The sequence below is a fragment of the Peribacillus sp. Bi96 genome (genome assembly GCF_918698115.1).
In the GTDB taxonomy this organism is placed as follows: Bacteria; Bacillota; Bacilli; order Bacillales; family DSM-1321; genus Peribacillus.
In genome coordinates this window covers 55,884-113,554 of record NZ_CAKKLV010000013.1, presented here as the reverse complement: position 1 = coordinate 113,554, position 57,671 = coordinate 55,884, and the positions used below count along the sequence as shown (strand labels likewise).

The window sequence follows — 57,671 nt, the reverse complement described above, 5'->3', positions numbered from 1 at the left end:
ATGAGCGTGAGTAACGATTAATCTTGTAATCGGTTTTCCGACAGCCCGCGCTGCATCCATTATACTTTTTGTGCTGTAGGGTAATGCTGCATCTATTAGTGTAAGGCTATTCTCTTCTTCTACAAAATAACAGTTCACCGGAAATACACGTGGCATGAAAGAGAGTTGAAATAATGTACCACCCTTCGTCATTTTCACATTGCAGGAGTGGCGACGGCTATCGCTTTTAGTGGCCCTGGTATCTTAAAGGATTAAACAATAGTTTTTCCACTTGCAAATGCCCCGATAATCACATTCCGGGTTCAAAAAAACGCCAGCGATTCCGCCGGCGTCATGTTTTTTGCATATAAGGTCAAGATACGCTAATAGCACCAAGTACTTCATGTTCTAGCTGATTGGATCTTTCCATCTTCGTCGATTCCGTCCATCCGAAATATCCGGCCATATAATCAATCACCGATTGTTTATGCGTTTGGACTAGATCGATATCGAATAACAGGGTCCCGGTCCTGCGGAAGAAGAAATCCACTGGTGTCGCGGCCATTTCATGATCTAGTGCGTATTTCAGCTGTACGAACAATTTCTGCGGGAGGCCACTACTTGTTCCCCCATCTCTTTCGCTTTTTGCGATATTGAATAACACAGGTGCATTAGACCCGTACATGGCCAAAATTCCCTCCGAATCCTTAGCAGCGAGGCCTGAGGCGGCCCCCATTTGAATATGTTTCTTGATATAATCGGAGAAGTTTCTTGATCCCCCGACATCTCCTCCTGAAATCGGCATTCCTTTTGTATTGCTGGCTGGATAAGTCTTATTGGACTGCTCGGAAAGCTTGCCTGCGACAAGGTCAACCGTCGTTTTTGCCATTTTGCGATACCCGGTCAATTTACCTCCCGCAATCGTGATAAGGCCCGAATCGGATTCCCATATTTCATCTTTTCTTGATATTTCGGAAGGATCCTTTCCTTCTTCCATGATCAACGGCCTGATTCCTGCCCAGCTTGATTCGATATCCCCATCCGTAATTTTCACTTTTGGAAACATATAAGCAATCGCCTTTAATAAATAGGCACGGTCTTCCGAAGTAACAGTCGGAACAGCGGGATCGCCTTCATAAAAAGTGTCCGTAGTCCCTACATAAGCCTTGCCGGCTCTCGGGATGGCAAAGATCATCCGTCCATCAGGTGTATCAAAGTAAATCGCCTGCTTCAACGGGAATTTCGATTGGTCGATGACCACATGAACACCCTTTGATAACTTCAGCGTTTTCCCCTTTTTCGATTGGTCTTTTTCACGGATGGAATCCACCCATGGACCTGCTGCATTAATAACTTTGTCTGCGTGTATTTCATACGCGTCCCCTGATAGTAAATCGGCAACTTGAACGCCGGTCACCTTTCCATTTTCATATAACAATTTATCTACTTTTGTATAATTTATCGGTGTTGCACCTTTATCAACAGCTGCCTTCATGACTTCAATCGTTAAACGTGCATCATCTGTCCGATATTCGACATAGTAGCCGCCGCCCTTCAGTCCCTCTTTCTTTACGAGAGGCTCCCGTTTTAGCGTTTCATCAACAGAAAGCATTTTCCTGCGTTCAGCTCTTTTTACTCCTGCAAGGAAATCGTATACACGGAGTCCAATGGAGGTACTGAATTTCCCAAAAGTTCCTCCTTTGTGCATCGGCAGCAGCATCCATTCCGGCGTGGTCACATGCGGTCCATTTTCATAAACGATTTCCCGCTCTTTCCCAACCTCAGCAACCATTTTTATTTCAAATTGCTTCAAATAACGCAATCCGCCATGGACCAGTTTTGTCGAGCGGCTTGAAGTACCTGCCGCAAAGTCCTGCATTTCCACCAATGCTACTTTCATCCCCCGGGTCGTTGCATCCAGGGCGATCCCTGCACCGGTAATTCCCCCGCCAATCACTACCACATCATATTTTTCTTTTTTCAAAAGTTCGATTGTTTCTTCCCGATATTTATTTGAAAACCTCATGCCTATCTCCTCCTTTAAGTACTGCCTTCTTTTGGTCGAGCAGCTTGTTTTCCTGGTTAATTCGTGCTGGTCACTCGTGAATTCTGCACGTTTACTCTGAGTTTCTTCTTTATATTCAATAGGTTCATTTGTTCTAATAGTTTTTCATTCATATAGATGTTAATATCCCTAATCCGCCTTTAAAAACAAAAAAAGAGACCATAAATGCACATTATCGTATTCACGATAACGCATTCATGGTCTCTCCTGTTCTCCGGCCGAGTTATTAACTTGATTTAAGTATACCATACTTTAGTTCATTTTAGAAAGAATTTACTTTTTTTATTTAAAAGCCATGGCCGCTTGAACAGCTTTTTTCCAGCCTTCATATAATTTTTCACTATCATGCTCTTCCATGGATTTGTTAAAGGTTTTGTCTACCGCCCATTGCCGGGAGATTTCTTCTTGATCCTTCCAATATCCAACAGCAAGTCCAGCTAAATACGCGGCCCCTAGTGCCGTGGTTTCGTTTATGGTCGGTCTTTCGACAGGCACTCGCAATAAATCGCTTTGGAATTGCATTAAGAAATCATTCTTGACTGCCCCGCCATCGACTCTCAATGTCTGTAGCTCAATCCCTGAATCCGCCTCCATTGCATCAAGGACATCCTTCGTTTGGTACGCTAGTGATTCTAGTGTTGCACGAATGAAATGTTCTTTGGAAGTACCGCGCGTCAAACCAAAAACCGCTCCCCGTACTTCACTGTCCCAATATGGGGTCCCTAGCCCCACAAAAGCCGGCACTACATATACTCCATCCGTACTTTCCACTCGTTTTGCATAGGCTTCGCTGTCCTTGGCATCATGAAGCATCCGCAGGCCATCTCTCAGCCATTGGATAGCCGAGCCAGCTACGAAAATACTGCCTTCCAGTGCATATTCAACCTTCCCATTCAATCCCCAAGCAAGGGTCGTCAATAGTCCGTGTTCGGAACTTACAGCCTTTGTTCCTGTATTCATGAGCATGAAGCAGCCTGTTCCATACGTATTTTTAGCCATTCCTTCATTAAAGCAGGCTTGGCCAAATAATGCTGCCTGCTGATCACCAGCCGCTCCGGCAATCGGAATCGATTGACCGAAGAAATGATATTCGATCGTACGTGCGTACACTTCAGAGGATGGCCTAACTTCCGGCAGCATCGATTTTGGTACAGTCAATATCTCCAGCAGTTCCTCATCCCATTTCAGTTCATGGATATTGTACATCAATGTCCTTGATGCATTTGAATAATCCGTTACATGGGCCTTGCCTCCTGAAAGCTTCCAAATCAACCAAGTATCGATGGTCCCGAATAACAGCTTGCCTTCATCCGCTCTTTGTCGTACCCCTTCCACATTATCGAGAATCCATTTCACTTTTGTACCGGAAAAATAAGCATCTATAAGCAAACCCGTTTTATCCCGGAACAGATCATTTAATCCCTTTTCCTTCAAATCGTCACAGATTTCGCTTGTTTGTCTGGACTGCCATACAATGGCATTATAAACAGGTGCTCCTGTTTCCTTATCCCACACGACTGCCGTTTCACGCTGATTAGTAATCCCGATACCGGCAATTTGCTCTGGCTTGACACCGGATTCAGACAGTACACCGGCAATGACCGCTAGAATCGATCCCCAAATCTCATTTGCATTATGCTCGACCCAGCCTGGTTTAGGGAAAAACTGAGTGAATTCCTTCTGGGAAGAATGTACAATTTCCCCCTTTTCGTTAAATAGAATTGCCCGCGAACTTGTTGTTCCTTGATCTAAAGATAAGATATATTTTTCCATAATGTGTTTCCCCCCTTTTATTTTAACTAGCAATGTTGCTAATTTCTAACTCACGTGACTGCTTTTTTCCAAAAGCATATGCTAATACCAATATTATCAGGCTTACTCCTAAAACAGTCCAAAATATTGTCGTCACTTCACCTAAAAACATCGCTTTATAGAAGACAGCTCCAAGTGCTCCACCGACAATCGGACCAACAACAGGAATCCATGCATAGCCCCAATTCGATTTTCCCTTACCCGGTATAGGCAGAAGGAAGTGAGCAATACGAGGTCCAAGGTCACGGGCAGGGTTTATGGCGTAGCCTGTTGTTCCTCCAAGAGACATTCCGATAACAACAATCAATAAACCGACAGCAAATGGATTCAGACCTTCTGTAAACTTGCCGGCTCCAATAAATAATAAGCCAAGAACAAGGATGAATGTACCAATCATTTCACTTAAAAGATTTGAAAAAGTATGAGGGATAGCTGGTGAGGTTGAAAACACACCAAGCTTTGTACCTGGATCCTCCGTAGCTTTCCAGTGAGGCAAATAATGCAAAAATACTAGAGTCGCGCCTATAATCGCCCCTATCATTTGTGCCACGATATACCCTGGCACATCAGCCCAAGGAAAATCCCCATTGATAGCCAATGCTACTGTAACAGCCGGGTTTAAATGTGCTCCGCTTATGGAACCCACTGCAAAGACACCCATTGTAACAGCCAATCCCCATGCAATCGTGATGACAATCCAGCCAGCATCTTTGGCATAAGATCCCTTTAAGGAAGACCCCGCCCCGATACCTGCACCAAATAAAATTAAAATCATCGTGCCTACTACTTCTCCCCAAAATGGAGTCATACATGACCCTCCTCTTATAGAATGATGCCTTACCAACAAATAAAAGGAGATTCACAACAGAACTATCCTCAATAAATGAGTATGTCTGGTGTGAATCTCCTAATCTCCGTCACATGTATTAACTTGTAATTCAAAATATACTAGTTTATGAAAACGCTGTCAAATATTTTCTGAAATATTCATTCTTTTTTCTGTAATTTTTTTGACTTTTGACCCTATTAGACGATATCCCATAATTCAGTTTTGGACGTGGTGATTGCGGACGCTCCCGCTTCAAGGGCATTCAGGACTTCATCCGAAGTCCGTATGAGACCACCTGCAAAAACGGGAGTTTGTAATCGTTCTTTCACTTCTTTTATCATCCATGGCATTGCCCCCGGCAATACTTCGATATAATCCGGCTTCGTTTTCTGTACCAGCTTATAACTTTTCTCCAGCGCATGTGAGTCTATTAAAAAGATCCGCTGGATGGCAATGACTCCCTTTTGCTTCGCTTTCAAAATAACGCTTGATTTTGTCGAAATCAGCCCATATGGGTGATACTCCTGACAAATGAATTCTGTCGCGTATTCATCACTTCTTATGCCATGGATTAAATCAACATGATAAATCATTTTCTTATTATGCTGCTTGGCCATTATACTCACATTTTTCAATTGGGAAATATGCAAGTCAAGAAACACACCAATTTCATAGGAACTATCTAGAAATCTTTCAAAATCCTTCATGCTTGCCGAGGCAGGCAATATCTTCTGCTCCATGCATTTTCCCCCTTATGTCCCGGAAAAACTCTAAACTTTAAGTTTTTTAGTATATTTTAAAGTGCTTGATTTATCAAACACATTTTTTATTAATGAAGAATCAATTGTCACCATATCCTTACACTAACATACCTGGACCCCAAATACAGTAAGGGTAAGAATGTATGGAAAATCCCCCTTAAGATGATTCATCATAAAGAGATTTTCATTTTCATTGCACCTTCGACAAGCTCATACGATTTAATGGTGCCCACGGGGATTTTTCTCACGATGTTCCAAGCATCCACATTCATTTTGATCATTCTATTTTCAAATTCAAAAAATGGCGGTCTGTTAAATATCTTATGATTAATGAAATTTCTATCAATAGGTTTCATTTCCACTAATTCAAATGAAATCGTTCTTTTATCAACGTGAACCGGTTTTATTGTTATCCGGAAAGATACATTTTTCTTAAACATCATTTTTTTCACTTCCGTCGTTCCCCAAAGCACTATATGCTTTGGCGTGATCTCGACTTTAATATTCTGCTCATTAGATTTCATGTTTATAATTCTCTCTAGCATGGATGCACTTACCGTTATCGGTATACCATTCCCGAAAACATTAAAGTGATCGAATGTATTCATCCTGACTTCCCCCTCCGACTTTCAATATCCCCTCTCGCATGTGTGGGTTATAGCATATGCCAGGTTCACCAATGAGGTTAATCATCATGCAAGGCTACTATGAGTAATCGCTATATTCTAAATTTTCCGCCTCCACCCTTGACCTTTACCAATACTCCCTGTATAGTCATAGTTAATTTAATAGACAACTCTTATCCAGAGAGGTGGAGGGACTGGCCCTTTGATACCTCAGCAACAGACTTTTCATGTACTGTGCTAATTCCAGAAGTGTAAAAACTTGAAGATAAGAAGAGTAAATAGCTTTGTTGCCAACACCTCTTCTTATTTTTAAGAAGAGGTGTTTTATTTTATAAAAGGGAAGAAGGAATGCAACATGTCAATCACATTAACGAAAGCACCATTTAGAGCGGACCATGTCGGAAGTTTATTAAGACCAGATCGTTTACATATAGCTAGAAAGCAATTGAAGGAAGGTACCATTTCGGTGGAGCGACTTCGTGAAGTTGAAACGGAAGAAATCAAATTGATTGTCGATAAACAAATTGAAGTTGGATTAGAGGCCGTTACGGATGGGGAGTTCAGACGAACATGGTGGCACTTTGACTTCCTTGAACATTTAAATGGCATCGAGGGCTATGTTACTGAAAAAGGTCTTACATTCGATGGGGTTGAAACTGAGAGATATAACATTCGCAATACAGGAAAGGTTTCATTCAATCCTGAGCATCCCTTCATCCATGACTTTATTGAATTGAACAAAATAGTGGACGGACGTGCCGTTGCCAAACAAACCATTCCCAGTCCCAATCAATTGTTTGCTGTCGGTGTTCATAATGAAGACATCTATCCTGATATCGAGGACTATGCTAATGATGTCATTAAAGCGTATCAAGCTGCTTTGAAAGCCTTTTATGAAGCAGGTGTACGTTATCTTCAATTGGACGATGTATATATTGCCAGACTTTCAGCTCCAGATTTTCAGTTCAAAGATGGAAAATATTCAAGAGAACAATTAATCGATTTAGCACTGCGTGTTATTAATGGTGCATTGGAAGGAAAACCAGAGGATTTGGTCGTCACGACACACTTATGTCGTGGAAACTACCAGTCAACGTGGGCATTTGAAGGCAGTTATGCACGCATAGCCCCAACATTATTGGCCAAAGAAAAAGTAGATGGATTCTTCTTGGAATATGACGATAACCGCTCAGGGGATTTTAAACCATTGGAATACATTCCAAACGGAGGGGCCAGGATCGTTCTGGGAGTGGTCACTTCAAAAAATGGGGAAATTGAAGACAAGGAAGCTGTTAAGGTACGCATTAAAGAAGCCTCACAATTCGTTCCCCTCGAACAACTATGCTTAAGTCCGCAATGCGGATTCGCTTCCACCCATCATGGCAACAAGCTTACGGAAGAACAACAATGGGATAAGTTGAAATTCATCGTTGATGTAGCAAAAGAAGTTTGGGAATGATGACTCACCTTTAATAAAAGCTAGGCACCTTTCAATAAGGAAGCCTAGCTTTTTTTTAAAACAGTACAATAAAACGTTTCTCTGATCGGTATAGGCAGATTTGCTAAGCCCAAGGATTGTTGAAGAATTTACGGTGACAAAATCGATTTCCCTTCAAACAACATATCGTGAATATCCATTTTAACCAATAATATATCGGGCATCTGTATACAGTACATATGCCTTTTTTCATATACATTTTCGTTTATTATCATTGGCAGACCCTGCAGATTAATGAATCAGTATGTAAAATAGTTACTTACTATGTTGAGTTCACACAAAAAAAAGAACGAGCATCTTGCACGCCTTTTTTTACTTGCAGCTATCTTCATCATCCACTTTCTTTACAAATATATCATCCGTCACCCTATCTTCCAGCTTGTTCCTCAAGACCAATTGTGCGGCCTTCCCATCACTAGGCGATCCGTCTGAAAAATACATCGGAAATAAGGAGAAAAACAGTACATAGAAGGAAAAATATATGAATTGATACCAGATTACCGAGCTTTCCAAGATATTCTGATACACTAAGCTATATATGATCAACATACTGACTAAATTAAAGATAGAGCCCCCTAAATAAATAAGCATATTCGTCAATCGATTATCATGTATCAATCCCTTAAATTCGCAAGTACCATTCCAGAAATAATATTTTCTCACCTCTATGTTCCAAAAGGCAAAAAGTTTATTTCCACAACCAATCAAGATTTTCTTTTCAGATCCTCCAAAAATCGTCACAAAGAAGATATGCCCGCTCAAATGTATCAGCGTAACGATTGGCATAATCAAAAAAAAGGAAAAAAGAAATTTAATGATATCAGTGAGACCAAACATTTTTAATCCACCATCCTTATCAAAGAAATTTTCTTATGAACCTTTTTACAAGGATGATACTCTCATACCCTGTCTAAACTAGTTATAACTAGTAATTTTTCACAACAACGAATGGCTGACTTTCATCATGGATTTAAAAACCATTTAGCCATTTTCAAGCTTAATTCGTCCCTCCTCCCACTTAATTTGACATTCCTCACTTTAATTCGTCCTTTTTTCCACTTATTCCGGCCTACTAAATGTTGTCGCAGCATAGTTATTTACGTCGTTATTACGAGGGGCCAATTCATACAAAAACAAGGCTATCTCTCTCCAATATTGGAAATGCGATAGCCTTATTTGATCTTATTTTGTATTAAGGGGCCGAAGTATTTCTGCGTTGCTTTGTCCTGGCTTCAGTCCCGCATGTTTATATTCAGGGGTAAAAACTGATGTTTTGATCGGGCAGGCGATTTGCTTCTGGACATTTCCTTTTCCGTCAGGTACTTCGACGATCATTCCCCTATCCTTCAATTGGGGATGGTTGGTCGCTTCGGTAAAGGTCAGCACTGGTTCTGCGCATGCCTCGAAGTCAGAAAATATTTCCTGCCATTCATGGAAATCCTTTTCTAAGAAAGCTTGTTGGACGAACGTTTTGAATCGGATTCCGCTTTCTTCATCGCTGCCCATGCTCAGTTCATACAATTCCGGTGCCCCGATGGCTTCGCATAACGCTTTTCGAAATGGGGGCTCGAGGCTTCCAACGGAAAAATAACGTCCATCTTTCGTTTCGTAAAAGTCATAAAAAGATCCCCCGTTTAACATCAATTTCTCTGGCTCAAGCTCCAGGCCCCCTTGTAAATTCAGAGGTGATGATATGGCATTCAATGCAAAACTGCAGTCGGTCATGCTGATGTCGATGGCTTGGCCTTCCCCTGTTCGCTCCCTGTAAATGACAGCAGACAATATGCCGATAACGGCATGCAGTGAACCTCCAGCAAGATCGGCTATCTGGGTTCCGTTTTTTGCCGGGCCGCCCCTTTTCGTTCCGGAATAGCCTGATAAACCTGCAATCGATAGATAATTGATATCATGGCCCGGTCGGTCCTTATAGGGACCGGTCTGGCCGAATCCCGTGATGGAACAGTAAATCAATCTCGGATTAATCCGTTTTAATGCCCCATACCCCAGTCCTAGGCGTTCCATGACGCCTGGACGGAATTGTTCTATGACGATATCGTAGTCCTTCACTAGACTTTTTACGGATTCGATGGACTCTGATTGTTTTAAATCAAGTGTGATCGACTTCTTCGACCTGTTAAGATATTGGTTCACACCCCATGAATCACTTGCTCCCGGCCTCTCTACCTTCAAAACGTCCGCTCCTAAATCTGCTAGCATCAAAGTGGCAAATGGGCCTGGCAATAACATTGAAAAGTCCAATACTTTTAAATTAGTCAATAAGGTCATCAGCTGCGCACCTTTCCTTTCCATTGGAAATATTCAATCGGATACAAATGCAGTTAACGCTTTCCCCGTTGTTCTGTGCATGCCATTTAGCTACATAGAGATTACGATTATCATATAACATCTCCTATTAAATTTGTATAAATTCCCATTCATTAAAAATAAAAGGCCAGGAATCATCCTCCTGGAATCTGTTTATGAGCCTAAAGATAAACAAATAAAAGCCGGACAATTTATAACTCATTGTCCGGCTGATTTTACTTATAGCTTGTTCATTCGTATTTTTTGTCAAAGTCAAACTCGACTTCATCTAGTTTAACGAGCTTAGTCTTTCTTATCAGTTTATAGCCCAACCATAGACCAAGGAAAAGCGGGATTCCCAGGTATGCAGCTATAACACTGCCCCAATCAATCTGGTCTGAGAAAAAGGCTTGGATGTTTTGGGACAGGATGACGATCAGACCAATTAAAATGGCAAAGATCGGTCCTATCGGGAACCATAATGCTTTATATGGCAGCTTCTCCAATGAATGACCTTGAGCGATGTATGCCTTCCGGAAACGATAATGGCTGATGGAAATGCCCAGCCAAAAGATAAATCCAGTAATCCCAATGGCATTCATTAACCAGATATACACTTTACCATCACCGAATATGGAAGCTAAAAAGGCTAGCATACCGATGGAACATGTCAAAACCATTCCTGCAACCGGTACTCCGCGTTTATTAAGTCTTGCAAAAATACGTGGTGCTTGACCATTTTTTGCCATTGAATATAACATACGCGTAGATGCATATAGACTAGAGTTACCTGCCGATAATACCGCTGTTAAAATGACTGCATTCATAAGCGAAGCGGCAAAGGCCACTCCAGCCTTTTCAAAAATGAGCGTGAATGGGCTTACCATGACGTTATCCCCTTGTAAACTTGAGTTCGTATAAGGGATAAGCAGCCCTATAACAAAGATTGCCAATACGTAAAAGAGCAAGATTCTCCAGAAGACACTTTTAATGGCCTTTGGTATATTACGTGCAGGATCCTCACTTTCACCCGCTGCCACACCGACAATTTCGGTACCTTGAAAAGAAAAGCCCGCAGCTATGAACACGATGAAGACACCCATGAACCCACCCGGGAAAGGCGCGTCATCGACGGTGAAGTTTTTAAAACCTACTGCTTCGCCACCCATGATGCCGACAATCATTAGTATTCCAACGATTATAAAAATAACGATGGCTGTTACTTTAATGAAGGAAAACCAGTATTCTCCTTCACCATATCCTTTAACGGATAAATAGTTTAATAGGAATATGAGCACCAGGAATGATGCACTCCATAACAATGATGGACTATTCGGAAACCAAAACTTCATGATCATTGTTGAAGCGGCCAACTCTGCCGCTATGGTCATCGACCAATTGAACCAGTATGTCCATCCCAAGGCAAACCCAAATGCCGGATCGACGAATTTCGTTCCATATGTACTGAATGAACCGCTAGTCGGCATAAAGGCGGCCAGTTCCCCTAAGCTCGTCATCACGAAGTACACCATTGCGCCAACTAAAGCATATGCAAGCAATGCACCGCCTGGCCCAGCTGTATGGATAGCTGCCCCGCTGCTAAGAAACAGCCCGGTGCCAATAGCCCCTCCAATGGAAATCATCGTTAAATGTCGAGATTTTAACCCGCGCTTTAATTCTTGTTCTTCTTGCTTTGGAGGATGCTGAAAGATGTCGTTTTCTTGTTTTGGTATCATTAATTTTCATCCCTTTCTACATAAGCGCTTACATTTATGGGGAAATCCATTTAATAAATTTCCTATTTCATCGAGTTTCAAATAGAGCTAATTTACAATTCGAATATTCCTATTCTGAATATATGCAATTTTCATGCCAAATTTAAAAACCGCACTATTCAACAAATTAACCATTTATTTGACGAAATATTTTGCACTTTATGCCACGATTCTTTGCACTTTACGCCATGTTTTTTTGCACTTTTATTCATTTGGTTCAATTTAAATACATTCCAAATATTACTAAAAGAATAAATTCAAAGAACATTTCTATCAAAAACCATTTTTCTCCATTTTATTCCTTTAAATGTCATATTTTTTACGAGTTTTCTCCATTTGATAATAATTATGAAACGATGTAAAAATGAGGTATTCTTATGAAGGAGTTGAGTGTTATGAAGGGTAAGGTATTTTTAGGAACTGCACTATCCATCGGTCTATTATTTTCTGCTATTCCCCATCAAGAAGCTTTAGCGGCAAAAAATGTGTTAAGTGTTGAAAAGTACAATAAGCACAAGGATTCGCTAGAATACAAGTCTGGGAAACTTACGGACCCATCAAAGCAATCGGCAGAAGATATCATTCTTACCTTTTTTGATGAAAACAAAAAGTCTTACAAGCTAGAAAAGCAAAAGGCGAAAAACTCCTTCACGATCCAGAAAGAAAGCAAGGATGAACTAGGCAATACAGTACTTAGATTGCAACAAACCTATAAAGGCGTACCTGTATGGAACTCCACACAAGCAGTATTGATTGATGCTAAAGGTGTATTGACGGTCGTGTCCGGTACGGTTGAAGCCAATCTAAATACGAAATTAGGGAAAAAGGCTAAAAAAGGCATCAGTAAATCCGAAGCTATTAAAATAGCGGAAGCGGATCTGGGGTTCACTCCTGCCTATGAACAATCACCTGAATCTGACCTATATGTATACGCAAATGAAGGCCAGGCCGATTATGTATATAAAGTCAATTTGAAATTCTTAAGTCCGGAACCAGGAAATCATGAATATTTCATTTCAGTCAAAACGGGTAAAATCCTGAATAAATATAATACACTAGATGAAGTGACGGGGACTAATTCCGTCGGAACGGGCACCGGCGTCTTAAACAACACCGTGTCTTTGAACACTACCTTATCCAGCGGTCGTTACTATTTACAAGACAATACACGCGGCAAAGGAATCTACACTTATAATGCCAATAACCGTTCAAAATTACCTGGTACACTCATGTCCAACACGACCAATGCTTTCACTACTTCTACCGATAAAGCTGCGGTGGACGCCCATTCTTATGCGGGTAAAACCTATGATTATTACAAATCCACATTTGGACGGAACTCCTATGATGGAAATGGAACCATCCTGAAATCAACCGTTCATTATGGCTCGAGATACAATAACGCTTTCTGGGATGGCACCCAAATGGTTTACGGTGATGGAGACGGCACGACGTTCATCCCATTGTCCGGCGGCCTGGATGTCGTTGCACATGAACTGACGCATGCTGTGACTTCCTCAGAATCCAATCTTACCTATCAATATGAATCCGGTGCTTTAAATGAGGCGATTTCTGATATTTTTGGAACAGTCGTAGAATTTAAGAATCAGAGTGCCAACGCTGATTATCTGATTGGAGAAGATATTTACACACCTAATATTTCCGGTGATGCACTCCGTTCAATGGCGAATCCAACATTGAATGGTGACCCTGATCATTATTCGAACCGTTATACGGGATCAAGTGACAATGGAGGAGTCCATACGAATAGCGGAATTATTAATAAGGCAGCTTATTTGATCTCTGCAGGCGGCACCCATCACGGCGTGACTGTATCTGGAATCGGCATTGATAAACTAGGGAGCATCTTCTACAGGGCAAACACGATTTATTTAACTTCCTCGTCAACTTTTTCACAAGCCAGAGCAGCAGTGGTACAAGCTGCCTCTGATTTATATGGTTCAAGCAGTGCAGAAGTCACAACTATCAAAAATGCCTTTACAGCAGTCGGTGTGAACTAAGAGATTCAGACCCAATATGACTAACACCTCCCTAACTAACTTTTAGCGGGGGGTGTTTTTTCGTATGTATATATGCGCTGGGGGAAAATATTTCGTCCTATTGAAGAATAATTTGGCCGATGAGAGGATTAATTCGTCCTTCCGACTGGATATTCTGGACGTTCGGATCATTATTCGATCCTTGGAGTTTATGATGAATGAAAGTTTGCAAAGTAGGGAGAAAATGATTAATTCTCTAAAATAGTTGCTTTTCTTCTTATTAACTGTCAAGCTTAGATAATCTGGACTATATTGAATAGAACAAGTAGGTGACGAACATGATTGAAGTTAAAACTTCCACACTTAGTGATGGTGAGTTCAATAGAGGTGTATTCGCAACACAGGACATTAAAAAAGGTGAACTTCTGCATGAAGCCCCTGTCATTGCTTATCCAAATGAGGAACATGTCTTCATTGAGAAAACATTGCTGGCTGATTATGCGTTTGAGTATGGAATTAACCATACTGCCATGCTTTTAGGTTATGGCATGCTGTTTAATCACTCTTATACTCCCAACGCTACGTATGATATAAACTTTAAAAATCACACGTTTGATTTTTTTGCTTACACCGACATAAAAGCAGGAGAAGAAATCCTGATTAATTATAATGGTGAAGTCGATAATGAGGATCCTCTTTGGTTCAATAAAGAAGATGACGGTGAAGAAGAATCCGAATGATCATTGATCGTTCATGAAAGCACTTGTGCTTTTGAAGACCTGTTATAGGTACTTCAAAAGCAACGAGTGCTTTTTCGTTTTTCCTTTCACCGAGTTCCTCCACAACAAGATGAACTTCACTATTTTCAGGAGGTCTTTTGATGATGGCTAATACCACAGTTTTTACGTGCTTATGGTTTCTTTACGAATGGTCTTCTCCATTTAATCAAGGTTCAATGAAAAAAAATCCCCATTAAGGCTTGCCCAACTTGAGCAGACACTTAATGGGGATATTTCTCTTAATGGGTGGATGGATTACTTGATTTTGATTTGGTTATGGATTGGAGTTGGCTCTTAACCTTATCAATGGTTTCTGGAGTGGCTAAGGATTTAATCTGACTCATGGTTTTTTCACGAGTTTTCTTATTGCGCATTAAATATGCTGCAGCTCCTATCAAGACGGTTCCAAGCACTTTGTTTGATGGCATGTGAGTTTCCTCCTTCAAGTTCGTTATAGTATAGTATTCCCTTGATCAGTAGATTTAAACAAATCCCCTTGCTGATTGGGATATCACCTTTATTTATCCAAATTCAAACTTTCAAGATACTTTAGGCTTTCAGGACTTTTCACCACTTTTTGGGCTAAATCAGGATCTACCTTCGCTTGCTTCAAATTATAGACTTTATACGTCAGGACTCTCTTCACTGATTCGTTAATTCGCTCCATTGGCACTTCCCCAGCCTTTACAGCTTCAAGTAATCCGTTATATACCTCAAGTTCATGGGTATATTCATGACAGACAAGTAATAAATCAGCTCCTGCAAGAATTGCTTCCTTCCCCATATCTTCATAAGAGAAATACTTGTTCACAGCTCCCATTTCCAAATCGTCCGTGATCACAAGCCCTTCATATTTAAGTTTCCCCCGAAGCAGGTCTTCTATGATGACCTTGGAAAGGCTTGCTGGCTTTTCTTTATCATAGGCAGGATATTTAATATGAGTCACCATCACGAAAAAATTTGGGTTCTCCATTTCACTTATGATTTTCTTGAAAGGATAAATATCCGAATTTTCCAGATCGAGCTGGTTTGCTTCCACTGAAGATGTTTCGACATGCGGGTCGATTTCGCTGCGTCCGTTTCCTGGAAAATGCTTCAAAGCACCAGTTACAGAAGCATCATTCAGGCCTTGTATGGCTTTCTTTCCGTATTGATAGACCTTCTCCGGATCTTTTCCCAATGAACGCTTGTCTGTATCCGATAGATCAAGAACTGGAGCGAAATTTATGTTTATCCCCATGGAACTCAGTTCTGTCCCATTCAATTTTGCCACATTATATATGTCTTCCACAGATGCCTGTTCCCCCATGTCCTTTTGTGCTGGGAGAGGCGATACCCGTTCCCTCATCCGGATTATGTCCCCGCCTTCCTGATCGACTGCCACCATGAGCGGAAGCGAATGCGAACTTTGATTGGCGGTTTGCTGAAGCGAATTGGATAACTTAGCCACTTGTTTAGGTGATTTCATATTTCGGTCAAAATAAATGACGCCCCCCATATGTTTTTGTTCGATAAGCTCCGTTATTTCATTGCTCTTTTCAGTTCCCTTGAAGCCGACCACCATAAGCTGTCCGATTTTTTCTTCAAGCGTCATGTTTTGGATCATTTTTTCAATTTTTTTATCCGTAATGGCTTCCACGTCTTTTCCTCTATCGGTTCCCGCTTCTGAATTCGCCCTGAACTGAAGGAACATCACTGTAATAAATGAGAGAATGGCGATGAAAAGCAGACCAATATAGATCCTTTTTTTCTTCATGCTTTGCCTCTCAATAGGCGGCCTGGCACTTGAAAAGCTTGTCTATTCTCCATGGATACTACCTCTTCTTTTGACACTTCATGACTCATATTGTCCGTCCTTCCTTAATGGCACATTTGATTTATCCCAGAACTTCTGTCTGCATCATCCCATTGAGCACTCTCTTCATCATGTTCATAAACAGCCCATTCTATATCATCCTTGAGTATTTTTTTGCATAAAGCATTAGACGCGTACCATACTACATACATACCCTAATGCAAAGGAGATGCCCTTTATGGACGGAATCTTGAAAAATCTTGCCAATACCTTCAGTCATGCAGTCGATTATGCAAAAGAAAAAATAACAGCCATTACAGGATCGACATCTGTTACGATTGTGGAATTGAGTGAGCAAATCATCAATCAGCCTGAAACAAAACTAGTCAGGAAAAACCTTTTAGGTATACCCTTTTCTTTTTATCATTTACAAAAAGAAGACGTTACGTACTATTTAGAAATGAAAAGCTCACAAATTCTACAGTTGGATGTTCAAGCACATGACCATACCATTGTGTCTTACAGATCTTATCGAGATCTTTCCAGCTTACCCACGGCGATAAGATTTCCAAAAAACCTTTTATCCGAATGAATCTGCTGGAGTTTCACACAAAATTAGAAAAAAGGCTAAAATCCCCCTTCATAGAGAGATTTCAGCCTTTTTTATTTTGGTACGTGATCTTTCTGCTAGAGTGAGAAAAATTGATCTCTTTCTCTAGAAATCCATTTCTCGGCACCCTCTTCATCCTTTTTGACTAAGCGGTTAACAAGGATATCATGCCAAATGTAATTTTCGAGAAAATTGATATGAATGGGATCGTCTGTGTAAAACGCCGTTTCTCTCGTTTCCGAAGCAGGTCCATAAATCGTCTCCTTGCCATCAATGGATAGAATGAACCATTTATTCTCTCCAATATTGTCCACATAGCTGGTTTTACGATGTATATCTAGCCCTGATAAAGGGTTTTCAACTTGAAAGACAATCCCCTTGAGTGTACAGTTTGCAGCTATCTCTGTAAGCTCTTGTTCTAGTTTCCCATACATTTTGTCCCATAAAGAAACCACCACTCTTTTCTCGGCTTTTTGAAGTAAAGTACGACAAAAAGATAGGATATGCCCTTCACCCTTAAGCGTCATTACACGATTATCGGACATAGGCCCGATTTTCTCGAATTGTTTTAGTGTATGACTTATGGATTGATAGGAACTGTTCCATTTCGATTGGACGGATTCCAAAAATACATCGACTGGTAAAGGTGAATATTGTATCGAGTCATTGATTTCCTCTTTTAATACGACTCCCTCTTCTTGAAGTCCATTTAATATTTCATAGATACGGGCTCTGGGAATACCTGATTCCTTGCTTACCTGATAGGCACTGGTTGGACCTTGGCGAACTAAAGAAACATAAGCCTTTGCTTCATATTGACTAAATCCAAGTGACTGTAATTTTTGTATGATATCTTGCATGGTACCTCCTCGTGCTTGTAGTAAGTTATATGCTTATCATACCAAATCTCTTATTAAATCATAATATTCTTATTTACATCAGGATTCATTTTAGTTACTATTCTAATAGTGACTAAAATGAACACTTTGGGTTAAGACCGCATCAAAAGCAAGCGATTCGACCTTAATGCCATTGATTTGGAGGCTTATTAGATGGAAGATATACAAATTTCCACACTCTTGCTGCTAGTATTTTTCGGCTTTCTGGCAGCATTCATTGATTCTGTGGTCGGTGGTGGCGGCCTGATCTCCATACCCGCTTTATTATTCTCAGGACTTTCCCCTACAGCTGCAATTGCAACCAATAAGTTAGCAAGTTCCATGGGGTCTTTAACAAGTACCATTGCCTTCATACGCTCAGGAAAGGTTGATTACCGATTGGTTTCAAAACTTTTCCCACTAATTTTCACAGGGTCCTTATTAGGTGCATGGGTGGTCAATTTTGTCTCACCCGAATTATTAAAGCCTCTAATCTTAGTTCTTTTAATAGCTATAGCCATTTATACCTTTATAAAGAAAGACTGGGGACATGAATCGACCTACAATAAGCTCACGTTGCCAAAGGCAGCACTATTTGCATTCGCTATATTTGCGACTGGCTTTTATGATGGTTTTTTAGGGGCTGGAACGGGATCTTTCATTTTGTTCGCCTTTTTAATGATTGGCTTTGATTTTTTGCACTCTGCTGGAAACGCAAAATTTTTAAACTTCGGAAGTAATCTGGCAGCGCTGCTCATGTTCATATTTCTTGATACCGTCAACTATTCATATGGAGTACCGATGGGGATATCCATGATAGCGGGAGCATTGGCAGGTTCTAAATTCGCCATTAAGAAAGGAGTGGCATATGTAAGAGTTTTATTTATCATCGTAACCGTCATCTTGATCTTGAAAAATATAGTTGATTACATATTGGAAAAATGAATTAGACACCTTCGGTAAAGCAAGTCAGACAAAAAACCCGACCACAAAATGTGACATATAGGAATTATTTGGGTATATGATAGGTATAGAATGTGTGGAAAGGTGTGATTCGATGACTGAAAAGTGGAATGGCGAAGACATGGCAGAAGTATCGGGGCAAACCATCGTGATAACTGGTGCAAATAGTGGACTTGGCTTTGAAACGGCTTTTGCTCTGGCCGGTAAGGGGGCAGAAATCATTCTTGCTGTCCGGAATGCTTCAAAAGGTGAAAAGGCTGTCGATAGAATCATCTCGGTTTATCCTAAGGCAAATGTACGGGTAATGCAGCTGGATTTAAGTGATTTAAGCAGCATTCGGCATTTTGCTGATTCCTATAATGAAAACTATGACTCACTCTCTGTGCTTATTAATAATGCAGGCGTGATGATCCCCCCTTACAGTAAGACGAAAGATGGTTTCGAGCTGCAATTCGGAAGCAATCATCTCGGTCATTTTGCTTTGACAGGGCTCCTTCTTCCGCGTATTCTTTCCACGCCAAAATCACGGGTGGTCACATTGAGCAGTTTGGCTGCCATCAATGGGTTCATTGATTTCGAAAATCTAAATGGTGAACTCGGTTATAAACCAATGAAATACTATGGACAAAGCAAGCTGGCCAATCTTCTTTTCGCCCGTGAATTACAAAACAAATTCAACCAGCATGATGCAAACCCGATTAGCGTTGCCTGTCATCCGGGCCTGTCCCATACTAATCTCATGTCACGCGGATCTGGCAAACCACTAAATAAATTCGTCCATTTTCTTTCGAAAACCATCACCCAACCGGCAAATATGGGTGCACTTCCTACCCTTTATGCCGCAACGGAACCTACATTAGTAGGCGGGGAGTATATCGGGCCAGATGGAAAGAAAAGCAGAAAAGGCTTTCCTAAAAGAGACGATATAATCAATACCTTATATAATGAAGAGATTTCACAGAGATTGTGGGATATTTCGGAATCCATGACAGAAGTGAAATATACTTTCACTGAAAGCATTACGTCAAAATGACTCTCTATAGCCCTCTCCTTCTATTAGAATGGGATTAAATAATATAGCGAAAAGAAAGAGGGAGCACAATGCCCCCTCTTTTAACTTCCATTATTCAGCGTCAAAAATTTCGACTTTTTCCATTTTGTCGCCATTTTTCATAGCTTTGGCTGTTTCAAGTCCAGATGTCACTTTACCGAATACTGTGTGAACACCATTAAGATGCGGTTGTGGCGCGTGTACAATAAAGAATTGGCTTGAGCCAGTATCTTTTCCAGCATGTGCCATCGATAGACTGCCTGCCTCATGTTTGTGAGGGTTTCCTTCTGTTTCACATTTAATTTGCTTTCCGCTTCCGCCTGCACCTGTACCTGTTGGATCTCCGCCTTGGCTTACGAAACCAGGGATGACACGGTGAAAGACTACACCATTATAAAATCCTGTGTTTGCTAGGTTTTCGAAGTTTGCCACTGTGTTCGGTGCTTCGTTCGGGAAAAGGTCAAATTCAATCTTTTCTCCATTTTCCATAAGTATGTATCCTTTTTTAGCCATGTAAAACATCTCCTTTAATATGAACTGAATCAAATCTAATAGTAACACTTTTAGAAGTAGAAAGAAAAGCCAGCGCTACTTATTTCGAATTGTATCATTATGATTTCAATGTTTTTTCTTTTATAATTAGGTAGATTTATTATAAAAGGGGGAACGAACCATGAAACAGCATTTTGATGCATTAGTCGTTAACAAGCAAGAGGATCAATTTACCGTTAACATTCAGCAATTATCAATTGACGACCTTCCGCAAGGCGAAGTGCTCATCCGTGTTCATTACTCTGGTGTAAACTATAAAGATAGCCTTGCCAGCATTCCGAAAGGAAACATTGTCAGCAGCTATCCGATCGTTCCAGGAATTGATATGGCTGGTGTCGTCGTATCATCTGAGGATTCCCGATTTAAAAAAGGGGACGAAGTCATTGCGACCTCATACGGAATTGGCGTTTCCCAATCCGGGGGTTATAGTCGATTTGCCCGTGTTCCTGCAGATTGGATCGTTCCACTTCCTGATGGCCTGACAATGAAAGAAGCGATGATCATCGGAACGGCTGGTTTCACTGCAGCCTTATCGGTTCTTCGTCTGGAAGAAAATAACCTTACTCCTGAACAAGGGAGCGTTCTCGTCACTGGTGCAACTGGCGGGGTTGGCAGTTTTGCTGTCTCGATCCTTTCCAAACTTGGTTATTCCGTGGAAGCGAGTACAGGAAAAGCCTCGGAACATGGATACCTGAAGGAAATCGGCGCGACGACCATTTTATCTCGTGAAGATGTTTACAATGGCAAGCTGCGGGCACTGGGCAAACAGAAGTGGAGCGGTGCGGTGGATCCCGTCGGCGGTGAACCGTTAGCCTCGGTCCTTAGCCAAATCAAGTATGGCGGATCTGTAGCGGTCAGTGGATTAACAGCCGGTACAAACCTTCCTGCCACCGTCTTTCCATTCATACTAAGAGGTGTGAATTTACTTGGAATCGATTCGGTCAATTGCCCGATGGATACAAGATTGAAAGTTTGGCATCGCCTAGCCACAGACTTTAAACTCGATCATTTAGAACAGCTCATTCAACAGGAAATTACACTTGAAGAATTGCCTGAAGTCCTTCCGACCCTTTTAAAAGGGGAAGCAAGAGGCAGAACGATCGTTAAACTATAAATCAAAAAGTGACGAGAGCATGGCTTCTCGTCACTTTTCATTTTGGATTCCAGTGATTGGGAGAATGATATCGACGATGGTCCCTTTTCCCACTTCGCTACTGAAGTGAATTTCCCCATTGTGCTCATGGATGATTTTAGTACTGACCATGAGTCCCAAACCTGTTCCTTTTTCAGTAGTGCTATAAAAAGGCTGCCCTAAATGCTTCATGCGCTCATTTGAGATTCCGCAGCCCTGATCAATGAATCGGATTATTGCAGATTCTCCCTCATCGTTAACCTGTATATAAAGCTTGCCGCCGTTTGGCATGGATTCTATCGCATTATTTACAACATTCGTGAATACTTGCTTTAACTGATTTGGGTCGCCCATAACAGATGCATTACACGCCTTATATTCGTTGATGATTTCAACATCATTCAATATCGCTTGAAACTCTTCTAACGTAATCACGCTATCCAAGATATCGTTAAGTTGAATTGATTCCCAAACCTTCGCTTCAGGCTCTGCTAAGCTCAAAAATTCATTGGCAAGGACCTCTATTTTCTCAACTTCACTGACCGTGATTTCAAGATAGTCCTTTTGGTAAGGGTTTTCCCTTAATAATTGTAAAAATCCTTTAACCGTGGTTAATGGGTTTCTAATTTCATGTGCCATGCCCGCAGCCATCTGCCCTACCGCAGATAACATGTTGGATTTACAGAGCAGCTCTTCTGTCTTCTTACGCTCTGTAATATCCCTGCAGAATACCTGTATGGCGGGATATCCATTATAATTAATCGGAAGACCTAATGTTTCCCCACAAAATACTTGTCCGTCAAGCCGAATGAATTTTTGCTCCAATAAATCAACCGCTTTATGTTCATCCCTCATTATCTCGATTCTTTTTTTTACACTTTCCCTGGAATCAGGATGAACGAATTGAAAAACCGATTTACCGATAATGTCTTCCACACTATCCATCCCCAGCATTTTTGCCCCCATGGGATTCATATACTCAATAATCCCATTGCGATGTACGAAAATCGCTTCAGGCGACACTTCCACTAAACTGCGATACCTTTGTTCACTTTCCTTCAAAGCAGCCTCAGCAAGTTTTTGCTTTGTAATATCCCGATAAACGAAGACCAGAGCGCACGGCTCATTTTCATTGTCCTGGATATTGAACAAGGAAATGCTCACATGGATTAACCGGCCATCTTTTCTTTGCCTGACCGTTTCAAATCCTTTTTTTTGTTCCCCTGACTTAATCTGGTCATGCAATTCATTGACTGACTCCTTCAAGAATTCAGGAATAATTGGAAACGGCATGCCAATGAGCTCATCATTCGCCCAACCGAAAAACTCTTCGAAAGCTGCATTTACTTGAAGGGTCCTTCCTTCCAGATCAACGATGGAAATGGCGTCCGGGTTATGCTCCATGAAAGACTTAAGTTTCTCAGCATTATCCTCCGACTGTTCTCCCATTTGCCCTTGTCCATAATCAATAAGCCTTTTACTCATCAATATTTTTATTCCTTTCTATCCGGAAATTTACAGTCTCAATTTTACAGTATCAGTAAATCATTTGCCAGTTTTATCATATGATTTTTCCTAGTTAAAGACTGATGCACAAAGAGGCCAAACCTCCATAAGGTTCAGCCTCTTCCTTAAAACGTATTATAAATATCCGGACATTCTGTACCAGTTGGTTCATAAAAGCAATGGAGCTTAAAACGCCCAACCAGGGGCTGATTATACCAGGTTTCCGGACAATCTCCCGGTGGCCTGAAGTACCATAGGCTAAATTTAGAGGGCCATAACCTTTCACCACTTACGCTCCGGCGTGCAAGCCTTTTTTCCCTATCCCTTGCTCGCTGATAAAAATACCCCTTCTGAACAGCTTCAAAGGCATGCTCCTGATAAATCATGTCTGGAATCGTCCTCAACCCTTTGAAATCGGAACAATTTGACCTAATCCGATTGACCCCTACATTACCGATCATCAACATGCCTTGATCACCTTCACCCTCGCCTTCCGCTCTAAGCAATCTTGCCAATAAGGCAATATCGGCATCAGTGTGCTTTACAACGGCCATCCCATCACCTCCACTTTTTTTATCCTATGCCTTGGATGTGGAAAAATACTCCGTTTATTAACAAAATCTTCATATGGGGTACACGTCCCTTCAATATTACAACCCTATACTTAAGAAAGGCTGGATAGCACGCGTGGCTATCATGGTATTTGGCGAAGGCGGGGCCAATACTTTCTTTATACATATAAAAAAGACGGCACACATTGTGCCGTCTTTTACCTTGTCATTCTTTCGCTTCAAATGCTGCTTCAAACGCCAATGATACCTTTTCGAACTCTTCGTCCGATTCGATATCTAGCAGTTCACCTTCGCCTTCGACCCTGAAAAAGAAAATATCGATATCTTCCTCTGTATCCTCTTCAATATCTTCAAGCAAACCTACTGCTACATATTCCGTTCCTTCTACATCCAATGAGCCTAAAACCTCAACTTCATGGCCTTCATCATTGTCATCAGCAAGGGTGAAAACCTCACCTTCACGAATTTTTCCCATACTACCTCTCCTCTCATATCCATTAATAATGGAGTTGTTTCCATAGTATATCGACTATTCCATATAGAAACAAATCTTAACCTTGAAAAAGATAAATTCTTTTTGTTCGTGAAAAGAATCAATCAAGATGAAAAATAATCCTGAAAAAGTTCAAAGTAACATACACACCATATATGGTATAAGACCGGTGTGAGACGTTAGTATGAGTGACCAATATGACTTATTTCAACCATTATACGGTTAATTAAAGGGTAAGCCACGGGTATATGAAGAAACCTATTGTTTATAGGAATGTCCTTTTCTCTATTATAGGATGATGCGGTACTTCTTGAAGGTATAGATAATATTATGGGGAAAAAGTATTTTCAGTTTGTGAATTTTTTTAAATAACGGCTACAAATATATAATTTTATACCGAATGTTATGATATATATTAATATTGGCAAATTGCACCGGACATAATAAAGGAGGAAGTTTTCTTGGCTACGAAAAGAGTAGATCATATTGGAGTTGTTGTAAAAGATCTTGAAAAATCCATCGCCTTTTATCAGGAAGTGTTGGATTTAAAAGTGAAAGCGCGGGTGCCTCATACCAACGGTGTAATCCAACTGGCTTTCCTAGGTTACGAAAAGTCAGAAGAAACAGAAATTGAATTGATTCAAGGATACAGCGACACATTGCCATCCGAAGCAACAATCCATCATTTTGCCATTACTGTTGATGATATCGAAGAAGAATATGCCCGGATCAAAAGCTTGGATAACATCGAGCTGATCGATGAGGAAATCGTCACCCTTCCTAATGGGTATCGCTATTTCTACATATATGGACCAGAAAAAGAGTGGATTGAATTTTTCCAAAGGTAAATAGCATGCTAAAAAAGCAGAGTCTATATGACTTCTGCTTTTTTGCCGTTCACTCATGCAGAATCCCTATTCTCAGATTGTTTATGCCGCTTAGTACGGATCGTTCCCGCGCTGGGACGGATTGTCACGATCTCGGACCCTGAATTATGCCTTATTCTCAACATTCCACCATATTTCTTTATCCGGCTATTACCAGCTTGCCTTTTTGACACCAGGCAGTTGCCCTTTATGGGCAAGCTCCCGAAAAACGATACGTGACATGTTGAATTTGCGCATATATCCACGGGGCCTTCCTGTAACTCCACAACGATTGTGGACCCTTGTCGGCGAGGAATCACGCGGGAGTTTGGCCAATGCGGCATAATCCCCTTTCTCCTTCAATTCCTTTCTAAGTTCTGCGTACTTTTCAACTATCGCCAACTGTTTTTGCGCTTTTACTACTTTAGATTTTTTGGCCATTTGAATCTCTCCTTTTTAACATATTGATTTTATAAATTCTATAAATTGTTCACAATTCGTTCGGCTGCCTGTCTAGCTTCCACTTCCCCCCTTTTACATCCATTCTCTTCAATAAAACATAATCATTCCGATTTAAAACTCAAAATTACTTCGTTTCACGGTGAAGCGTGTGTTTCTTTAAACGCGGGCAGTACTTTTTCAATTCGATTCGATCTGGGTTATTCCGCTTGTTTTTCGTTGTGATATAATTTCGGTCCCCTGTTTCTGTGCATGCTAAAGTAATATTTACTCTCATCTTTGTTACCTCCAAAAGTTTTTTAATGAACGATTTCCGTAAAAGCAGGTAATGGATCTTCATACAGAGACCAATCCTGCTGCAGCTCCATTTCCGTCAATAAGCATTGATCTAATTCCTTTTCGATTTCCTGTTGATTCATTTGAATGCCAATCATCACCAGCTCCGTCATCCGGTCTCCATAAAGATCATCCCAGCTTTTCAATAATTCAGGCTCATCATGAAAAATCTGCTGTTGTTCATCTTTAGGATGTGCTGCAATCCATTTACCTGCTGCCTGGATCATTAATGACGGTCCAGCTTGTGATAGCAGGCCTGCTGTATCATTTCTCGATGCCAACCAAAGGAAGCCCTTTGCCCGCACCACTTCCACGGGCCACCTTTCTAACCACGTCATCAGCCGCAATGGATGAAATGGCTTTCTCCTTCTGTAAACGAAGGAAGCTATTCCATATTCTTCGGTTTCTGGAATATGCTCCGCATTCAATTCCTTTATCCAGCCAGCCCCCTGGCTTGCCTTTTCAAAATCAAAAAGATGGGTGTTCATGACTTCTTTTAGCGGAACCTGTGAATGACTCGTTACAATGATCCTTGCATCCGGATTCACTTTATGGAGTACCGCTTTCAATTCCGCGACGTCTTTCGCTTCCATTAAATCAATTTTATTTAAAAGAATCACATTAGCGAACTCTATTTGGTCAATTAATAGATCAACCACTTCCCTCTGATCGGCCTCATCCGTTGCCTGCATTCGATCAATAAGCGTTTCTCCTGAAGCATAATCTTGCCAAAAATTCTTCGCATCAACAACGGTAACCATCGTATCGAGTTGACAAAATTTTGATAAATCAATTCCCACGTTTTCATCAACATACGTGAAGGTTTGAGCGACTGGGACGGGTTCACTGATACCGGTCGATTCAATCACAATATAGTCAATATCACCTTGTGCGGACAGCTTTTCAACTTCAATCATTAAATCCTCACGAAGCGTACAACAAATGCAGCCATTCTGCATTTCCACAAGTTTTTCATCCGTCCGGGTAAACCCTCCCTGTTTGATCAGAGAAGCATCGATATTGATTTCACTCATATCATTAACGATGACGGCAACCTTCAGATCATTCCGATTTTCAAGAATATGATTCAGTAGCGTCGTCTTACCGGAACCAAGGTACCCGCTCAATACGGTTACGGGAATTTTCTTTTTCAACATTCCTTACCACTCCTTTACTTGCTAAACTCAAATCGTAAACATTACGATTTGAGTTTCGTAATTACCTATCACAAAAAAAGCACTCTTTAATAATAAAACGTAATCATTACTATTTGCAAGTTTTATTCAAAATATTTATAGGATTTCATTACTCCTTTTTAAAGTTTTAGCCCATTGGAGTTATTAATCATATAGGTACAACATTGTTCATAATTAATAACAAAAATAAATGGAAGCCCATTCACACATAACAGCATGTGTAAAGAACCTCCAGTGCTTTTATTCATGTATTGTACCCTCATATAACACTAAGCTGCATCATCGAGCAGCCTATTTCATTGGACTATTTGCTCATTCTCCCATATCCCACCTTGAAGATTTTACCGTTTCTTGTTCAAAAGATTTAATCTCTCGCTGTTTCGCCTGTTTAGAAGCTTGTGACACGGACCATGTTAAATTCCCAAAGGCAATCACTGTCCCTACCGAGATAACCAACACCTTTTTACAAAGTATTTTCTTCAATAGTAACCTCCTGAAAGCGTAATGGTGGAATACTTCAAATATAAACCAACAATGTTAACCTCACATCAAGTAACTGTAAATATACGGACATTTTTTGAGCATTGGATGTAACACAAAAAAAGCTGATTGCATGAGCAGCCAGCTTTTTTTATTATTTATAAAACACTTTGTCGACGTTGTATTTAGCATGAAGTGTATTGATCATGTACGTTTCATAGATTTCACGTTCCATAGCATCTTCGACTATAAGAATGTCAATTTTCTTGACTTCATTACGATGCTCTTTAATCGGAGAAACATTATCCTCGAAATGCTTCTTGACCCTTGGTCTTAATTTACGAGCTTTCCCTACAAAAATCAGCTCATCTTTTTCATTGTAAAACAAGATGATGCCGCCTTTATCGCGGGGAATCAAATGAAAATCGATAAACCCGTAGATTTCCGGAATGACAGCTTCGTCTCCTTCTATCACTTGTTTTCTTTGTTTAATGCTTATATCCGCTGCAGGGATTTCAATATTTATCATTACAATTCACGTCCTCTATTTGTATAAGGTGAAACTCTCAATCGGATTATCTAAACTCCGGTGATGAATAAATTTCGTCAGGCACAAAGCCCAAAGTTGCTTTATTCTTAAAGGTAAATGGTATCATAATTATGAACGAAAAGCCATGCATGCCTTAATTAGGGTTCCATTCCAATTCCTATGTTTGTTTAGCCATTAAATATAAAGAAGAAGACTCGCGAAGAGCCTCCTTCTTTATCAGAAATATCCGTTACCACTTGTGAGCCTTTGCATTGCTTCTTAGTATAATGTTTGTTTGCGATTCTTGCGTATGGCCATTAACTTGAGAATTTGAACGCTTAGGTCTTGTCCAATTATGGTGAAACTTTTGAGAATGTGGATCTAATTGATCTTTATAGCTCATTCTGTGTCACCTCATCATTAGGATTTGGATATTCCGTTCAGTGATAAGAAACCCTATCACTTGTTATAGTATTTGATTTTCCGAAGGCATTCATACACTATATCCTTTAAAAAGAGAATTCAACTGACTTGCCTTTTGCAAGAACTTCCTCTTCTTCATCCACCGCATCACTTGTCATGAGGGATATGCCCTTTATGTTTCCCTCACTTAGAATGAAACCAATGTTTCCACTTTTTGAACCATTTCCTTCTATTTCACCAGTAAGTTCTTCTAAGTAGATGTCATCTTCCCATGTCAGATGTTCTCCGCCGTCTGTTTCAAGGAAAGCAACTGGGGAAAACTTGATTTTTTTATCCGAATTGTTCTTGATATCTACGTTCACTTTTACGATATCGAAATCTTCATCATGCGTATAGCCATGAAAGAAATCAATCATGCTGTAATCAGGGGTAACATGCATCACTTTCATTTCTTTGACCTTAATCTCGATTGGACCAACATTCAACATTTCATTCACTTTTTTATAGGATTTCAATGTTAAATCGCCTTTTTCATCGGAGGCGCTTTGGCCGATTTGGTTCAGTTTAATATCATCAGGAAGCTGTGGATTCGGAACATAGACATCCTTTTTTATCAATGGTCGTTCAATTTCCTCTGTTTTTTCTTTAGCTGTCGTTTCTTCTTCGTAAGCTGGTTGGGTATTAAGAGCACCAAATGCCGTTAATAACAGGGCACCTATCATCAGTCTGTTCATTGAATCCCTCCCTGAAGTGTTATTACTTCTTTAATAGATCGAAGATGATTTTGGCATGATCCGTGTTATCGACCTGCCCGGCAAAACGTTCTTTATATGGTCCGTACGCGTAGACCGGTACATCTTCACCCGTGTGTCCTCCTGTAGTCCACGCAGTATTAGTCCGATTATCGAATATGGCTTCTATGGCATTATCGACGTTCGTCACATTTTTTGTTTTGGCAGCTTCTGTTACTGTTTTGATTTCTTCGTTAGTCAGCTTCACTTTATTTTGATTGATATATTGCTTTAATGTCTTTTCAACATCCGCCCCTTTTACGATGGCATCCGCCATGAAGTCTGGGGTGCGTTTGGCTGCCTTGATCGGTTCACCGTACCAGTTATATATTCCTTTAGCTCCGATCGAGAATCCTCCTGTAGAGTGATCGGCAGTAGCCACCACCAATGTATGTTTGTCTTTCTTCGCGAATTCTATTGCCGCTTTATATGCTTTTTCAAAGTCTTCCATTTCACTCATTGCACCTACGATATCATTATCATGTCCTGCCCAATCGACCTGGCTTCCTTCGACCATCAAGAAGAATCCATCTTTATTTTTATTCAATCGCTTGATCGCCGAGCTTGTCATGTCTTCCAAAGAAGGCGTTTCATTTGGGCGGTCAATCATTTTCGGGAGTCCTTCTGAAGCGAATAAACCTAGGACCTGTTCATTTTTGTCCTTGAGCATTTGCTTTTTATCAGTCACATAACTGTAACCGTCTTTTTTGAAGGCTTTCGCCAAATTGATGTCCGGCCTGACAAAATTGGATTTCCCGCCGCCCAACAGGACGTCGATTTTATGTTCACCCTTGATTAATTCATTATAATAATCGTCTGCAATTGAATTCATGTTTTTTCGATTTTCATCATGAGCACCAAAAGATGCCGGTGTTGCATGAGTAATTTCAGAAGTGGCAACCAATCCAGTCGCTTTTCCTTTACCCTTTGCTGCTTCCAATACGGTTTTGACTTCAGATTTATCATTATCCACTGCAATCGCAGCATTATAAGTCTTCACGCCGGAAGACATTGCTGTTGCTGCTGAAGCTGAATCCGTTATATTTTGTGCAGAGTCTTCAGGGTAGGTCATCTGCTGGCCAACCAAGTATTTATCAAACTCCGTCCTTTCTGCCACCATAGTACCTGGGTTATCTTTTAAATAACGGTAAGCGGAGGTATATGACACCCCCATACCGTCACCTATCATGAAAATGACGTTCCTGATTTCCGGATCATTTTTAGGCTTTTCCTTTGCCGAAACACGATCCTCAGCGGACCATGTTAAACTTCCAAATGCTAAGGCCGAAACGAGGGTAATCGGCAAAACCTTTTTACTCCATGCATAATTCATATAAATGACCTCCCTTTAATGTTTGAATATTTAATTAAACTATAAGTGAAGAAGATGAACACTATATCAAGGCATTGTAAAAATGCAGTGGATTATTGTTAAGACAAGGTAAAGGCAACTTGACACGTGATTGTATACCTTATATGCTTTTGTCCATTCCTTAAACGGTTAAGGATGCCATATAGTTCCAGGGGAAAGATGGAAACCATCACTAATGGGGGCCATTTTACTGGATGAGAGGAGTGGAACTATCATCCATCAACTCTAGCATGAAGGATGTTCTAGTGGATTTTATTAATGATACGGCCAATAAGGAACGCACGAAACGATTTCCTATGGTGATGAATGAAGGAAGTATGAAGGCGGCGATGCCGGTTCCGCTACATCTGATGAATTTTCCAGATGAAAAGGCTTAAAAAGGTGGGAGTCCCTTAAAGAGCTAGGCGATTAGTGTTATTCTGATCCTTACCGTAACTGGACAAAACGTAAGTCGAAGAAGGTTTGGTTATTGGATTAACCGCGGTGAAGGACATTTTAGCTATAAAAAAAGCGCTCCAATCACAGAGCGCTTTTCGCTGTTATTTCTCTACGCCTAAACATTCCAAAGCACGGGCTGCATTCACTCTCGCTACTTCGATTGAATCAGCATATGATAGGGCGACAGCGACCCTTCTCCCTACCTTGGTGACTGGTTTTCCGAAGAGACGCACTTGTGTATTCGGTAAAGCCAAAGCTTTTTCAACACCGACTATAGAATATTCGGATAACTCAACTGGTGCTTTCAATGGACGGCTCGCCCCTGGTGTGATCAACTTGATTTCAGGGATAGGAAATCCTAGAATCGCTCGAACATGCAAGGCAAACTCCGACAAGTTCTGAGTCACTAATGTTACTAGCCCCGTATCATGCGGACGTGGGGATACTTCACTGAAATAGACTTTATCCCCTGAAAGGAAAAGCTCGACCCCAAATAATCCATACCCTCCAAGTTCATCTGTAATGGCATGGGCAATCCTTTTCGCTTCTATTATTTGTGCTTTCGTCATATTATGCGGCTGCCAGGATTCAATATAATCCCCGCCCTGTTGAATGTGACCGATGGGAGCACAAAACATCGTTCCGTTTACGGCACGAACTGTAAGCAAGGTGATTTCTGAATCAAAATGGATATATTCTTCAATGATCACTCGTCCATTTTGAACACGGCCGCCTTCCATGGCGATTCCCCAGCATTCTTCCAGATCTTCTTCCGTTCGGCAAACACTTTGCCCTTTCCCTGAAGAACTCATCAGCGGTTTTACGACATTGGGAAACCCAACTTCTTTGGCAGCTTGGACAAATTCTTCATATGTATCAGCGAATTTGTAGGCAGCAGTTGGAATCTCCAGCGTTTCAGAAGCCAACCTCCTGATTCCTTCACGATCCATTGTTAATTTAGCCGCTCTTGCCGTCGGAATGACATGAAAACCTTCCTCTTCCAATTTAACTAATTCAGATGTAGCAATGGCTTCGATTTCCGGTACAATCAAATCAGGTTGTTCTTTTTCTATAATTCCCCTTAGTTGTACTGCATCCAGCATATCGATGACATAGCTTCGATGAGCAACTTGCATGGCAGGGGCTTGTTCATAGCGGTCTACGGCAACTGTCTCTACACCAAGACGCTGTGCTTCAAGTATGACCTCTTTCCCCAATTCACCCGAGCCCAATAATAAAATCTTTTTGGATTTATACATTCAGCCTCTCCTCCTCCATATCCTTAAAAACTATTATATACGAACTATAATTGAATAAACATTAAATTTCATTCGTATTTACAATTAAATTACCCAATAAATATTAAATAAACATATTTATTTCAGTATTTTAAAAACCAACTTGACAAATACGAATAATACACTTTATACTTTTTTCATATCAGGAAAATATATAAGCTGACTAGTTCACTGGAGGCTCTCTATTCAACATGAATAGGGAGTCTTTTCGTTTTTATCAAGGAGGGAGGAATATACTATGCAAAAGGAAGCGCTGAGGTCCATTTCCCCTATGAAGGAGAGGCAAAATGGACGCCTAGAATATATGGAGCACCTTAATCTGCCTGACCGAATATTTTTCCATTGGTGCCAGCAGCAATATGGACTGAATAGAGGGGTTTACAATACGATCGATCATTGGTTCTATGAGTATGGCATTGTCCATATCCTTTACCGCCGGATTAACCTTTTAGCCTTTTTGGAATTCGCTTCTAAACCCGAACCAGAAAGCGGAAAGACAACGCTCATTAAATTTGGCAGTGGTGGCTTAACTCAGAAGTTGCAGGAATTCATTGCGCATTAACCGGATTCTATAAGGGACCCCTTATCAGTAAAATGACCATTCCCCCTACTGATAAGGGGACACAGATGAGAATGTCGAAATTTGCATTACGATTAATTTTGTAAATGTAAGCGCTTTCTATTATAATGAAATTAGGTTGGATGGCATGCGTGGCCGTCAAAGTATCTGGCGTAGGTGGGGCCAATACTAGCGCTAAAGGAGTCAAACTTCTTTACCGTAAAACTATTAGAAGACCTTTTGGTTGATAGGGCTGCAATATAAGGACCAATCTTGGATAAGGACCGTTACTTTTCAGGCTTAAAGGCGAGATACCATGCAATCGATAAGTAAAGCATAACTTTACTTATTTTTTGCAGCAGCCCTCATCGTTTCTAGTGTAATAGTTTATAAGACTAAAAAGCTCTTCCCCCATGTACACGGAGTTGAGCTTTTTCATTTGGTCAAATTTCACATATACATACCTGCTAAGAAAATCCCAAGCGTCTTCTGATAAATCTCATCGAACTGTGATAAAGGGAGTGGGTTGGTTCCTTTGCCCAGCTCCACAGTAAATCCAGGTCTGCGCCAATCCTGAATGTACCAATCCTTATACCCTGCGTAACTATTGGCGGATTTGACAGGTTCATATCCACTGACCCTCGCAAACTCATTGACTATCGTTTCGGACTCTGGCGGTTCCAAACCTTCAAACCCCCAATAAATGACCTCCCCTTGAGTATGGAAAGCAAGGACCTTGTCAAAATCACGTTTTCTAGTCAGCTCTGCCATTCCAATGGCTTCAGGCTGCGTAAGTGGTCCTTCCCCAGAATAATTTGCCGGACCAGGCTCCGTTACATTATTGCGTTCTTGTTCCAGCTCCCATTTGGCGGGAAATTGATCATTCAGATCCACCCCGTTAATATTGGCTTTCCAGCCAGAGAAGTCTTCGCTGCCATTATTCCATTCCACGAGCTGTCTTTTCAAAGACTCATCGGCAGGCGGGCCTTTTTGAACCAACTCCACTCCGTCGGGATTCACCATTGGGACGATCGAAAGCATCGCCTGTTGGTATAAAGGAAAAAGAGATAGACCTCGTATGGCAGTTTGATTCGTGATTGACAGCAAGTAATCGTTTAAAAAGGTCATAATCACAGGGGTAGTAATCCACTCATTCGCATGAAATGAACCGTTATAGTGTACTCGCTTGTCACCGTTCCCAATCAGCACTTCTGGGATATCCCTTCCTAGCACTGTTTCTCCAATCGGGGATGTTTTAATAAAAGGATAGATACTTTTCAAGCGTCTTACATCAGTCACCATCGTCTCATAGTCATATTTTTGGTTTCCTTGAATGAGCCTCCACGTAATTCTTAATGGCACAGAAATCGTCTGACCAACTTGCAAGGCACTGGGATTGAGATTAGGATTAACCAAGAATAAGGCATCCAAAGAAAGATTACGTGATTTTGCAATTGCCCATAAAGAATCCCCTTGCTTAATCTTATAGCCGGTCGTCGTAAATCCAGGAATTTTAATTTGCTGGCCTATCTTGAGGGCAAGTGGATCACTCCCACTATTGGAATCAATGATAAGTTGGTAATTCACCTTGAATAATTGGCTATAATACCATAAGGAATCATTCTGGCGCACAAAAACGTCCATACTGCACCTCCTCTTAATAAAATGTATGCTGATACTATTTAATTATTGCTAAAGCACAAAGACCTTTCTTCATTGGAAGGGACTTCACGATTAATGTTGCTCACTCCTCAAGCCGAACCAAATTGGGATCACCATCCAGAATGTATCATTCCTGATATCTTTAAAATTTCCTATCCATCCCCTTCTTTCAGCCAACGCAGATTCTTCAAGCATATGTCAGATAACTTTTAACGCAGTTCAAAGACAATTTCAAAATATCTTCCACAATCGGTGTTTAAAAAGATGACCTATACTTTAAACACCGATTGGTCTGAATGGACAGAACATCACGGCATAAAACAAAACAGGCATCCATTCATGAATGGATGCCTGTTTGCTTATTAATAGATTGATAGTTCGATATTTTACGCTTCTTGCGGTACAGCCAAGCCCAAACCTTCAGCAATGCGTGTTCCGTATTCTGGATCGGCTTTGTAAAAATGACCGATTTGACGAAGCTTGATTTCTTCTAATTCCACAGGTTTCATTGCGCCCACAATCGTATCCACAAGGCGAGTTTTCTCTTCTGCACTCAATAGACGGTATAAATCACCTGCTTGCGTGTAGTGATCATCACTATTATGGCCAACCTGTGCCACTTGCCCAGTGAGCTCGAAAGGAGTGACTTTATTTTCCGCAGATTCTGCAGGACCGCCAAAACTATTCGGCTCATAATAAACAGAACCCTTGCCATTGTCATCTGCACGCATGAAGCCATCACGCTGGTAATTATTCGCTTCCACTTTCGGACGGTTAACCGGAAGCTGGTTGTGATTCGAACCAACACGGTAACGGTGTGCATCACCGTATGCAAATAGACGACCTTGAAGCATCTTGTCTGGAGAAGCTTCAATTCCTGGTACGAATGTTCCCGGTGAGAATGTCGCTTGCTCTACTTCAGCAAAATAGTTTTCAGGATTCCTGTTCAATTCCATGCGGCCAAGTTCGATTAGCGGATAGTCTTTTTGAGACCATACTTTCGTTACATCAAATGGATCAAAACGGTACGTATCCGCATCCTCCAAAGGCATGATCTGAACAAATAATTTCCATGCAGGGAAGTCCCCTTTTTCTATGGCATTGAATAGATCTTCCGTATGGTAATCAGGGTTTTCACCTGCTAGTTTTGCTGCTAGATTCACATCAAGGTTTTTGATGCCTTGTTCAGTTTTGAAGTGGTATTTCACCCATACGCCCTTCCCTTCATCATTTACCCATTTAAATGTGTGGCTTCCGAAGCCATGTGTATGACGAAGTGTAGCCGGAATACCCCGGTCAGACATCAAAATTGTTACTTGGTGCAAAGATTCTGGTGAATGTGACCAGAAATCCCAAACTGCTGTCGGGTTTTTCAAATGTGTTCGCGGATCTCTCTTTTGTGTATGAATGAAGTCGGGGAATTTTATTGCATCACGAATAAAGAATACAGGCGTATTATTACCGACGATATCGTAGTTTCCTTCTTCCGTGTAGAACTTAACGGCAAATCCACGTGGATCACGTACTGTGTCAGCAGAACCCAATTCACCCGCTACTGTAGAAAAACGGATAAAAAGATCTGTTTTCTTGCCAACACCATTGAAAAGTTTAGCCTTCGTATACTTAGAAAGGTCGTTCGTTACTTCGAAAGTACCGAATGCACCGGCGCCTTTCGCATGAACTACACGTTCAGGCACACGTTCACGGTTGAAGTGGGCCAGTTTTTCCAATAAGTGTACATCTTGAATGAGGACGGGACCGCGTTGGCCGGCAGTGATTGAGTTTTGATTATCTCCAACTGGAGCACCCCAGCTTGTTGTAAGGTTTTTCTTATTTGTCATTATTGAACCACCTTTTCATTATTATTTATGTATACAATGATAAAGCTTATCAGAAAAAAATCAATACTTATTTATAATAATTTTAATATAATAATGAGTTCATTATTTTCACATACATATAGTGTCACTCAACAATAGCTAGTATATGGTAATGCTTAATAACATAACCCCTTATGACACAGCTTATTTTAATATTCAAGTTCCTAATTATGGTATACGACACATATACCGCTTACTCCTTCATGGGAAATGATTTTATCAGTTCTTCAACTAACGGGATAGTAATCGAGAATGAGGAAGTATACCCATGAATGCTTCCTTCCTCCTATTAATTTTATAACAATCTGTATCGTTCGCCTGTGACGTTGTTCACTCATTAGACTTTATTTTCATAATGAATAAAAACCCAGTTTATGAATCATTGATCCATTCCGGTTCATTTGGGTATTTCATGACATCCTGAAAAATTGACCAAAACAAAGAGTAACTTAGATGCCATCACCCCTATTTTGCTAGAGAAATTGTGAACTTACTGGTTTGTGTTCGTATAGAAAATAAGATACTATTACGTTAAAATGACCGGCCAATAAGAGTAAGGGTGATATATATGAATGAGCGGAAACAACTGGTAGTTAAATATGCACACCAATTATTTATTGAAAAGGGTTATCAAGCAACATCCATTCAAGATATTTTAGATTATAGCGGCATTTCAAAAGGAACATTTTATAACTATTTTTCTTCTAAAAGCGAATTGCTTAAGGCAGTATTCCTTTCTACGCAAGTAAAATTCGAAAAGGAACGGAATGAACTGCTAATTGGGCAAAACCTGGCAGATATTGAAATATTCATCAAACAATCCGAATTACAAATGCACTCCAACAAAAGCAATAAACTCTTTTCCTTATATGAAGAAGTCATGATTTCTAATGATACCGAACTTAAAAATTTCATTACACATGCAAAATTCCAGCATATACATTGGCTTTCAAAACGGTTTCTCGATATATTCGGTGAAGAGAAAAAACCCTATATTTTGGACTGTGCCATTCTTTATTCCGGCATGATGCATCAAACGATTCATTTTAATGCCTTGGCTAAAGAGCCTGATTTCAACCCAACTGAAATTATCCGTTATTGTGTTGATAGGATTAAAACCATTTTCGAAGATGTAAGCCAATCAAATGTACAGCTTTTGGAACCAGATCTTATCAAGCAATGGCTGCCGGAGTGCTATACACAGCAGGATTTTAATACTGCACTCCTCCACTCTGCAAACGACCTAAAAAAGATGATCTTGAAGCTTTGTCAGGATGATGAAAGAGAACGTGTAAAAAACTTAAAGTTAATTCACTTTATCCAAGAAGAATTTTTACAAAACAGTGATACACGAATCTTTCTCATCGAAAGTGCACTGCTTTCCTTAAACAGCAATCCAAAGCTAAAAAACACATTGGAATTAAGTGAATTCGAAAAGATCATTGCCAATAACTAAATTGAAAATGGCCTCCTAAAAGGGGGTCCTTTCCTTTTTTGTGACAATTCTGCAAACATACAACTGGAATTCATGAAATTTTAGTATAATGACTTGTAGTATAAGTGACTTCAGGAGGAGTTTTTCATGAATATTATATTGCGTTTTCTTATCAACGGGTTGGTATTACTCGTCATTGACTGGCTTCTCGACTCCATCACGATTCAATCTTACGGTACAGCCCTGCTGGCGATTTTTATATTATCAATCATGAACTTGTTAGTTAGACCCATTCTGCAACTAATTACATTGCCGATAACTATCTTGACGTTCGGATTGTTTTCGTTCATTATCAATGCCTTCACGTTCCAAATCACTTCTTATGTAGTCAGCGGGTTTGTCATACATTCTTTTTGGGGAGCCCTAATCGGATCACTGTTATTGAGTTTCATTCAAAGTCTACTAATAAAAAAGAGTAAAAAAAACCGTCAGTAGGATGCTGGCGGTTTTTTTTATCCACCCTCATTTTCCATACCACCTTTCGATATTTCCCGGGCTATTCCCCTAAATTCCCCTATTATGTAATAGCTGTATTCGCTCATTTTTGACAATTAACAAGGAAAAAGGGCCTTTTATCCATAAGTATAACCGTACATACCGATTTCTATGGAAATGGAATGAATCGATTTATGGAGGAATGACATGTTCCAAAACATAAACCAAGATTTATGCTGTCCTTTATGCTCAGATTCCCCCCTCCCTTCGCTCTGAATTTCTGGTTAAAATTCTAATCCTTCACTAAAAGAAAAAAAAGTCACCATAACTGGAACACCGTCCGCATACTTCTCCCATTCCGGCTTAAAAGATGCATCAGTCATGGATTCAGTGGGTGATTCTCCAGAACCGATGGTTGGCTCCTACTATGACTCTGCCAGCGGAAAATCAGGGTCTTCGCTAAAGAACACCCTGCACGAAATCATCGATGACCATACAGGAATATCGAAAGGACTACTAAAGTCGACCCTCGATAAAAGCTTATTCACTACATAGATTCACTTCTTTTCGTATTACTTTTTCCGCATCTTCAAATTACGTATTAGTGAAAACGGTAAATTTTACATTTACAAATCTATAAAAATAGATATAATAATTTATATGGAACCTACATTAATCTATAAAGCTTTGTCAAACGATACACGTCGTCAAATTTTGCTATGGCTAAAAAATCCAGAGAAGTTCTTTAATGAAAAGCCTTATTTTCAACAAGGTCTAAATATTCAAGTTGGTGTATGTGTGGGAGATATTCAGGTTAAATCGGGGCTTGCACAATCTGTCATCTCTAGTTATTTGTTAACCATGCAAAAAGCTGGTCTATTGGAATCTGAGCGAATCGGAAAGTGGACTTATTATCGTCGGAATGAAAAAACAATACATGAATTTTCCGAGTACATTCAAAAAGAACTATAAAATAAACGTAAGGAGGTCATTCTTTTTTTGTTTTTACATATCTAGATATACAGATATTTAATTTTATAAATGATTTTAATCTGTATATAAATTAAGAAATAAACAATAGGAATGGAGATTTATATTAATGAAAAAAGTTAACCCTTTGCTTATTATTATGTTGGCTTTAGGCGTATTCGGCATTATTACAACTGAAATGGGTATTGTGGGAGTCCTACCCCAAATAACTCAAAAATTTAATATAACAACTTCACAAGCAGGATTACTTGTAAGTATATTTGCTTTAATTGTTGCCATTTCAGGTCCATTCTTGACCTTACTCGCTTCTGGAATTAATCGTAAAGTAATTCTACTAACCTCAGTATTTATGTTCACGATTTCAAATATTATTTATGCATATACAACGAAATTTGATATCATGCTAGCTTTCCGTATACTACCCGCTATTTTTCATCCTGTCTTTTTTTCGATAGCCCTTGTGACTGCAGCCAAACTTGTTCCTCCGGAAAAAAGTAAGCAAGCAGTTACAAAGGTTTTTGCCGGAATTACTTTCGGATTTGCATTTGGTGTACCTTTAACTTCTTATTTCGCGGAAAAGTTTTCGTTAGAAACTGCTTTCCTATTTGGAGCTGTTGTAAATGCGATTGCTTTTGTAGGAATATTATTGTGGCTTCCTTCCATGCCTAATAAGGAAAAAATGTCTTATGGAAAGCAGCTTGGTATATTACGTAAACCGGGATTATGGTTAAACATCGCAGCCGTTATGTTTATCTTTGCAGCAATGTTCTCTGTATACAGCTACTTTGCCGAATATCTTGGACAATTAACACATATGAATGGGTCTTTGATTAGTGTAATGTTGATGGCGTTTGGTCTAATCATGATTTTTGGGAATTTTTTGTTTGGTGGATTTTTGCAAAAAAGCATAACTAAGACCGTTATAATGTTCCCCCTTCTATATATAGTAATTTATTTATTCGCTTATTATTTGGGCTCCTATTTAATTCCGATGATTCTAATGGTTTTCATTTGGGGAATAGTGCATTCTGGTGGTCTAATTGTCAGTCAAACATGGTTGACAACTGAAGCGAACGAAGCACCTGAATTCGGCAACAGCTTGTTTGTCTCATTTTCAAATCTTGGAATTACTTTAGGGGCGTCTATTGGTGGTTGGTTTATTTCTCACTTGGGAATACATCAACTCATCTGGAGCGGAATTGTGTTTGCATTGCTAGCTTTCATTTTGATCATGATAAAAATGAAAATTTTCAGTTCGAACGTAGAGGGAGTTAGCGTAGGTTCTTGAATTGAATGAACAGTGAAATTATCCGAATGCTGTTTTATATGGCCGTTCGTTACGGTGAAAGTGGTGAAATTGATTTAGAACTAAATAATCAAGTGAACAGCTGCACCAATCCTTATCATGGAAAGTTGGCGGGCCTGCTGGTATGGAACGAACAGGACCCAGTAGATACTTTTGAACGTACTCGAAATGAAATCATTTATAATAAATATAAGCATAATCGCAACCCTTTCATTGATCATCTGGAATGGGCCCTCAGCCATCTGTAAGTAAGAGGAAAGAGCTGTCCTGTTTTTCAGGGCAGCTCTTTCCTCTTATAAAGTCTAAATTTTCGGAAAAATCACATAATTTAATTTTATTTAAATACCATTCTGTTTCGTAATTATAAGATGTTATACGCTAATAACGAAGAGTATCCCTTGCGTGGTAAGCGTTTTCATTTTTTGCTTTACATTCTTCCTATTAAAATATATTATTTAGTTGTAATATTATGTGAAAAATCAATAAATAATATGTATTCTCCTCTACTAGTGATAAAATGCTAGATAGAGAAAATCAAACTCCAACATAGAAAAGGGGAAAATTATGCAAAACTCCAAAGAATCTCAACTACATAGAGGTTTGGAAGAAAGACACATCGCATTAATGTCTCTTGGCGCAGCCATTGGAGTCGGTTTATTTCTCGGCTCGGCATCTGCGATTAAATTAGCCGGCCCAGCCATCATTATTTCCTACGCCATTGGCGGGCTTATGATCTATCTAATCATGCGTGCACTAGGGGAAATGGCGATAAAAAATCCAGTCGCAGGCTCTTTCAGTCGCTATGCAAGCGAATTTGTCGGTCCTCTTGCCGGATATATAACCGGATGGAATTACTGGTTCGTTTGGATTGCCACCTGTATGGCTGAAATTACGGCAGTCGGAATCTATATGCAATTTTGGTTCCCTGATACTCCGCAATGGGCTTGGGCGTTAGCCGCACTTGCCATCATGACAACGATTAACTTTCTTGCTGTAAAAGCATACGGTGAATTGGAGTTTTGGTTTGCCCTAGTTAAAATCGTTACGATCATCCTTATGATTGTCCTTGGCTTCGGAATGATTATTTTTGGACTGGGGAATGGCGGAATCGCGGTCGGATTCGGTAACCTTGTTGAACATGGCGGATTTTTCCCTAATGGGATTTCCGGTGTCATCCTTTCTTTCCAAATGGTCATGTTCGCCTATTTGGGTATTGAAATGCTCGGAGTAACCGCAGGTGAAGTCAAAAATCCTGAAAAATCTTTAAAAAGAGCAATCGATACCGTTTTTTATCGGATTTTACTTTTTTACGTTTTAGCTCTGACAGTCATTTTATCGATCACTCCATGGGATCAAATGAATGGTGAAAACAGCCCATTCGTTATGATGTTTGATAAAATCGGTATACCAGGCGCAGCAGGAATCATTCAGTTTGTCGTACTGACAGCAGCCCTTTCATCTTGTAACAGCGGGATCTTCAGTACAGGGAGAATGTTATTCAACCTAGCGCAGCAAGGTGAATCACCAAAAAGTTTCGAACGTACAACAAAGTCAGGCGTACCTGGCGTTGCTATTATCGTTTCGGCAGTCGTGCTACTTTTCGGTGTTTACCTTAACTATATGGAAGCAGATAAAGTTTTCAGTTACGTTACAAGTGTCGCAACATTCGGTGCACTCTGGACATGGGGAACCATACTTGTTACACAGATTATCTCTAGGCGAAAAATGAGTCCGGGAGAAAAACAAGGCTTAGCTTACAAGATGCCGCTTTTCCCATTCACTTCTTATTTCACGCTCGCCTTTTTAGTGTTCGTTATGGTTGTACTCGGCTTTTCAGCAGATACAAGAATCGCTCTAATCGTTGGTCCGATTTGGATCATCCTGTTGGTAGTCCTGTATTATGTGACCGGTTTGCATAAACGAAATAGATAAATGACCGAGTGCCCAAGCGATATTGGGCACTCTCTTTTTTTAGCCTTTACCTTTTTTCCCTTCTTTTCATGGCCCAAAGGACCACCGCAACCGCCCCGCCTAGAATAACAAGGATAGGCAAGTTTCCTATTATAAAAACAATGATTCCTGAACCCGCTTTAAGTATTAGATTCGCACTCGTTGCGAGTTGTTTCTTCGTTCTCTCCCATGTATTCAATTCCTTATTCTCAATACCTGGTACAACAATTCGGTCCTGAGATAATGTAATTGTAACCGTTGAATACGAGGTCTGGTTTTCAAGATACTTCATTTGTCCAGTCAGCTGCTCTATTTCTTCTTGAACTGCTGCAAGATCGGATGATATTTTCAGCAAATCTTCCGTTTTCTTAGCATCTTGCATGAATGCAAGTAACCTTTCCTCTACAGCCCTCTTTGACTTCAGTCTTGCTTTTAAATCCACAAATTGCTCGGTTACATCCTGGCCTGTCACATTTCTTCCGACCACCTTCGAAGCCTGGCCCTCGCTATCGGAAAGAAAATCCTGAAAATGGGCTTCAGGAACCCGTACAGTGATCGATCCTTCCACCTTTTCTTCATCTTCCCTGTATACATTGGACTCAACGACATATCCGCCATATTCCTCCACCTTGTTCTCAATCTTCATTTGTGCCTTTTCAAGGCTTTTCACCTTCAATTCAAGCTGCGCTTGATGGATGACCTTTCTTTCATTCGTCATCTTCTCTTCTTCCACAACTTTTTCCGGCTCCATTTTTCCAGAAAAGGAAGCGTCCATTTTACTGCTCGCCTTTTCATCACTTGATTCTGATGCTGAATCATTTTTTTCATTACTGCTGCATGCCGCAAGCAAAAAGAACAAACTGAAGATAAGCATCATTGTTTTACGGTTCATCTGTATTCCCCCTTTTCTTAATAGTACCGACGAATAATTTGGAAGAAAGTTACACTTCACTATTTTATTATCAGAAATAAAAAAGGAACGCCCCTTGTATTAAGGAGCGTTCTCTTTTGGTGTTTCACGAGTAAATGTTGAAAACTCACAAGTAAATGCTCAAGTTTCACGAGTAAATCCGCTAAACCCACGAGTAAATGCTCAAGTTTCACGAGTAAATCCGCTAAACTCACGAGTAAAGCTCAAGTTTCACGAGTAAATCCGCTAAACTCACAAGTAAATGCTCAATTTTCAGGAGTAAATCCGCTAAACCCACGAGTAAAGCTCAAGTTTCACGAGTAAATCCGCTAAACTCACGAGTAAAGCACAAGTTTCACGAGTAAATCCGCTAAACTCACGAGTAAACTTCAATTAATTATTGATATTCGTAATTCTGCCTTCAGTTTCCGCCGTGATCTTTCCGCCTTTAAAGGTTTCTTTCACATAGTTAACGAAAGCTTCTAGATCAGCATGGCCAAACACACGCTCTTTTCCTTTCAGGACGGTATAGTTATCTCCGCCGCTTGCCATGAAGTCATTGACGGTCACTGTGTATGTTTCGGTATCCTTGATAGGTGTTCCGTCCGCTTTCTTCAATAAAGTGACTCTTTCCGTGACCGGTTTACTGAAGTCGGCTGTATAACTCAGCCCTGAAATTTGCAAGGTCTTCGGTGCTCCTTCAACGATCCATTGCTGTTGAAGCAACGTTTTCACCTCGGCTCCAGTAAGTTCAAGCTTAACCAATACATTCCCGAAAGGCTGGATTTTAGCTAAATCAGAAAAAGTAACGTCTCCCTTTGGAATATCTGCGCGAATTCCGCCTGGATTCATGAAGGCAAAGTCTGTATTCAAATCTGCCTTCATGGAATCTGCAATTAAATTTCCAAGTCCTGTTTCCTGCGTGTAGGCATTTGCTCTTCCTATTATCTCGTCCGTTGTCCCAAGTGGTGCTTTCAACTCTGGGAACATATCTAAATAGTCGTTAATGAATTTCGTCGTCCCGGCGTCCGGTGTGATGCCATCTTGTGAAACCGTGACGATTTCAGCTGACTTTTTGACAATATCCTTTGTGATAGGATCGATCTCCAGGTCCACATCTTCAAATGCCGTTCCATAAGAGTAAGCTTGTACAATCAATTTATTATCCACATAGTTGTTGACCTTTGCGTGATTATCCCCGGCTAAGATCACATCGACTTCATCATCCACGGTTTTAGCAAGATCCGCCACTTCACCCGTGATGACTCCGTCTTTTTCAGTGCCTGGGTCATGCGAGATGATCACAATGGATTTGACGCCTTTTTCCTTTAACTCATCAACCGCCTTATTTACGGCGGGTGCCTGTTCTATGAATTCCACATTCTTAATGCCATCCGGACTAACCTTTTGAGGTGTGGCGTTCGTGACTACACCTATGAATCCAATATCAACCCCGCCTACCTTTTTTATGACGTAAGGGTCCAAAATAGGTTTTTTCGTGTCTTTATATACGACATTGGCCACCACATACGGGAAATTCAATTTATCGAATACTACATCCGAGGTAGGCGACTTACCGCCATTGATTTGAGCCATCAGGGTTTCTACCCCTTTATCGAACTCATGGTTCCCGACAGTTCCGACATCGAATTTCATATTATTCAAAAACTGAAGCGTCGGTTTGTCCTGGATCAAAGAGGAAACGGGAGCACTTGCCCCGACAGCATCCCCCGCTGATAGTAACAGTGTATGATCAGGGTTTTCTGCTTTGCGCTGCTTTAAATGTGCAGCTAAATAATCGGCCCTCCCCTGTTTGACACCGCCAAAATCAGAAGTAGTATCAAGCTGGCCGTGGAGATCATTGATTCCAAGCAATTGCACTTTAACGTTTTCTTTGCCAAGATTGAATTTATAAATACCAAAGCCTTTATCATCTTGTTTACCTGTAAAAGTAATCGGGCTGTCTTCATTTAAATATTCCGCTCCCTTTGGTGATGATGTAAAAGTAACATTCACCTTGCCAGAAATCGGGGCAATCGACCAGTTATTATCAGCGGTTGGATTGATCTCCTTTTCTTGTGTAATGTAATCCATCAGGATCTGGCGATTTTCATCCGCAGAGTCCACTACGTATTCACTGCCCTTGACTCCCGGGAAGTTTCCTCCGCCCGAGGCACGGTAATTATTCGTCACGACGATGAAGTCCTGATTCGGATCAATTGGTTTGCCATTGTATTTTAAATCGGCAATCCTGCTTGAGTCAGACACTTTGATCCCTTTTTCATCATAGCGCGGAGCCTTAGTGACATCGATTTGATACGTAACGCCGTCAATGACATCAAAATTATAGACGGCAAACTTTCCATTAAGCAATTCTTGTTCCTCAGTCTTGGCAGGATCAATTTTATTATATTTCCCTGCAGACATCTCAAGCCATTCTTTTACAACGGATCCTTTGATCTTGATTGCCTTCAAGGTATTATCGTATAAATATAAATCGCCGGCACTGCGAATGGTCAAACCGCCTTTTTTGATTTCGGTGAACTCTTCAACTCCATTGCGACCCGCTTTGAAAGGCGCTCCTACAGATAGAATAGGCAAGTCTTTGTATTCAGGACGGTTGCTTTGGATGTATTTCTCTACATACCATTTCTGTGCGCTCGTCACGACTTGTATAGAAGGATCATCTTGTACAAGGGCGAAGTAACTATGAATGGGTGCTGTAGTCGTTCCAATTGGTGTATTAACATACTTGATCGTTCCTTCGTGATCCTTTTTAACGGCTTTGACGACAGCTGCATCTTCAGCCGCTTTTATCCCTGTTACTTTGTCGTTGATTGCCCGTGTTGATGAATCGGAATGTACGACTTTCCATTTCCCCTTGATATTCTGGATATCAAGATCGATGATCCCTAGATTACTGCCGCCATACCCTGCTTGAACGGCTGGTACACCATTTATGGTGCCCTTTTTATTATCTACCCCTTTAAGGACATTGCCTTGACTATCTTTAAATAGACTGTCTAAAGACGCTTCATCTTGTGCCGGAAAGACTTTATGTGTATGGGAGAACGTGATGGCATCGATTCCGGATACTTTACTTAATGAATAGATGACATCCTCAGTATTTTTGGTGTCGCCATTAAACCCGGAATGTGTCAGAGCCACAATGACATCTGCGCCCTTTTTCTTCATTTCAGGTACATATTTATTTGCAGTCGTGATGATTTCTTTTGTAATGACTTTACCTTCAAGATTTGCTTTATCCCAATCCATGATTTGTGGAGGAGCGAATCCGATGTAGCCTATTTTTACTGACTTTTCATTTCCATTGATGTCTTTTACCTTCTTAGTAACGATTTTATAAGGCGTATATTTATTTTTATCATTCTTTGGATTGTTGTCTTTATCTTTTTTATAAACATTGGCATTGATATAAGGGAAGTTCGCATCGTTGATGGCTTCGTCTAAATAAGATAAACCATAATTGAATTCGTGATTGCCGAATGTGGCCACATCATAATCAAGCAAGTTCATCGCTTTATAGACAGGGTGGACCTCCCCTTTTTTCAGTGGTGCTATATTCGCTTTGTAAGTACCTAACGGCGTTCCTTGAATAAGGTCGCCATTATCTACTAAAACACTATTTTTCACTTCATTTCGTGCTTGTTTGATTAATGTTGCCGTCCGTGAAAAGCCGACGGAGTCCGATACGGCATCTTTATAATAATCATAGCTTACTAGATTAGTGTGTATATCCGTCGTTTCCATGATCCTTAATTCAAACGGAGCATCTGAAACGGGGGTTGCCAGGCTGTTGCCGAAGCTACTCGTATTGCCGTTATACTTGGAGACCACCGATATTTTGACCCAATAACCCGATTTGTACGAGTTGAAGTATGCAGAGAATTTTTGGGCTGATTTAATATCCGTCTCGACAGCTGACTGTGAAATGACCTTTGTCCCATTCATTAGCTGGAACACAACAGTTTCATTTCCCTTGTTCCCCTTTTTCGGCGTGACCGTTACAGTTGCTTTTGTGCCGTTTGTGTAATTGACAGTAGGGGCTGAAATAATAAATGGTTTAGTCGTGACCGGTTTCTTGTTAGTCTCTTTTGCGGAGGTCTCCCCCGGTGTGGTAAATGGTGCGGTTATCAAACTTACAGCAAGAAGCGGGGCAAGCATTTTTTTAATATGCATCTTAGACATACTTCACAACCCTTCTTTTTTTTGTAAAATGCTAGAATAATATACCATAATTTTGTCGAAAACGCGTCACGATTTACCGTAATAGTAAGTTTTTTCCTCCGTTGTTCAAACATCTAAATCATACCCCCTATAAATATTTTGATTTTTCAATGTTTTCATTCTATAGCATGTCAACACTAAGTCAAATTAATTTTATTGATCGGCTAAATTTCACCCCCTGCTTGTCCCCTTTCTTTGAAAAAACTGCCCTTTCAAAATAAAAAACCGGTATAGCAAGTTGCATTACCAGTTTTAAAAGCATAAAACCTATAAATCCCGATCTATTAAACTGGCTGAAACCGGTTTGATCCCCATCTCCCTCGACCAGATGGACAGCTGGCCTATATGATGAATTTCGTGGGCTATCAGGTGGTGCAGGATCCTGCCTTTTTCGTATGTCCCCTCCATCCAAGATGGCTGAATCATTCCATTCTCATCTTCAAAGGAATGCGAGTTCAAATATTCCATGACTTCAAAATGATAGCGCTCAGATAGCTCTTCTACTTTCTCGATCGTATCATAAGCGTCTAAATCAATTCCGAGATCCGGTTTCCCTTGTATAGCCCGGATCCAGCTGTATTCAACATCGATAATGTGAGCGAGCGTCCTTAAAACATCGCCCACCCCGCCCGTACGTTTCCGTTTAAGGTCTTCACTCGATACGGACCGGCACCATTCGAACCATTCACTTCGCACCTGCCAGTTATAAGTGAATAAGGTCAACATCCCATCCCCCCTAATTCTCCCCGTCGTCAGCACTGCAGCTTGTATGAGTAATAATCCTGCCGTTGAATGGTTTTGAATCCGCAAGATTCATAGAGTCTTAAAGCATGAGCATTCGTTGCCTCGACTTCAAGAAAAATATCATATCCAGGTTGACATTGTTCGGCTACGATCTTTTTCAGTACCTTTGTGCCAAGTCCACTTCCCTGGTATTTAGGAAAAATGGAAAATCCATAAATCCACGCTTCCCGACCAGAGTGATCAACACGGATTTTCCCTACCGCTCGGCCATCTTTTTCAATGATCATGGTTTTCAGGGTAGCCTCATAAAGAATACGCTGATAATAATCCCTCGCCTCTTTTTCCGTGAATTGGAAACACTGAATATCAAGCTGAATTTCAGTTTCTTCATCACCACTCCGTGAAGGGCGAACGACTGCATCCTCATAATCATCCAGCTCCGTTTGAGACCATTTCATTTGAAACTCAGAAAAAGCAAACTCACATGGCAGCTGCTTCAAAAATCCTTTCCCTGAATGAGAATGAGCAGGTGAATTCAAAATGATCAACTTGTAATCCCGCTGCATGGCATTCCTCATAGCGTCGTCCATCAGTTTAGTAAAAATGCCTTGCCTCCTAAAATCAGGATGTACCATTCCGCACATCTCCACTTTGCTTCCAAATTCGTACAGTCCAAGAAAACCAACAAGTTTCAATCCCTCATAGTGAAGATAATCATTCTTATTCACACCATTTCGACTGCGAAGTGTCTCCCAGTTCAGCTTTAATGTAAAATCTCCCCGTTCACATTCTTGTTGTAGAATTCGAATATCCTCCAGCTGTTTTTCATTCAAAATTCCCACCCCTTTTCCATACTATCAGTTTATTACCAAATAATGAGAAAAGCAGCACCCTTTATTAGGATACTGCCAACTTTCCATAATTTATTTAAGAATGTTGTTTTTTTAAAAGTATTTTCACTTTAATCCATAAAACTAAAAACGTACAGGAGGAGGATTTCCTATCTAATTCCATTGACGGATGAATTATAGTAGTAAAATGATTCCAATTGACGATTATTTTTTACCTATTTTATGGTATATTCCAAATAATGGATTACTCATTTTTTCATTTGACTAAAAAGGAGGAATGCAATAGGTTAAAATTACCATTGTACCGATTTTTTTATACCCGAATTCCGGACCCTTTTTTGAATAGAATCCGAAACTCGGTTTTTACTACCTAGCACATAACGTCCTGAGGTTATCGTTTCGTTTTATGAGCGGACTTTTTTAAGTTCTCAACGTCCGTTGTCAGTTCTTTTAATTGTTTACCGAAGCGGAAGAGCAAAAACATAGAAACGACGAATGGATAGCCAAATTCGCTAACTAATGACACCCACACAGTAGCATCCTCAATCATCATCCTCTTCACCCCTTTTCTTGTATCTGATATCTAAAGTGAAACTTGTTTAGAAAAATCAATCTAGCACTATTGATTTATAGATAAAAGAACAAATGTTCGTATATAATTGATTTATTCCACTTGTCCATCACTTTATTAATTAAAGGAGGGATAGCAATGAACCAATTAACCGCTCATTTCTTTTCTCATTCATTGGAATTTTTACAGCAACAGTACTCATCTTTCTTTGAACAACCGATCATTCAAGTATTTTTACAGAACCCAGAGCATATGAAGATTCTCAGAGAGACTCTTGATTCCCCTTCTTCTCACAACATTTATCATCTCAACGAGACTTTCAAAATTTTCTATTACCGGGCAAAGGTTTACAAATACATGTGCTCCCTAATTTACTTTTTCTCCGTTGATTTTGATAAAAGGGCACGGAAGCAGCGGGAACGCTATCGAATGGTACTGGATGCAGCGCCGAGGGATACTGGCGGAGTGATTGATCGAATCGGAACTTTGGACCTTCAACTTGAAAATATGGGGGAAACGAATGAACTCTCCTCACACATAAGTGATGAAGAAATGATAAAAGCCCTGAAGAACTTAACCACCAAACAAAACCTGGTGTTGACCATGATCTTTTCATACGGCCTATCCAACAAGGAAATTGCTGCATATTTCCATGAGTCGCCACAGAATATCTCAAGTATCCGTAAACAAGCTCTCAAAAAACTTCGAAAACACTATATGGATGAGGTATATGCTAGAAAGGAGAAAAGCCATTGTGGATAAAAAACTCTCAAAAGAGGAATTGTTGAATCTAATTGATTCTTTGAATCCTAAAATAAAAAAATCGTTATTAAACACAAACTATCAAGACCGGAATGACCTGGAACAAGAAATTAAGCTCAAAATCATCGAGTCATATGAAAAAATTGCTGCAATCGAGGCTCCTAATTTCGAAGAGTTCCTTACTGAATTCTTGACTAAGCAAAAATAATAAAAAAAGTACCAAGTCCAGAACATGCTGGACTTGGTACTTTTTTTATGAAAAATATTCGTTTATCAGTATGATGGATTCAATGTCAGCTTATCCCCTTTTGGATCGGCTAATACGGTTTTGTGATAAGTACCTTCTGCCCAATCATCAAGCTGATCGTGGTACCATTCGCTTTTAACGTTACCCGATTGGCCCGGGCCAACGAGGTGATAGGCCTGACTCATGTCGGATAGGTCGATGACAAATCTCCAGGAGCCCCCATGATTAACGGTTCCGTCATCTAAAAATGCCGCTGCCTGTACGGTGACACTGCTGCCGCCGACCGGCAATCCACCGCCGCTGTTAAACAATAGATTTAACGGGGTGACACTCGATAGCGGGTGGTTAAACCTTACCTGATGATAGTCTCCCCATTCCCAATCAGCTATATCGTCACCTTGTGATTCTTCCAGTTCCCCTAACGTCTCCTGCAACGACTTTGCGAGTACCTGTTCTAGTCCGCCTGCCTCTTCAATCCAAGGACCTGGCTTTCCGTCCAGTGCCCGTCTCAGCAGTTCATCGACTGCAGAACGTCTTCCATTAAAGAGGTTGAGGGTCTCCTCAGGTATTTCTTCTGTAAGCAGGACTTCCCCTATTTTTTTCATCCAGACATTAAATATCATCGGTGCCGCTTCATCAACAGAGTCAATCTGATTCCATTTCTTCAGAATCCTTAGAGCCTGGTCTTCCTGTTTACCCGATGAGCCTTTCAATACCTCCAGGAATTGAGGGACAAACTCCTTAGCTTGCAGATTCACCTGATCCATCTGCAGACTTTGCATATCCTCTGCCGTAAGCTTTTTATTGGCCTTTAAAAACTCCTGTATCCTCATCTGACGGTAAGGCTGTGCCCAGTTATTGCTGATGTGGTACGGGTAATCATCTGAGATGACTTTATTATTGGCTGTCGAAATGAACCCTTCTTTTGGATTGATCGTTTTTGGAAGTTCATCAAATGGAATATAGCCCTTCCATTCATATTCATCTGTCCATCCAGGTACAGGCAGCATACTATCTCCTTTTTTCCGGATTGGGATCTTGCCGTTCGCCTTATAGGCAATGGTCCCATCGACCGAGGCAAAGACGAAATTCTGTGCCGGCGTTTCAAATTTCAGTAGTGCCTTTTCGAAATCTTTCCAGTTTGCCGCTTTATTCATATTCAATACGGCTTCAAGCTCGGCAGATGGATCAAGTGCCGTCCACCTTAATGCAAGCACAGTATCTTTTCCGCTTTTGCCGGCAAACTCGGAGACAACCGGTCCATGGCGGGTAACCGTCACTTTATAGTCAAGTGTCTTCCCATCCTTCACCTTGATCGGTTCGTCCAAGATTTTTGCTTTTTTCCATTTATCTTTGAAGGCAAATTCCATCTCATTTTCCGGGTTTCTCTTTTCAATAAACAGATCCTGGACATCCGGACCTGTATTGGTCACACCCCAAGTGATCTTTTCGTTATGACCAAGAATGATTCCTGGAACCCCGGCAAAGATAACACCGCTCACATTGACTGACGGGGCCTCCAAATGCATTTGATACCAAACGGACGGTGTAGCTAACCCTAGATGAGGATCGTCTGCCAAAAGCGGCTGACCGGAATCCGTTTTCTTACCCGATACAACCCAGTTATTGCTGCCATTGAATTCATAAGGAATAACGGCCCCAGCGAAACTTTTTTCAATATCCAGCTCTTCCTTACTTATAATATAAGGAGCGTTCTTTGGATAATTCGGGAATAAATCATACGCTTTTTCCTTTGGGAAAGTTTGCAGCAAATACTGTCTAAACGCCTGATCTTCCCAGTTCCCGCCTAAATCAAAAGCCATATATTTACCGATGGTGAGCGAATCGACGGGTGTCCATGGCTCTGGTTCGTATCCAAGTAAAGTGAACTCGACCGGCCATTTTCCATTCTCCTTCAATTCATCGATATAAAGATTGACCCCTTCTGCAAATACATCCAAGGCTTCTTTCCCGTCACTTGTATATTCTGCATAGGAGGCCTCAGCTGCCCACCTCAACCCAAGTGTGCGGAAATATTTATCATTCTTGACGGTTTTCTCACCAATCACTTCACTCAATCTTCCTGACGCCTGACGCCTGCTTAAATCCATTTGAAATAAACGGTCTTGTGCTTGGATGTACCCTTGTGCTAAATATAAATCATGTTCATTTGCAGCGTTAATATGAGGGACACCACTGGAATCCCTCACAACTGTAACCGCTTCCAAAAGACCTGGAAGCGATATTTCCCCCTTTGTTTCCGGCAAGGATCTTGATAGAAATACATTTGCTGCAATCAAGACAGACAGCAAAAGTAAAATCAGGATTCCAAAACTCCATAGTGCACGTTTTCTCCACTTCCGTTTTGGTTTTTGCTGGGGCACGGCAACTTCCATCAATTCATCTCCCTTTCCCTATAAAACTCTCTCTCTCTCTTTCTTTCTACTTAAGGTATTCCGCATTTCATCCCAGCTTTCCTACCAACTTCCCAACTTTCTCTCTTTTCCCCAAGTATCATAGCGATTTTTTGATTTTCCTGAAGGGAGGATTAAATTATTATCACGATTCCCTATAAACGTTAATCGATACAAAAACACCGATACTACGTATCGATGTTAGGGGAAGGTCAGCTATTTTTAATTATGTATTCAATCACTTTATCTACATCATCGGAATAAAAAAGGGCCTTATCAAAGTCATGGGCCGCCTTCGTCTCGGCTTCCATGTATTCAACCATGGAAAGTAAACCAAAGAGCCTCTTCCATTTATGGTTTTTCTCCAGAAGTTTTCTTTCCCTTTTTATATCCTCTGGTATGAATTCGTTGATGATAAAACAAGGGTCAGAAAATGCGGGGTACAAAAAATGGCCGTTCAAGTTTCGTAATTTTTCTTGATCCCATTCCACCCTGACCAAATCCGATATGACCGTCACATTTTGGACCGAGTCGAGGATGCGCTTTGACAGTGCATCATATTCTTCGTCTTCCAATCCGTTATCTGTCATGATTCCTATACAATACCATTTTTCATCCGGTTCCAAATCATCATGTTTCTTCTTAAAAAACACTCTTCATCCACCTTCCTTTAAGCCTTATATGACTCATCTGTTTGAGAGTTGTTTCTGTATGTGTCTCACCATTCACGTTTTTTCCATTCGTCACAAGGGCGGGGTATGTGCAACATGCTCTTTCCGCCATTTCACTATACCATGAAGAAATATCATAAGGATGATAAAAGGATAAAACTCAAACTCCATAATACTTCGTCATACAAAAAAAGATATCCTGAAAAAGGATACCTCCATCATATTGGTTGAATTGCCAGTCCTCGTTGTTTAAAGAGGTATTCCATAGCCTGCGCGAAGGATAGAAAAGCTTCTACCTGGTTAGCAAAATCTAATTTTACAATTTGTTTCACCACATCAGGAGTGAAACCGACGAACATCGTTTCCGTTCCCATCAACGACAGTGCCCCCACCAATTGATCGAGCAGGGAAAGTACATTACTTTCCTTCGTAAAGGTAATGCCGGAGAAATCCATGATCAATACCTCCGCATGAAAATCTGCACATTTTTGCAGCACCGTCGATTGCATCGACTCCATTCTCCAATCATCAATGCGCCCGATCAACGGTATAAGCAGGACATCCTTTAAAAAAGTCTGAACGATCGGAGTTGCCAATTCTTCCATGACTTCTTGGTTTTCTTTTATCTTCTTCAAAGAATCCTTTGCCGCTTTTGCCATTTGTTTATAATGATTCACATAACTAATACTCACACAATGAATGTATTGGTCAAGGATTGCATCAATTATCGAACTTGCCTTTAGCAAAATTTCAATCGAGTAATAACGGTTGCTTACCTCTTCTTCAATGAAACTCCAGAAAAGGTTACGCACCAGCTGAGCTTCCCCGATATTCTTATCTAAAGGAACGCCCATATCCACGATGCGCTTTCCAATTGTCATGCCCGTTACTTTCATACTTTCCATCGCTTGTTCCTTACCATGAATCAAAGCATCTGCATGAATTTGAATGAGCTGTGACCTTACCTCTTTACTTGTTTCAAAATCAAGGAGTGGGTCCTCTTCTTCAAACAACTCGATATGTTCCACTAAAATATATTTGAATTTTTCAATTTTTTCACCGATCATTCTTAATTCTTCCATGTAAACCTCCCATACAGGGCTTTTATCACATTTTATCAAAATATTAATGATTAAGGATATAAAATCCTTCTATTACCAATATGATAATAGACGTTTACCCTTTTCTTAAAAAGGGTAAACGATATATGACTTGGAGGGATTACCATGAAAAAAGATCAACAAGACTTTGAATCAGAAAACATGAGCGATTTAGTCGAACTGATAAACAGTAAAAATAACAGCCGCAGGATATTAGATGTACTACGGCGTAATAAAAAGGATAAAGGTAAAAGCAAAGATAAAAAATGAAAAAGCCCAGTCCAACATGGCCTGGGTTTTTGAATGGATAAAATAAAAGAGCTGAATTCGTTTTTTAAACAAACTCAGCTCTTCCGCCATTATTTACTGTTTGACACTATCTTTTTCTCCGAATTTCCTTCACATGGTTTCCCTCGGTAGTTATATAGACTGTTTCATCAATTTTGTATGTTAAATAACGGTCACAATCTATTTCCAACGTTTTCCCATTGCTGAACTTCATTGCGCAATTGGAACCCTCTTCGGTTTCCGTCACATCAATGACTTTGTTCGTCTTAAAACCGACCGCCTTGCCATCGGAGAAATGAGGATAGTATTTTTCAACAATCTCCACTTTTTCCAACCTGCCCGGACTTGTTAAGTATACAACGAATAATATAATTAAAACGGCTATTAACCCAACGAGAATTACTGCTTTTCGTTTCACTCTATCTATTAACCTCTTCTCTTATCAATCTATTATTCAATATCCATTTTCACTAGATTATATTCAGGATTCCAGAAAATCATGATAGAAAAGATCATTTTATTTAGCGATTTTCACTTTTTCAACCATCATTGCACAAATAGCCGCCAGAACGATTAGAATGGATACAGCCGAAATGACCCCTCCCCAGCCGAACCTCATCAGAAATAAACCGCCTGATGCCCCAATGACACTAGACCCAGCATAGTAAAATAGTAGATATAAAGAAGATGCCTGTGCCTTTTCACTTTTTTCGGCTAAACTCCCAACCCAGCTGCTCGCAATTGAATGAGCTCCAAAAAAGCCAAATGTAAACAGGGCAAGCCCGATTATTTTCAGCATAAGCGGATCCAATAACGTTAAAAGGGCACCCACTAGCATGATTGCGATTCCGGAAAGAAGAACGTGCCTCCGACTATATTGATCCGCAAGCTTCCCCATCCATGTAGAACTAAATGTTCCAACAAGATAAATAATGAAAATGAAGCCGATCAATGTCTGTGATAAATGATATGGCGGTCCCATTAATGGTATACCCACAAAGTTATAAACCGTAACAAACGAGCCCATTAATAGGAAAGCCATACCGAATAAGAGTACTAGTCTGCTATTCCTTAAGTTATTAATCAGAGATGTTTTTATTCTCGATACTGAGACTCCTACGCGGACAGCATGATGCGAAGGAGGAAGCATCCACCAAAAAGCCAGACTGATGGCCAAACTTAAAGCTCCAAGGCTGCCAATCGCTATGTTCCATGAGAAGTGATCAGTCAGGACCCCTACAATCAGCCTGCCAGCCAATCCTCCAATGCTCGAACCACTCACGTAAATTCCCATCACATAGCCCAGACTTTTCGGATGAAATTCTTCATTGATGTAGGCCATGGCTATTGCCGGGAATCCAGCAAGCACAGCTCCTTGAATCGCTCGTATTGCAATCAGGATGTATAAGTCATCATGGATGAAGCTGACACATATGGATAACAAAGCAGACAACGTGAGCGCTGTCCCCATTATTTTTTTCCTATCGATATTTTCAGAGAAAAAGGAAACAAGCAATAAACAAATGGCAAGCGTTCCTGTTGCAAAAGATAATGTCAGACTTGCCATTGCCGGAGAAACGCCGAATTGCTTGGCGAATACCGGAATGACCGGTTGCGTGCTATATAGATCGGCAAACGTTACAAAGCTGCCAAGAAATAAAGCCAAGATTGTCTTCCTGAATGATTTACCAGCTGGCTCAATATAATTCACGTTAATTCAGACCCTTCACTTTTAAACTTTTCCCCTATGTTAATACGAACTGACTAAGTTGTCTATTTCACCACTTTTGTCCAAAGGGGAGTTTCGTTCCAGCAATTTATAAAAAAAACCTTCACTGCACGGAGTGAAGGGTTTTTCATTAATATGACCGTTTATCATTCCGCTCACTTTTTTTAAGAAGCCAATATACAGGCATACCTATAATGAGGATGATCACCGAGTACAGGGCATTTAAAGGTGTTTGGATTAATGTGCTTAAAACAATATATATTGCACCAGCAATCGCCACGATGGGAATCAATGGGTAGAATGGTACTTTATACGTTTTCGCATCCGGATCTTTCTTCCGTAAGATAAAGACCGCAAAGAAGGCTAATCCATAAAAACAGAAGACAGAGAAGACGGCCATATTGGTAAGTTTGTCAGGGTCTGTTGCAACCATCATGATGATTGCAATGATCACTTGTAATATCGTCGCATTTATTGGCGTTTTAAACTTGGGCGATATTTTCCCGATTTGTTTATGGCCAGGCATCATTTTATCAGTCGCCATAGCCAATGTTATGCGCGGAAAGGTCAGAAGCTTTCCGTTCAAGCAACCGAAGATTGAAATCGCTATTCCGATTGATATCAATTTCCCGCCCAATTCACCAAATAGAAGCGTTGCCGCAACATTCGCTGCATTCGTACCATGAGCTAT

Annotated in this window: 58 protein-coding genes, 1 pseudogene and 1 riboswitch (2 of these 60 cut by a window edge); of the genes and pseudogenes, 20 read left to right on the top strand and 39 right to left on the bottom strand. The window is 40.5% G+C overall.

What is annotated here, in order from left to right; all coding sequences use genetic code 11:
- The 6 genes from LQ203_RS16690 to LQ203_RS16665 form a co-directional block, all read right to left on the bottom strand.
- Positions 1–192 carry the 5' portion of an MBL fold metallo-hydrolase gene (locus LQ203_RS16690; protein WP_230159495.1) on the bottom strand. 519 nt of this gene lie to the left of the window's left edge, so the window shows 192 of its 711 coding nt (coding positions 1–192); the start codon lies at positions 190–192; its stop codon lies beyond the left edge, outside the window.
- Positions 193–352: 160 nt separating this feature from the next.
- Positions 353–2,005: an FAD-dependent oxidoreductase gene (locus LQ203_RS16685; protein ID WP_230159494.1), complete on the bottom strand. Its 1,653-nt coding sequence runs from the start codon at positions 2,003–2,005 to the stop codon at positions 353–355.
- Between the two features lie 321 nt (positions 2,006–2,326).
- On the bottom strand, positions 2,327–3,817 hold the full coding sequence (gene glpK, locus LQ203_RS16680; RefSeq protein WP_230159493.1) for a glycerol kinase GlpK: 1,491 nt from the start codon (positions 3,815–3,817) through the stop codon (positions 2,327–2,329).
- Positions 3,818–3,839: 22 nt separating this feature from the next.
- Positions 3,840–4,664, bottom strand: a complete 825-nt coding sequence (locus LQ203_RS16675) for an MIP/aquaporin family protein (RefSeq protein ID WP_230159492.1) — start codon at positions 4,662–4,664, stop codon at positions 3,840–3,842.
- Between the two features lie 218 nt (positions 4,665–4,882).
- Positions 4,883–5,425 (bottom strand): glycerol-3-phosphate responsive antiterminator, encoded by a 543-nt coding sequence (locus LQ203_RS16670; RefSeq protein ID WP_230159491.1) that lies wholly within the window; start codon positions 5,423–5,425, stop codon positions 4,883–4,885.
- Between the two features lie 191 nt (positions 5,426–5,616).
- Positions 5,617–6,054: a hypothetical protein gene (locus LQ203_RS16665; protein ID WP_230159490.1), complete on the bottom strand. Its 438-nt coding sequence runs from the start codon at positions 6,052–6,054 to the stop codon at positions 5,617–5,619.
- A gap of 188 nt (positions 6,055–6,242) precedes the next feature.
- Positions 6,243–6,344: riboswitch (SAM riboswitch) on the top strand.
- Between the two features lie 83 nt (positions 6,345–6,427).
- Here LQ203_RS16665 and LQ203_RS16660 point away from each other — a divergent pair.
- On the top strand, positions 6,428–7,531 hold the full coding sequence (locus LQ203_RS16660) for a 5-methyltetrahydropteroyltriglutamate--homocysteine S-methyltransferase (protein ID WP_230159489.1): 1,104 nt from the start codon (positions 6,428–6,430) through the stop codon (positions 7,529–7,531).
- Between the two features lie 351 nt (positions 7,532–7,882).
- On the opposite strand, the gene LQ203_RS16655 is transcribed toward LQ203_RS16660, so the two are convergent.
- The 3 genes from LQ203_RS16655 to LQ203_RS16645 all read right to left on the bottom strand — a co-directional run bounded on the left by LQ203_RS16655 (position 7,883) and on the right by LQ203_RS16645 (position 11,610).
- Positions 7,883–8,407, bottom strand: a complete 525-nt coding sequence (locus LQ203_RS16655) for a hypothetical protein (protein WP_230159488.1) — start codon at positions 8,405–8,407, stop codon at positions 7,883–7,885.
- Between the two features lie 345 nt (positions 8,408–8,752).
- Positions 8,753–9,856, bottom strand: coding sequence for a CaiB/BaiF CoA-transferase family protein (locus tag LQ203_RS16650; RefSeq protein ID WP_230159487.1), 1,104 nt, complete (start codon positions 9,854–9,856; stop codon positions 8,753–8,755).
- Between the two features lie 269 nt (positions 9,857–10,125).
- A complete protein-coding gene (locus tag LQ203_RS16645; RefSeq protein WP_230159486.1) occupies positions 10,126–11,610 on the bottom strand; it encodes an amino acid permease in 1,485 nt (494 codons plus the stop codon).
- 434 nt (positions 11,611–12,044) lie between these two features.
- On the opposite strand from LQ203_RS16645, the gene LQ203_RS16640 reads away from it, so the two are divergent.
- The gene (locus LQ203_RS16640) at positions 12,045–13,670 is read left to right on the top strand and encodes a M4 family metallopeptidase (protein WP_230159485.1); all 1,626 of its coding nucleotides are present in this window, start codon (positions 12,045–12,047) and stop codon (positions 13,668–13,670) included.
- 317 nt (positions 13,671–13,987) lie between these two features.
- Entirely contained in the window at positions 13,988–14,389 is a 402-nt protein-coding gene (locus LQ203_RS16635) for an SET domain-containing protein (protein ID WP_230159484.1), read from the top strand.
- 278 nt (positions 14,390–14,667) lie between these two features.
- Here the strand turns inward: LQ203_RS16635 and LQ203_RS16630 are convergent, their stop codons facing one another.
- Both LQ203_RS16630 and LQ203_RS16625 read right to left on the bottom strand, forming a co-directional pair.
- Positions 14,668–14,856 carry a hypothetical protein gene (locus LQ203_RS16630; protein WP_230159483.1) on the bottom strand — a complete coding sequence of 63 codons (189 nt, stop codon included), beginning with the start codon at positions 14,854–14,856 and terminating at the stop codon, positions 14,668–14,670.
- An 89-nt stretch (positions 14,857–14,945) separates the two neighbouring features.
- Entirely contained in the window at positions 14,946–16,184 is a 1,239-nt protein-coding gene (locus LQ203_RS16625; protein ID WP_230159482.1) for a glycoside hydrolase family 3 N-terminal domain-containing protein, read from the bottom strand.
- A 277-nt stretch (positions 16,185–16,461) separates the two neighbouring features.
- Here LQ203_RS16625 and LQ203_RS16620 point away from each other — a divergent pair, with 277 nt between their 5' ends.
- Complete coding sequence (locus tag LQ203_RS16620) at positions 16,462–16,815, top strand: hypothetical protein (RefSeq protein ID WP_230159481.1); 354 nt, start codon at positions 16,462–16,464, stop codon at positions 16,813–16,815.
- A 95-nt stretch (positions 16,816–16,910) separates the two neighbouring features.
- Here the strand turns inward: LQ203_RS16620 and LQ203_RS16615 are convergent, their stop codons facing one another.
- The gene (locus LQ203_RS16615) at positions 16,911–17,693 is read right to left on the bottom strand and encodes a helix-turn-helix domain-containing protein (protein WP_230159480.1); all 783 of its coding nucleotides are present in this window, start codon (positions 17,691–17,693) and stop codon (positions 16,911–16,913) included.
- Between the two features lie 192 nt (positions 17,694–17,885).
- Here LQ203_RS16615 and LQ203_RS16610 point away from each other — a divergent pair, with 192 nt between their 5' ends.
- Positions 17,886–18,656 (top strand): TSUP family transporter, encoded by a 771-nt coding sequence (locus tag LQ203_RS16610; protein WP_230159479.1) that lies wholly within the window; start codon positions 17,886–17,888, stop codon positions 18,654–18,656.
- Between the two features lie 112 nt (positions 18,657–18,768).
- Positions 18,769–19,707: an oxidoreductase gene (locus LQ203_RS16605; RefSeq protein WP_230159478.1), complete on the top strand. Its 939-nt coding sequence runs from the start codon at positions 18,769–18,771 to the stop codon at positions 19,705–19,707.
- Between the two features lie 90 nt (positions 19,708–19,797).
- On the opposite strand, the gene LQ203_RS16600 is transcribed toward LQ203_RS16605, so the two are convergent.
- Positions 19,798–20,238, bottom strand: a complete 441-nt coding sequence (locus tag LQ203_RS16600; RefSeq protein ID WP_230159477.1) for a peptidylprolyl isomerase — start codon at positions 20,236–20,238, stop codon at positions 19,798–19,800.
- 160 nt (positions 20,239–20,398) lie between these two features.
- Here LQ203_RS16600 and LQ203_RS16595 point away from each other — a divergent pair, with 160 nt between their 5' ends.
- Entirely contained in the window at positions 20,399–21,391 is a 993-nt protein-coding gene (locus LQ203_RS16595; RefSeq protein ID WP_230159476.1) for an acryloyl-CoA reductase, read from the top strand.
- A gap of 30 nt (positions 21,392–21,421) precedes the next feature.
- Here LQ203_RS16595 and LQ203_RS16590 read toward each other — a convergent pair whose 3' ends face one another.
- From LQ203_RS16590 to LQ203_RS16580, 3 genes are all read right to left on the bottom strand, one after another.
- Positions 21,422–22,894: a PAS domain-containing sensor histidine kinase gene (locus LQ203_RS16590; protein ID WP_230159475.1), complete on the bottom strand. Its 1,473-nt coding sequence runs from the start codon at positions 22,892–22,894 to the stop codon at positions 21,422–21,424.
- A gap of 146 nt (positions 22,895–23,040) precedes the next feature.
- Positions 23,041–23,469: a cell wall hydrolase gene (locus LQ203_RS16585; protein ID WP_230159474.1), complete on the bottom strand. Its 429-nt coding sequence runs from the start codon at positions 23,467–23,469 to the stop codon at positions 23,041–23,043.
- Between the two features lie 223 nt (positions 23,470–23,692).
- Positions 23,693–23,962, bottom strand: a complete 270-nt coding sequence (locus LQ203_RS16580; protein ID WP_230159473.1) for a DUF1292 domain-containing protein — start codon at positions 23,960–23,962, stop codon at positions 23,693–23,695.
- 479 nt (positions 23,963–24,441) lie between these two features.
- Between LQ203_RS16580 and LQ203_RS16575 the strand changes: the two genes are divergently transcribed.
- The gene (locus LQ203_RS16575; protein ID WP_230159472.1) at positions 24,442–24,828 is read left to right on the top strand and encodes a VOC family protein; all 387 of its coding nucleotides are present in this window, start codon (positions 24,442–24,444) and stop codon (positions 24,826–24,828) included.
- 189 nt (positions 24,829–25,017) lie between these two features.
- On the opposite strand, the gene rpsN is transcribed toward LQ203_RS16575, so the two are convergent.
- From rpsN to LQ203_RS16535, 8 genes are all read right to left on the bottom strand, one after another.
- Entirely contained in the window at positions 25,018–25,287 is a 270-nt protein-coding gene (gene rpsN / locus LQ203_RS16570) for a 30S ribosomal protein S14 (RefSeq protein ID WP_230159471.1), read from the bottom strand.
- A gap of 145 nt (positions 25,288–25,432) precedes the next feature.
- The gene (gene rpmG, locus LQ203_RS16565; RefSeq protein WP_053348792.1) at positions 25,433–25,582 is read right to left on the bottom strand and encodes a 50S ribosomal protein L33; all 150 of its coding nucleotides are present in this window, start codon (positions 25,580–25,582) and stop codon (positions 25,433–25,435) included.
- A 22-nt stretch (positions 25,583–25,604) separates the two neighbouring features.
- Positions 25,605–26,798 (bottom strand): GTP-binding protein, encoded by a 1,194-nt coding sequence (locus tag LQ203_RS16560; RefSeq protein WP_230159470.1) that lies wholly within the window; start codon positions 26,796–26,798, stop codon positions 25,605–25,607.
- Positions 26,799–27,149: 351 nt separating this feature from the next.
- Positions 27,150–27,320, bottom strand: a complete 171-nt coding sequence (locus LQ203_RS16555) for a hypothetical protein (RefSeq protein ID WP_230159469.1) — start codon at positions 27,318–27,320, stop codon at positions 27,150–27,152.
- A gap of 151 nt (positions 27,321–27,471) precedes the next feature.
- Positions 27,472–27,852 (bottom strand): nucleotide excision repair endonuclease, encoded by a 381-nt coding sequence (locus LQ203_RS16550; protein ID WP_230159514.1) that lies wholly within the window; start codon positions 27,850–27,852, stop codon positions 27,472–27,474.
- A gap of 244 nt (positions 27,853–28,096) precedes the next feature.
- Positions 28,097–28,249, bottom strand: coding sequence for a YpzG family protein (locus tag LQ203_RS16545; RefSeq protein ID WP_230159468.1), 153 nt, complete (start codon positions 28,247–28,249; stop codon positions 28,097–28,099).
- Between the two features lie 106 nt (positions 28,250–28,355).
- Positions 28,356–29,003: a DUF4352 domain-containing protein gene (locus LQ203_RS16540; RefSeq protein WP_230159467.1), complete on the bottom strand. Its 648-nt coding sequence runs from the start codon at positions 29,001–29,003 to the stop codon at positions 28,356–28,358.
- Between the two features lie 22 nt (positions 29,004–29,025).
- Positions 29,026–30,393 (bottom strand): alkaline phosphatase, encoded by a 1,368-nt coding sequence (locus LQ203_RS16535; protein WP_230159466.1) that lies wholly within the window; start codon positions 30,391–30,393, stop codon positions 29,026–29,028.
- A gap of 233 nt (positions 30,394–30,626) precedes the next feature.
- Between LQ203_RS16535 and LQ203_RS16530 the strand changes: the two genes are divergently transcribed.
- The gene (locus LQ203_RS16530) at positions 30,627–30,809 is read left to right on the top strand and encodes a hypothetical protein (protein ID WP_230159465.1); all 183 of its coding nucleotides are present in this window, start codon (positions 30,627–30,629) and stop codon (positions 30,807–30,809) included.
- Positions 30,810–30,971: 162 nt separating this feature from the next.
- On the opposite strand, the gene purT is transcribed toward LQ203_RS16530, so the two are convergent.
- Positions 30,972–32,129, bottom strand: a complete 1,158-nt coding sequence (purT, locus tag LQ203_RS16525; RefSeq protein WP_230159464.1) for a phosphoribosylglycinamide formyltransferase 2 — start codon at positions 32,127–32,129, stop codon at positions 30,972–30,974.
- A gap of 277 nt (positions 32,130–32,406) precedes the next feature.
- On the opposite strand from purT, the gene LQ203_RS16520 reads away from it, so the two are divergent.
- Positions 32,407–32,730, top strand: a complete 324-nt coding sequence (locus LQ203_RS16520) for a hypothetical protein (protein ID WP_230159463.1) — start codon at positions 32,407–32,409, stop codon at positions 32,728–32,730.
- Between the two features lie 447 nt (positions 32,731–33,177).
- Here the strand turns inward: LQ203_RS16520 and LQ203_RS16515 are convergent, their stop codons facing one another.
- A complete protein-coding gene (locus LQ203_RS16515) occupies positions 33,178–34,371 on the bottom strand; it encodes a M14 family metallopeptidase (protein WP_230159462.1) in 1,194 nt (397 codons plus the stop codon).
- A gap of 404 nt (positions 34,372–34,775) precedes the next feature.
- Positions 34,776–36,230 carry a catalase KatA gene (gene katA / locus LQ203_RS16510; RefSeq protein WP_230159461.1) on the bottom strand — a complete coding sequence of 485 codons (1,455 nt, stop codon included), beginning with the start codon at positions 36,228–36,230 and terminating at the stop codon, positions 34,776–34,778.
- Between the two features lie 607 nt (positions 36,231–36,837).
- On the opposite strand from katA, the gene LQ203_RS16505 reads away from it, so the two are divergent.
- The 7 genes and pseudogenes from LQ203_RS16505 to LQ203_RS16475 all read left to right on the top strand — a co-directional run bounded on the left by LQ203_RS16505 (position 36,838) and on the right by LQ203_RS16475 (position 42,427).
- Positions 36,838–37,725 (top strand): TetR/AcrR family transcriptional regulator, encoded by an 888-nt coding sequence (locus LQ203_RS16505; RefSeq protein ID WP_230159460.1) that lies wholly within the window; start codon positions 36,838–36,840, stop codon positions 37,723–37,725.
- Positions 37,726–37,851: 126 nt separating this feature from the next.
- Entirely contained in the window at positions 37,852–38,199 is a 348-nt protein-coding gene (locus LQ203_RS16500; RefSeq protein ID WP_230159459.1) for a phage holin family protein, read from the top strand.
- 381 nt (positions 38,200–38,580) lie between these two features.
- Positions 38,581–38,754 (top strand): hypothetical protein, encoded by a 174-nt coding sequence (locus tag LQ203_RS16495; RefSeq protein ID WP_230159458.1) that lies wholly within the window; start codon positions 38,581–38,583, stop codon positions 38,752–38,754.
- A 105-nt stretch (positions 38,755–38,859) separates the two neighbouring features.
- Positions 38,860–39,171 (top strand): helix-turn-helix transcriptional regulator, encoded by a 312-nt coding sequence (locus LQ203_RS16490; RefSeq protein WP_230159457.1) that lies wholly within the window; start codon positions 38,860–38,862, stop codon positions 39,169–39,171.
- A gap of 127 nt (positions 39,172–39,298) precedes the next feature.
- Positions 39,299–40,477 carry an MFS transporter gene (locus LQ203_RS16485; protein ID WP_230159456.1) on the top strand — a complete coding sequence of 393 codons (1,179 nt, stop codon included), beginning with the start codon at positions 39,299–39,301 and terminating at the stop codon, positions 40,475–40,477.
- Between the two features lie 14 nt (positions 40,478–40,491).
- Positions 40,492–40,743, top strand: a pseudogene (locus LQ203_RS16480) (endonuclease); the annotation flags it as partial.
- Between the two features lie 316 nt (positions 40,744–41,059).
- Positions 41,060–42,427: an amino acid permease gene (locus tag LQ203_RS16475; RefSeq protein ID WP_230159455.1), complete on the top strand. Its 1,368-nt coding sequence runs from the start codon at positions 41,060–41,062 to the stop codon at positions 42,425–42,427.
- Positions 42,428–42,473: 46 nt separating this feature from the next.
- Here LQ203_RS16475 and LQ203_RS16470 read toward each other — a convergent pair whose 3' ends face one another.
- The 6 genes from LQ203_RS16470 to LQ203_RS16445 all read right to left on the bottom strand — a co-directional run bounded on the left by LQ203_RS16470 (position 42,474) and on the right by LQ203_RS16445 (position 49,751).
- Entirely contained in the window at positions 42,474–43,337 is an 864-nt protein-coding gene (locus LQ203_RS16470; protein WP_230159454.1) for a DUF4349 domain-containing protein, read from the bottom strand.
- Positions 43,338–43,396: 59 nt separating this feature from the next.
- Positions 43,397–43,570 (bottom strand): hypothetical protein, encoded by a 174-nt coding sequence (locus LQ203_RS16465; RefSeq protein ID WP_230159453.1) that lies wholly within the window; start codon positions 43,568–43,570, stop codon positions 43,397–43,399.
- A gap of 178 nt (positions 43,571–43,748) precedes the next feature.
- Entirely contained in the window at positions 43,749–47,564 is a 3,816-nt protein-coding gene (locus LQ203_RS16460; protein ID WP_230159452.1) for a bifunctional 2',3'-cyclic-nucleotide 2'-phosphodiesterase/3'-nucleotidase, read from the bottom strand.
- Between the two features lie 306 nt (positions 47,565–47,870).
- Positions 47,871–48,329, bottom strand: a complete 459-nt coding sequence (locus tag LQ203_RS16455) for a DinB family protein (RefSeq protein ID WP_230159451.1) — start codon at positions 48,327–48,329, stop codon at positions 47,871–47,873.
- Between the two features lie 26 nt (positions 48,330–48,355).
- Entirely contained in the window at positions 48,356–49,189 is an 834-nt protein-coding gene (locus LQ203_RS16450; protein WP_230159450.1) for a GNAT family N-acetyltransferase, read from the bottom strand.
- 400 nt (positions 49,190–49,589) lie between these two features.
- Positions 49,590–49,751: a YvrJ family protein gene (locus tag LQ203_RS16445; protein WP_081092540.1), complete on the bottom strand. Its 162-nt coding sequence runs from the start codon at positions 49,749–49,751 to the stop codon at positions 49,590–49,592.
- A 156-nt stretch (positions 49,752–49,907) separates the two neighbouring features.
- On the opposite strand from LQ203_RS16445, the gene LQ203_RS16440 reads away from it, so the two are divergent.
- Positions 49,908–50,531, top strand: coding sequence for a sigma-70 family RNA polymerase sigma factor (locus LQ203_RS16440; RefSeq protein ID WP_230159449.1), 624 nt, complete (start codon positions 49,908–49,910; stop codon positions 50,529–50,531).
- The gene (locus LQ203_RS16435) at positions 50,524–50,739 is read left to right on the top strand and encodes a hypothetical protein (RefSeq protein ID WP_230159448.1); all 216 of its coding nucleotides are present in this window, start codon (positions 50,524–50,526) and stop codon (positions 50,737–50,739) included. The genes LQ203_RS16440 and LQ203_RS16435 overlap by 8 nt, the downstream gene beginning before the upstream one ends.
- 65 nt (positions 50,740–50,804) lie before the next feature.
- Here the strand turns inward: LQ203_RS16435 and LQ203_RS16430 are convergent, their stop codons facing one another.
- The 3 genes from LQ203_RS16430 to LQ203_RS16420 all read right to left on the bottom strand — a co-directional run bounded on the left by LQ203_RS16430 (position 50,805) and on the right by LQ203_RS16420 (position 54,945).
- Complete coding sequence (locus tag LQ203_RS16430; protein WP_230159447.1) at positions 50,805–53,174, bottom strand: penicillin acylase family protein; 2,370 nt, start codon at positions 53,172–53,174, stop codon at positions 50,805–50,807.
- A 230-nt stretch (positions 53,175–53,404) separates the two neighbouring features.
- Positions 53,405–53,845: a hypothetical protein gene (locus tag LQ203_RS16425; protein WP_230159446.1), complete on the bottom strand. Its 441-nt coding sequence runs from the start codon at positions 53,843–53,845 to the stop codon at positions 53,405–53,407.
- 236 nt (positions 53,846–54,081) lie between these two features.
- On the bottom strand, positions 54,082–54,945 hold the full coding sequence (locus LQ203_RS16420; protein ID WP_230159445.1) for an STAS domain-containing protein: 864 nt from the start codon (positions 54,943–54,945) through the stop codon (positions 54,082–54,084).
- 144 nt (positions 54,946–55,089) lie between these two features.
- On the opposite strand from LQ203_RS16420, the gene LQ203_RS16415 reads away from it, so the two are divergent.
- Entirely contained in the window at positions 55,090–55,233 is a 144-nt protein-coding gene (locus LQ203_RS16415; RefSeq protein WP_230159444.1) for a hypothetical protein, read from the top strand.
- 106 nt (positions 55,234–55,339) lie between these two features.
- Here LQ203_RS16415 and LQ203_RS16410 read toward each other — a convergent pair whose 3' ends face one another.
- From LQ203_RS16410 to LQ203_RS16400, 3 genes are all read right to left on the bottom strand, one after another.
- On the bottom strand, positions 55,340–55,669 hold the full coding sequence (locus LQ203_RS16410; RefSeq protein ID WP_230159443.1) for a hypothetical protein: 330 nt from the start codon (positions 55,667–55,669) through the stop codon (positions 55,340–55,342).
- A gap of 99 nt (positions 55,670–55,768) precedes the next feature.
- Positions 55,769–56,962 (bottom strand): MFS transporter, encoded by a 1,194-nt coding sequence (locus LQ203_RS16405; protein ID WP_230159442.1) that lies wholly within the window; start codon positions 56,960–56,962, stop codon positions 55,769–55,771.
- 148 nt (positions 56,963–57,110) lie between these two features.
- Positions 57,111–57,671 carry the final stretch of an amino acid permease gene (locus LQ203_RS16400; protein ID WP_230159441.1) on the bottom strand. Its footprint extends 762 nt past the window's final position, so 561 of the gene's 1,323 nt are visible here — the last part of the coding sequence; its start codon lies off the right edge, out of view; it ends in the stop codon at positions 57,111–57,113.

What these genes read in the sequence shown, in the direction of transcription:
- LQ203_RS16620 (WP_230159481.1), top strand. Translation starts at nt 16,462, where the DNA reads ATGGACGGAATCTTGAAAAATCTTGCCAATACCTTCAGTCATGCAGTC.
- LQ203_RS16675 (WP_230159492.1), bottom strand. Translation starts at nt 4,664, where the DNA reads ATGACTCCATTTTGGGGAGAAGTAGTAGGCACGATGATTTTAATTTTA.
- LQ203_RS16440 (WP_230159449.1), top strand. Translation starts at nt 49,908, where the DNA reads ATGAACCAATTAACCGCTCATTTCTTTTCTCATTCATTGGAATTTTTA.
- glpK (WP_230159493.1), bottom strand. Translation starts at nt 3,817, where the DNA reads ATGGAAAAATATATCTTATCTTTAGATCAAGGAACAACAAGTTCGCGG.
- LQ203_RS16495 (WP_230159458.1), top strand. Translation starts at nt 38,581, where the DNA reads ATGGATTCAGTGGGTGATTCTCCAGAACCGATGGTTGGCTCCTACTAT.
- LQ203_RS16645 (WP_230159486.1), bottom strand. Translation starts at nt 11,610, where the DNA reads ATGATACCAAAACAAGAAAACGACATCTTTCAGCATCCTCCAAAGCAA.
- LQ203_RS16530 (WP_230159465.1), top strand. Translation starts at nt 30,627, where the DNA reads ATGAGAGGAGTGGAACTATCATCCATCAACTCTAGCATGAAGGATGTT.
- LQ203_RS16515 (WP_230159462.1), bottom strand. Translation starts at nt 34,371, where the DNA reads ATGGACGTTTTTGTGCGCCAGAATGATTCCTTATGGTATTATAGCCAA.
- LQ203_RS16595 (WP_230159476.1), top strand. Translation starts at nt 20,399, where the DNA reads ATGAAACAGCATTTTGATGCATTAGTCGTTAACAAGCAAGAGGATCAA.
- LQ203_RS16665 (WP_230159490.1), bottom strand. Translation starts at nt 6,054, where the DNA reads ATGAATACATTCGATCACTTTAATGTTTTCGGGAATGGTATACCGATA.
- LQ203_RS16600 (WP_230159477.1), bottom strand. Translation starts at nt 20,238, where the DNA reads ATGGCTAAAAAAGGATACATACTTATGGAAAATGGAGAAAAGATTGAA.
- LQ203_RS16660 (WP_230159489.1), top strand. Translation starts at nt 6,428, where the DNA reads ATGTCAATCACATTAACGAAAGCACCATTTAGAGCGGACCATGTCGGA.
- LQ203_RS16615 (WP_230159480.1), bottom strand. Translation starts at nt 17,693, where the DNA reads ATGCAAGATATCATACAAAAATTACAGTCACTTGGATTTAGTCAATAT.
- LQ203_RS16655 (WP_230159488.1), bottom strand. Translation starts at nt 8,407, where the DNA reads ATGTTTGGTCTCACTGATATCATTAAATTTCTTTTTTCCTTTTTTTTG.
- LQ203_RS16670 (WP_230159491.1), bottom strand. Translation starts at nt 5,425, where the DNA reads ATGGAGCAGAAGATATTGCCTGCCTCGGCAAGCATGAAGGATTTTGAA.
- LQ203_RS16585 (WP_230159474.1), bottom strand. Translation starts at nt 23,469, where the DNA reads ATGGCCGTTGTAAAGCACACTGATGCCGATATTGCCTTATTGGCAAGA.
- LQ203_RS16420 (WP_230159445.1), bottom strand. Translation starts at nt 54,945, where the DNA reads ATGGAAGAATTAAGAATGATCGGTGAAAAAATTGAAAAATTCAAATAT.
- LQ203_RS16625 (WP_230159482.1), bottom strand. Translation starts at nt 16,184, where the DNA reads ATGAAGAAAAAAAGGATCTATATTGGTCTGCTTTTCATCGCCATTCTC.
- LQ203_RS16580 (WP_230159473.1), bottom strand. Translation starts at nt 23,962, where the DNA reads ATGGGAAAAATTCGTGAAGGTGAGGTTTTCACCCTTGCTGATGACAAT.
- rpmG (WP_053348792.1), bottom strand. Translation starts at nt 25,582, where the DNA reads ATGAGAGTAAATATTACTTTAGCATGCACAGAAACAGGGGACCGAAAT.
- LQ203_RS16415 (WP_230159444.1), top strand. Translation starts at nt 55,090, where the DNA reads ATGAAAAAAGATCAACAAGACTTTGAATCAGAAAACATGAGCGATTTA.
- katA (WP_230159461.1), bottom strand. Translation starts at nt 36,230, where the DNA reads ATGACAAATAAGAAAAACCTTACAACAAGCTGGGGTGCTCCAGTTGGA.
- LQ203_RS16650 (WP_230159487.1), bottom strand. Translation starts at nt 9,856, where the DNA reads ATGACCTTATTGACTAATTTAAAAGTATTGGACTTTTCAATGTTATTG.
- purT (WP_230159464.1), bottom strand. Translation starts at nt 32,129, where the DNA reads ATGTATAAATCCAAAAAGATTTTATTATTGGGCTCGGGTGAATTGGGG.
- LQ203_RS16500 (WP_230159459.1), top strand. Translation starts at nt 37,852, where the DNA reads ATGAATATTATATTGCGTTTTCTTATCAACGGGTTGGTATTACTCGTC.
- LQ203_RS16455 (WP_230159451.1), bottom strand. Translation starts at nt 48,329, where the DNA reads ATGTTGACCTTATTCACTTATAACTGGCAGGTGCGAAGTGAATGGTTC.
- LQ203_RS16685 (WP_230159494.1), bottom strand. Translation starts at nt 2,005, where the DNA reads ATGAGGTTTTCAAATAAATATCGGGAAGAAACAATCGAACTTTTGAAA.
- LQ203_RS16640 (WP_230159485.1), top strand. Translation starts at nt 12,045, where the DNA reads ATGAAGGGTAAGGTATTTTTAGGAACTGCACTATCCATCGGTCTATTA.
- LQ203_RS16535 (WP_230159466.1), bottom strand. Translation starts at nt 30,393, where the DNA reads ATGAATTATGCATGGAGTAAAAAGGTTTTGCCGATTACCCTCGTTTCG.
- LQ203_RS16470 (WP_230159454.1), bottom strand. Translation starts at nt 43,337, where the DNA reads ATGAACCGTAAAACAATGATGCTTATCTTCAGTTTGTTCTTTTTGCTT.
- rpsN (WP_230159471.1), bottom strand. Translation starts at nt 25,287, where the DNA reads ATGGCCAAAAAATCTAAAGTAGTAAAAGCGCAAAAACAGTTGGCGATA.
- LQ203_RS16460 (WP_230159452.1), bottom strand. Translation starts at nt 47,564, where the DNA reads ATGTCTAAGATGCATATTAAAAAAATGCTTGCCCCGCTTCTTGCTGTA.
- LQ203_RS16630 (WP_230159483.1), bottom strand. Translation starts at nt 14,856, where the DNA reads ATGCCATCAAACAAAGTGCTTGGAACCGTCTTGATAGGAGCTGCAGCA.
- LQ203_RS16490 (WP_230159457.1), top strand. Translation starts at nt 38,860, where the DNA reads ATGGAACCTACATTAATCTATAAAGCTTTGTCAAACGATACACGTCGT.
- LQ203_RS16485 (WP_230159456.1), top strand. Translation starts at nt 39,299, where the DNA reads ATGAAAAAAGTTAACCCTTTGCTTATTATTATGTTGGCTTTAGGCGTA.
- LQ203_RS16505 (WP_230159460.1), top strand. Translation starts at nt 36,838, where the DNA reads ATGAATGAGCGGAAACAACTGGTAGTTAAATATGCACACCAATTATTT.
- LQ203_RS16590 (WP_230159475.1), bottom strand. Translation starts at nt 22,894, where the DNA reads ATGAGTAAAAGGCTTATTGATTATGGACAAGGGCAAATGGGAGAACAG.
- LQ203_RS16545 (WP_230159468.1), bottom strand. Translation starts at nt 28,249, where the DNA reads ATGAGCTATAAAGATCAATTAGATCCACATTCTCAAAAGTTTCACCAT.
- LQ203_RS16475 (WP_230159455.1), top strand. Translation starts at nt 41,060, where the DNA reads ATGCAAAACTCCAAAGAATCTCAACTACATAGAGGTTTGGAAGAAAGA.
- LQ203_RS16560 (WP_230159470.1), bottom strand. Translation starts at nt 26,798, where the DNA reads ATGTTGAAAAAGAAAATTCCCGTAACCGTATTGAGCGGGTACCTTGGT.
- LQ203_RS16445 (WP_081092540.1), bottom strand. Translation starts at nt 49,751, where the DNA reads ATGATGATTGAGGATGCTACTGTGTGGGTGTCATTAGTTAGCGAATTT.
- LQ203_RS16540 (WP_230159467.1), bottom strand. Translation starts at nt 29,003, where the DNA reads ATGAACAGACTGATGATAGGTGCCCTGTTATTAACGGCATTTGGTGCT.
- LQ203_RS16520 (WP_230159463.1), top strand. Translation starts at nt 32,407, where the DNA reads ATGCAAAAGGAAGCGCTGAGGTCCATTTCCCCTATGAAGGAGAGGCAA.
- LQ203_RS16610 (WP_230159479.1), top strand. Translation starts at nt 17,886, where the DNA reads ATGGAAGATATACAAATTTCCACACTCTTGCTGCTAGTATTTTTCGGC.
- LQ203_RS16635 (WP_230159484.1), top strand. Translation starts at nt 13,988, where the DNA reads ATGATTGAAGTTAAAACTTCCACACTTAGTGATGGTGAGTTCAATAGA.
- LQ203_RS16430 (WP_230159447.1), bottom strand. Translation starts at nt 53,174, where the DNA reads ATGGAAGTTGCCGTGCCCCAGCAAAAACCAAAACGGAAGTGGAGAAAA.
- LQ203_RS16605 (WP_230159478.1), top strand. Translation starts at nt 18,769, where the DNA reads ATGACTGAAAAGTGGAATGGCGAAGACATGGCAGAAGTATCGGGGCAA.